The sequence below is a fragment of the Synechococcus sp. CS-1333 genome, from assembly GCF_025128015.1.
GTDB lineage: Bacteria > Cyanobacteriota > Cyanobacteriia > PCC-6307 > Cyanobiaceae > MW101C3.
The window spans coordinates 1-53079 of record NZ_JAHLYO010000011.1 but is presented as its reverse complement, the minus strand read 5'-3'; the positions used below and the strand labels follow the sequence as shown (position 1 = coordinate 53079).

Here is a 53079-nt window from a genome sequence, read left to right as displayed (position 1 = left end):
TGCCTGATCCTGCTGCTGGGCTGGGGGGCCGACGCGCTCGGGGTGGTGCTGGGGGCGGCCCGTCTGCAGGCCACCCGCTGGGCCTACATCGGCGCCGGCCTCGGGCTGGTGGTGGGCTTGCTGGGGCTGCTGCCCGCCCTGCCGGTGGGCGGACCGCTGCTCGGTGCCCTGGTGGGACCGCTGCTGGGGGCCACCCTCGGGGAGCTGGTGTCGGCGTCGTCGGCGCTGGGGCCGCTGGGGCTGGAGCGGCTGCGCCGTGCGTTGCTCGTGGGGCTGGCGGTGGTGGCCGGCATGTTGGTGAGCCGGCTGGCTCAGTTCCTGCTGGCGTTGCTGGGGGTGGCGGGCTTTGTGCTGCTCAGCACGGTGCTGGCGCCTTGAGCGCCTCCGTTTCCAGCGCGGTCACCGCGGCGGGCGCCTGGCGTAGCTCCGCCACGGCGGCGGCCACAGCGGCGATCGCCTGATCGATGTCGCCCGTGGTGGTGCCGCGGCCCAGCCCGAAGCGCACCGAGGCCGCCGCCGCGGCGCGGTCGAGCCCCAAGGCGGCGAGCACATGGGAGGGGCTGCCGGCACTGCAGGCCGAGCCGCCGCTCACTGTGAGCTGGCGCCGCAACAGGCTGTGCAGCCGGTTGCCATCGACACCGGCGATGCGCACGTTGAGGTTGTGAGCCAGGCGCTGCTCAAGGCTGCCGTTCACCGCCACGCCCTCGATCGCCAGCAGGCCGTGCAGCAGCCGCTGCCGCAGGGCGCCGAGCCGCTCCTCGCGCTCCTCCCGGTCGGCCAGGGCGAGCGTGGCGGCCTTGGCCATGCCCACGATCAGCGGCACCGGCAGGGTGCCGGCCCGCAGGCCCCCTTCCTGGCCGCCGCCGTGCTGCTGAGGGTTGAGCGTGAGTCCTTCGCCCACCACCAGCGCGCCGATGCCCTTCGGCCCGTAGAACTTGTGGGCGCTCATGCTGAGCAGATCGATGCCGAGGGCGTCGGGTTGCAGCGCCAGGTGGCCGAAGGCCTGGGCGGCATCGCAATGAAACGCCACACCGCTGGCGCGGCAGAGCGAACCGATCGCCGCCAGCGGCTGCAGCACGCCGATTTCGTTGTTGGCGGCCATCACGCTCACCAGGATCGTGTCGTGGCGCAGCGCCGCCACCAGATCGCCCAGATCCAGCAGGCCATCGGCGCCCACCGGCAGCACGGTGAGAGCAAAGCCGCGCCGCTCCAGCTCGCGCATGGTGTCGAGCACCGCCTTGTGCTCCGTGGCCACCGTGATCAGGTGACGGCCCAGGTGCTGCCGCGCTTCCGCCAGCCCCTTGAGCGCCAGGTTGTTGGCTTCGGTGGCGCCGCTGGTGAACACGACGCGCTCGATCGACACCCCCAGCTGCGCCGCCAGCTGCTCCCGCGCCCGCTCCACCGCCGTGGCCGCCTCCAGCCCCGGCCGGTGCAGGCGGCTGGACGGATTGGCGAACAGCTCGCTCCAGTAGGGCGCCATCGCTTCCACCACCGCCGGCTCGCAGGGGGTGGTGGCCTGGTAGTCCAGGTAGGGATGGGTCACGGGATCGCCTGGGGCTGGGAAGAAGGGTCGGGACGCTGCGGCGACCCAGCATCCCTTGTAGCAGTGGCGCCGCACGATCACAGCGGCGTTGTGGCTTCGATGTGGGCGCGCTGGCCGGGAAGAAGCGTGGAGAATGGCGGCAGGCGCCAGATCCTTGGCTTGCTGTCCTGCCCCTGCGCTCTCCTGCTGATGCCTCGCTGCGCACTGGCCCTCAGCTCCATGGTCCTGGTGGTGGCCGCGGCCCATGGCCAGGGCCTGCCGGTGCTGATCCCTTCCCAGAACCGCCCGCCGGGCATGGCGCTGCTGGTGGAGCGTGTGGTGCCCGGGGGCGTGCAGGCGCTGGGGGTCTATGCAGTCACTGCTGATCCGGCTCGCCCCGGCCTGCTGCGCATCAAGGTGTGGGAGGAGCTGCCGAACGACGTCAAGGTGCGCAGTGAAACGATCGGCTGCTCCGCCACGGCGCCGATGCGGGTCACCAACGACGGCCGCCAGTTGATCCTGCGCCAGCTCAACCCGGGCGGGGTGATCACCAGCGTCAACCGCAAGGACCATCTGGTGTGGTGGGCCTCCTGCCACCCGCAGCATGCGGGCCAGGACCCGGCCGGGCTGCGGGCCGTGGCGCTGCAGCTGGGCTACAGCGGCAACCTGCAGGAACGGGAGCAATACCTGCCGGCGGGATCGCTCTGAAGCCGCCTCGCAGCCGGGTTGGCGGCCCTGGATAGATTTCCGGCACCACCGGTGGGTCCATGAGCCAAGCCATCCCAGCAGCCGCACCCGACGGCGACGCCGCCCCGGACCAGCCCCTGGCGCAGGGTCTGGAGTCCACCGCCGGCGGCGAGGCCAGCTCCACGGTTGCCAGTTCCGCAGTGGCCGGCACCGCTGCCCCCGTGGCCGCCCAGCCGCCGCGCCTGCTGCTCGTCGACGACGAGCCGGGGCTGCGCACCGCGGTGCAGGCCTACTTGCAGGACGAAGGCTTCGAGGTGGTCACCGCCAACGATGGCGAAGAAGGCTGGAAGGTGGCGCAGGAGATCGTGCCGGATGTGGTGCTCACCGACGTGATGATGCCCCGCCTCGATGGCTACGGCCTGCTCAGGCGCCTGCGGGGCGATGAGCGGCTGGGGGGTACGCCGGTGATTTTCCTCACCGCCAAGGGCATGACCGCCGACCGCATCGAGGGCTTCCAGGCGGGCGTCGACGATTACATCCCCAAACCGTTCGATCCCGACGAGCTGGTGGCCCGGGTGCGCAACATGGTGCGGCGCCAGGAGCGGCTGCTGGCCGAGGCCGCCCGCTACGCCGATGCCGACATCGGCCAGATGGCGCGCCAGATCACCGAGATCCGCTCGCTGCTGCAGGGGGGTGGCGGCAAGAAGGCGCCGACCGGCGTCAAGCTCGACTTCACGCCCCGCGAGGCGAGCGTGCTGCAGCTGGTGGCCGAAGGCCTGATGAACAAGGAGATCGCCCGCCGTCTGGAAACCTCGATCCGCAACGTCGAGAAGTACGTGAGCCGCCTGTTCACCAAGACCGGCACCACCAGCCGCACCGAACTGGTCCGCTACGCCCTCGAAAACAGCCTGGTGGAATGAGGTAGCTATCGGCCGCCACCACCCGGCTCCGGCTGCCGTCCGGCAGGCTGCGGCTCAACCACCAGCTGACGCCTCGACCAGCTGCTCCTCCACCTCCATCCCCCTGAAGCCCGTGCCTGCAGGGTCGCTCAACCAGGGCTGGATCTACACCGACAGAGTGGCTTCCGGCGAGGCGGGCCTATGCATCTCCGCCTTCTACGCCGCCCGCTACCGCCATTCCGATCAACAGGTATGGCAGGCGCGGCTGGAGGCCGGCGAGATCCACAGGAACGGCCAGCAACTCCGGGCCGATGGCAGCCTCGCGCCGGGGGATCGGCTGGCGTGGCATCGGCCCCCCTGGCACGAGCCGCCGGTGCCGGATCAGTGGCAGGTCGTCCATGACGACGGCGACATCCTGGTGATCGACAAGCCCAGCGGCCTGCCGGTGCTGCCGGCCGGCGGCTTCCTGGAGCACACCGTGCTGCGTTTGATCGAGCGGCGACATCGGGACGCGGCCGCCACTGCCACCACTGGCGTGCCCCGGCCCGTCCATCGGCTCGGGCGCTTCACCTCCGGGTTGCTGGTCCTGGCCCGCCAGCCGGCCAGCCGCGCCTGGCTCAGCGCCCTGCTGCGCGAGAGCACCGCTGCACCCGAGAGCGGCTGTCGCAAGCTCTACCGCGCACTCACGCAGGCAGGCCCCCTGCCGATCGCGGTGGGCGAGCGGCTGGAGATCCACACGCCGATCGGCCGCTGGCCCCATCCACTGCTGGGCCAGGTGTGGGCGGCCGCCTCCGCTGCGGACTCTGCCGCGGCGCCCCTGCCGGCCTGGAGCGAACTGCACCTGCTGCAGGTGCGCCCGCAGGCCCACCTGGTGGAGGTGGCGATCCGCAGTGGCCGCCCCCATCAGATCCGTATCCATGCCGCCAGCGTCGGCACGCCGCTGCTGGGCGATCCCCTCTACCTGCCCGGCGGCCAGGCCCGCCCCCAGGCCCTGCCGGGCCTGGGGGGCTACCAGCTGCACGCCCATCGGCTCGTGCTGCCCCGGCCCGAAGGCACCTGGCTGGAGCTGGAGGCGCCGCTGCCGCCAGCTCTGGAGCTCGCCCCGGCAGCTGGCGGCTGATGCTCAGTGGCCGGCGCTCAGTGGCCGGCCTCGAACCAGCGGGCCAGCACCGATACATCCTCTTCGGCGTGGCCGGCGGCGATGAGCGTGTCTTCCATGGCGGCCACCTGGGCGGTGAGCGGCAACTCCAGCCCGGCGGCGGCCGCTTCCGCCAGGGCGATCGCCAGGTCTTTGCGGTGCAGGGCGAGCCGGAAGCCCAGCGGGTAGTGATCACTGAGCATGTTGCCCGCCCGGTGGCGCAGGGCCCAGGAGCCGGCCGCACCCCCCTCAAGCGCGGCGCACACCGCTGCCATTGGCAGTCCAAGCCGTCGGCCCAGGGCAATCGCTTCGGCCACGGCGGCATAGCTGCCGGCCACCAGCACCTGGTTCACCGCCTTGGCCTGCTGGCCGGCGCCCACGGGGCCGAAGTGGCTGATCGAACTCCCCACCGCCTCCAGCAGCGGCCGTGCCCGCTCCAGCGCCGCCGCGCTGCCGCCCACCAGCACCGCCAACCTGCCGGCGCGGGCCCCCTCGGTGCCGCCGGTCACCGGTGCATCGAGGTAGGTGATCCCATCGGCCTCCAGGCGGGCGGCGAGGGCGCGGCTGGTGGCGGGAGCAATCGTGGAAAAGTCGATCACCAAGGCGCCGGGGGTCAGGGCCGCCAGCGCTTGCTCCAGCAGCACCGCCTGCACGGCCCGGTCGTCACTGAGGCAGAGGCAGAGCACCGCAGCAGTGGCGGCAGCCTGTGGCACCGAGGCGGCCCGGTGGGCGCCGGCTGCTGCCAGCGGCAGCTCCCGCTCACGGCTGCGGTTGTGCACGGTGAGCGGGTGACCCGCCTGCAGCAGCCGTGCCGCCATCGGCGCTCCCAGGGCGCCGAGGCCGATGAAGGCCACCGGCTCCCGCTTCGGCGTTGACGCCGCTGGCGGCGCAGCCTCGGTGGCGGCCCTCATGCCCGCTCGAAGGCGATCAGGCGGGAGAAGTAGAAGGGCGCCTGATTGAGGCTGCGGCGCAGCGGCTGGAAGCCGGCGGCGGCGGCGGCGGCCACGATGCCGTCTTCACGCAGGGTGTAGGCGCGGGTGGTCTTGCTGGGGCCGGGGAACAGCTGGCCGATCCCCTTGAGCAACGCCAGCAGAGGCGTGTAGGGGGCGAAGCTCACGATCAGCCGCCGCTCTGCCAGACCAGCCAGATGCCGCACCATCTCCTCGGCGGCGGCCTGGGGGTAGTGGATGAACACATCGAGGCACACCACCGTGTCGTAGCGGCCGCTGAGGCTCTCCAGATCGGAGGTGTGGAAGGTCAGCCGGGCCGGATCGATGCCGGCGGCGGCGGCGCGGCGACCAGCTTCCTGCACCATGGCGTCCGAGAGGTCGCTGGCCGAGATGCTGCCGGCCCCCAGGCCGGCCAGCGGCAGGCTGAGGCTGCCCACCCCGCAGCCGGCGTCGCAGAAGCTGCGGCCGGCCAGGTCGCCTTCCTCCTGCAGCCAGGCCAGCACCTGATCCACCGTCTTCTGGTGGCCGATGCGGATGTTGCGCTGCACCTTGTTGACGTCGTCACTGTCGCTGTAGATGCGATTCCAGCGCTCGAAGCCGGTGCTGTTGAAGTAGTCGCGCACCTCCAGCTTCTCCGCCGCCTTCTCGCTGGTGGTGGGCGCCGCGTCAGTGTCCAGGAGCGGTTCGGCGGCCATGCGCTCGGGGGGTGTGGGTGGCCGGATCCTAAGGAGTGCGGGTGGCTTCGCCGGCACGGCGCCAGCGCAGGGGGTCTACGTCGCCCCCGCTCCAGCGCAGGGTCTCCGCCAGCGGCTGACCCAGCAGCAGCTCCTGCACGGGGCGGTGATCACCCAGCACGCGCCGGGGCAGCACGGTGGCCGCGGCGATCGCCGCGCCCGGCGCCCGGCTCCAGCCCGCCAGCCGCACCACGCCCTCCAGCAGCGGCAGCGTCACCCCCGCCAGGGTGCCGTCCTCCAGCCGGCAACTGCCGTTCTCCACCAGCAGGCTGCGGCTGTCCCAGCGGTGCCGCCCCTCCGGCAGCCCGTAGGGCGTCAGGGCATCACTCACCAGCACCACCTGCTGGGGTGCGAGCCGCTGCAGCAGCACCGCCTGCGACGGCGCCACATGCACCCCGTCGGCGATCAGGCCCATGGCCACGTCGCCGCGCAGCACCGCCGCCGCCACCGGCCCCGGCGCCCGGTGGTGCAGGCCGGGCATGGCGTTGAAGGCGTGGGTCAGCATGCCCACGCCCGCCTCGAAGGCGTGCTGCGCCTGCCGCTCACTGGCTTCGCTGTGGCCCAGGCTCACCACGATCCCCTGCGCACACAGGGCGGCGATCACCGCTTCGGCCCCGTCCAGCTCCGGCGCCAGCGTCATCAGGGCGATCTCGGATTCGAACCCCTCGATTCGCGCCTGCAGAGCCGCGAGGCTGGGCAGCGCCAGGTGCGCCTCCGGGTGGGCGCCCCGCCGCGCCTTCGCCAGGAACGGACCCTCCAGGTGCGCCCCCAGCAGCCGGGCCCGGCCAGGGGCGGGAAGGGCGCGGGCCGTCCGCAGCACCGCCAGGGCCTGGCGCAGCGGCGCCACGCCGCAGGTCACCAGGGTGGGGCTGATCGCCTCCACGCCATCGCGCCACAGCAGTTCCAGCAGCTCCAGCAGGCGGGGCAGATCCGCGTCGGTGAGCTCCGGAAAGGCCAGTCCCAGCCCGCCGTTGATCTGCAGGTCCACCCCGGCCGGGCTGAGCCAGTCGCCGTTCCAGTCGTCGCCGGCGGCGGCGCTGCCGGCATCGAGTGGTTCAAGGCAGGCGATCGTTCCGGCCGTGTCCACGCCGACGCGCCAGCGCCCTGGGCTGCAGGGCGGCACGGCCTCCGGGAGGCGAACGTTGCTGAGCCAGCGCATCAACGTCAGCGGCGGGCCGCGGTCGGCGGGAGAATGCCATCCTCGCTGCCCTGCCCCCTGTGGTTGCTGTGTCTGCTTCCGCTGCTGCCGCCGGCCCTGGGCAGGCCGCCTGTCCCCGTGTGGCCGTGGTGATGGGCAGCGACTCCGACCTGCCCACGCTGCAGCCGGCGGTGGCCGTGCTGGAGCAGTTCGGGGTGGCGGTGGAGGTGCGCGTGCTCTCCGCCCATCGCACGCCGCTGGAGATGGTGGCCTTCGCTGAAGCCGCCGCCGGCCGGGGGCTCAAGGTGATCATTGCCGGCGCCGGCGGTGCCGCACACCTGCCCGGCATGGTGGCGGCGCTCACGCCTCTGCCGGTGATCGGCGTTCCGGTGCAGAGCCGCGCCCTGTCTGGGGTGGATTCACTCCATTCGATCGTGCAGATGCCGGCCGGCATCCCGGTGGCCACCGTGGCGATCGGTGGCGGCACCAATGCGGGCCTGCTGGCGGCACAGATCCTGGCCACCGCCGATGCCGAGCTGGCTGACCGTGTGCTCGCCCATCGCCGTGCTCTCCACGACCAGGTGACCACAAAGGACCGGCGTCTGCAGGAGCTGGGCAGCGCGGCCTACCTGCAGGGCATGGGGAGCTGATCGATGGCTGAACGCTTCACCATGCCGCTGCCGCTCTGGGTTCGCTTCGGGCTCACACTGCCGCTGCTGGTGCTGAACATGTTCGTGCTGCGGCAGGTGCTGGTGCCGCTGGCGCCCTTCCCCTCCCTGTTCCTGGGCGCTGCCCTGATCGCCTTCCTGCTGGACATCCCCAGCCGCTGGCTCACGCAGCGCGGCATGCCGCGCGTGTTGGCGCTGCTCCTGGTGCTCGGGCTGGGGCTTGCCCTGCTGGTGCTGGCGAGCCTCTGGCTGCTGCCGCGGATGGTGCAGCAGCTCGGCGATCTGCTCAATGCCCTGCCCGGCTGGCTGGTGCAGGGGCAGATGCTGCTGGATCAGACCCAGCTCTGGGCCGCCGCCCATGGCCTGCCCGCTGATTTCAGCGATTTCAGCAGCGAACTGCTCACCGGCTCCACCAAGTTCGCCAGCCAGCTCAGCCAGCGCCTGCTTGGGCTGCTCGGCGCCACGCTCAACCTCACGATCAACACCTTGATCGTGGTTGTGCTGGCTGTTTTTCTGCTGGTGGGCGGCGAGGCGATCCCACGCGGTCTGGCCCGCTGGCTGCCCTCCAGCTGGCGGGCGATGGTCCTGAACACCCTGGTCACCACCTTTCGCGGCTACTTCGGCGGCCAGGTGGTGCTGGCCCTGATCCTCAGCGTGGCGCAGATCGTGGTGTTCACCCTGCTGCAGATCCCCTACGGCGTGCTGTTTGCCGTGGCGATCGGCTTCACCACCTTGGTTCCCTATGCCAGCGCGCTGACGATCCTGCTGGTGAGCGGCCTGCTGGTGCTCGAAGACCCCCGCACAGGCGTGGAGGTGCTGGTGGCGGCCATCAGCGTGGGGCAGGTGGTGGATCAGGTGATTCAGCCCCGGCTGATGGGCCAGATCGTGGGTCTGCAGCCGGCCTGGCTGCTGCTCAGCCTGCCGGTGGGTGCCCGGGTGGGCAGCCTGCTGGGGCTCGGTGAATTGCTGGGCCTGCTGCTGGCGGTGCCGGTGGCGAGCTGCCTGAAAACCTTTCTCGATGAACTGGCCCGGCGGCTGGGGCTGCCGGAGCCCCAGCCGCTCACCCCCCCGCCTGCTTCGGTCGGAAGCCCGCTGCCGTGAGCGCTTCCAGCGCCGGCCCTACCTGATCGCCCTGCAGCTCGATCACCCCGTCCTTGAGGGTGCCGCCGGTGCCGGCACGGGCCTTGAGCTGCTTCAGCAGGGTGCGGGCGTCATCTTCCGGCAACTCCAGGCCGGTGATGGCAGTGACGGTCTTGCCGCCTTTGCCCGCCTTGGTGCGCTGCACCCGCACCCGTTGCTGGTTGCGGGGCGCGGCCGGGGACACCGGGCCCGCCGGCCGTGCCGTGCTCTCGGCGCGGCTGAATTCCTGCCAGCTTCCCTTGCCCATGGCGATCGTGGTGGCGACGCTTCCATCACAGCGCACCTGCCGGGCATGGACCTGCCACCTCTCCGTCTGGAGATGCTTCGCCTCGATCTGGACACGCGCCAACCCCTGCCCTGCCCGCCGGCGGGGCTGACTCCCTCGCCGCCGCCTGACGCCGCCATCGGCGGCACCGGGCCGCCGGCGCCGGGCCAGGTGCGGGCCTTGCGCTTCGTGGTGCCCGGGCAGGCCCCCTGCGTCCCGCCGGCCGGTCCCCCCAGCCAGCGTGCCCCGTCGACCTGGCCGCGGCTGACGCCGCCACCACCGCTTCCCCCCTGAGCTGGTCAGCAGCGCTGACGCCCGGGAGTGTGGCAGCGACTTCCGCTTCCTAGGCTGGCCCGATACCGCCCGGCACCGGTGACCAGCACCTTCCCCCCGCTCTCCCCTAATCCCGCCGACCTTCAGGTGTCCGTGCGGCCCACTCCCCAGGGGCGCTTCGGCCGTTTCGGCGGGCAATACGTGCCGGAAACGCTGATGCCCGCCCTGGCGGAGCTGGAGCTGGCGGCTGCGGAGGCCTGGGCCGATCCCGCCTTCACCAGCCGGCTCGACCACCTGCTGCGCACCTATGTGGGCCGCCCCACGCCGCTCTACGAAGCCGAGCGGCTCACCGCCCACTACGCCCGCCCGGAAGGAGGCCCGCGCCTCTGGCTGAAGCGCGAAGACCTCAACCACACCGGCGCCCACAAGATCAACAACGCCCTCGGCCAGGCCCTGCTGGCCCTGCGCATGGGCAAGAAGCGGGTCATCGCTGAAACCGGCGCCGGCCAGCACGGCGTCGCCACCGCCACCGTCTGTGCCCGCTTCGGCCTCGAGTGTGTGGTGTACATGGGCGCCGAAGACATGCGCCGCCAGGCGCTCAACGTGTTCCGCATGCGCCTGCTGGGCGCCACGGTGCAGCCGGTCACCGCCGGCACCGCCACCCTCAAGGACGCCACCAGCGAAGCCATCCGCGACTGGGTGACCAACGTGGAAACCACCCACTACATCCTCGGCTCGGTGGCCGGCCCGCACCCCTACCCGATGCTTGTGCGTGATTTCCATGCCGTGATCGGCCAGGAGGCCAAGCGCCAGTGCCAGGAGGCCTTCGGCCGTCTGCCCGATGTGCTGGTGGCCTGCGTGGGTGGTGGTTCCAACGCCATGGGCCTGTTCCACCCGTTCGTGGAAGACACCTCCGTGCGGCTGATCGGCGTCGAGGCCGCCGGCGAGGGCGTGGCCACGGGCCGCCATGCCGCCACGATCACCGAAGGGCGGATCGGCGTGCTGCATGGCGCCATGAGCCTGCTGCTGCAGGACGGCGAAGGGCAGGTGCAGGAGGCCCATTCGATCAGCGCCGGCCTGGATTACCCGGGCGTCGGCCCCGAGCACAGCTACCTGCGGGATGTGGGCCGGGCGGAGTATGCCGCCGTCACCGACGACGAGGCGCTCACTGCCCTGCGCCTGGTGTCTGAGCTCGAGGGCATCATCCCGGCGCTGGAAACCGCTCACGCCTTCGCCTGGCTGGAGCAGCTCTGCCCCACCCTGGCGCCGGGCACCGAAGTGGTGGTGAACCTCTCCGGCCGCGGCGACAAGGACGTGAACACCGTGGCTGACCGGCTGGGGGATCAGCTGGCCGGCTGAGGCTCCCAGGGCAGCCGGGGCAGGTTGCTGAGCGCATCGCGCTGGCTGTCTGCCCAGATCCGGGCCATCTCGCCGAGCAGCTTGGAGCCCCGCTCCAGGCGCAGGTGCTGGGAGATGGCCAGCGAATTGCGCGGATAGAGCGCCACCTCGAACGGGGGCCCCACCGTGAGGTTGGAGCGCCGGGTGATCACCTGGGAAATCAGGCAGAGGCGAGTGGCATCCTCCAGCGACATCCCGTAGTCACCCACCACATCGAGGGGAGGCTTGCCGTATTTGCTCTCGCCGATCTGCAGGAACGGCGTTTCCGGCGTGGCCATGATCGCGTTGCCCTGGGCGTAGATCCGGTAGAGGCCGTGGTCGTTGCCGGCGATCTGGCCGCCAAGGATGAAGGTGGCCTCACCGCTCGCGCCCACCTGCTTGAGGGCGCTCTCGTTCTCGTTCTGCACCGCCACGCTCAGGCGGCCGATGTAGGCCGCCGCCTCGAACAGATGGCGGCAGCTGAGCAGGTCCGGTCCGGCGGTCCGGTCATCAGCTGCAGCGCTGGCCGCCGCCCCCACCGCCGCCGGAGTGGCGGCGGCGCTGAGGTCGCGGCGGATCCAGTTGAGGATCGCCTGGGTGGTGGCCAGGTTGCCCGCCGCCAGAAGAACGAACAGCCGGTCAGGCGCCGGCTGGAACACGTGCAGCTTCCGGTAGCTGGAGATGTAGTCCACCCCCGCATTGGTGCGGGAGTCGGCGCACATCACCAGACCCTCCTTGAGCAGGAAACCGACGCAGTAAGTCATGGCGCCATGCTCTCAAGCCGCCGGCCGCTCAACTGAGCAACCGCTGCAGGCTGGCGGCCACCGAGCGCACCGCCGCCCGGGCGGTGGCGTAGGCCATCCGCATCGGCCCCACCAGGGCCACGTGCCCCTGGCTGCCGTCGCCGGTGCGGTAAGTGGCCTGCACGAGTGCGCAGTCCTGCAGGGCGGGATGGGGATTTTCGGCACCGATCCAGACGCCTTCGCTGGGTCTGCCGTCGGGTTGCAGCAGCAGATGGGGGTCTTCCTCCACCAGCTGCACCAGCGGCCGCAGCGTGGCGGTGCGGCTGAATTCCGGCTGCCCCAGCAATCCCCCCAGCCCGAGCGCGAGGGCGCCGTCGGCATCGCCCGGTCGGGCCATGCGGTGGCTGCGGAGCGCCTCGCGCAGCAGCCAGCCGCTGCGCTGCAGCTGAGGCGGCAGGGCGTTCCAGGGGATTGGCTGGCCCGGATGCAGGCTGAGCTGATCCATCACCCAGCGCTCGAGCGGCAGCAGTTCGGGGGCCGCCGCCGGTGGCAGATGCAGGTTCAGGCAGCTGGTCATCACGGCGTTCTCCACCAGGAACACCAGCAGGCGGTCGCCGCTGGGCACCAGGCGCACGGCCTGAAGGGCGGAGCGATCACCCTGGGGGCGTGTGATCAGGCTCAGCAGGCCGGTGAGATCGGCCAGCCGCCGCGCCAGATGCAGCAGCAGATCGTCGAGGGCAGCCCAGCGCAGGCTCAGCCCCAGCAGTTCCTGCTCCAGTTGCAGCGCTCCGGCACCGGGGGGTGGCAGCAGGCTGTCCACGTAGAGGCGGTAGCCGCGCTGGCTCGGAATACGCCCGGCGGAAGTGTGCGGCTGCACAAGTAGGCCCTGTTGCTCCAGCGCCCCCATGGCCGAACGCACCGTGGCAGGTGAGGTCTGGAAGCCGAAGCGTTGCACCAGGGTGCGGCTCCCCACGGGCTCGACCGTGTCCACGTAATGCTGCACCGTTGCCTGCAACACCTGCTGATGGCGGCGGCTGAGGTGAGGCAACGAGGGGCTAGTCAACGGATGGTGCGCGAACCGTAACCGATACCAACGACGTCGCTGGCCAACAGGAACACCATTTCGTCTGGGCAACAAGGCCGCTAGGTGTTGGTTCGGGTCCGAACCTGCCGGGTCGGCCAGTCCCTGCTTGTTGCGCAGCTCAGCACCATCACCGCCACAAACTGTGGAGCTGCTCCGGCGTCAGAGGCTGGAGCCGATCTGGGCCAGCCCGTCGTCCGCCGCAGCTCCGCTGACTGCGGTAAGACGAGGACATGTACAGCGCCATCGGTCTGGCAGCGCTGCTCAGTAACGCGGCACCGACCGATCGACCTGGACGCTCCAGGCATCGATGCCCCCCTCCAGGTTCCAGACCCGCTCGAAACCCTGCTGCTCCATCAACCAGCAGCCGAACTGCCAGCTGCGCATGCCGGCATGGCAGAGCACCACTACCTCACGCTCGCGGTCGAGCAGCGCGTCGATCCGGCTGACCCATTCCGAGGAGCGGCTCAAGGGCAGATGGATCACTCTCTGCTGCAGCGCGGCCATGGCCAGCTCTGCCGGTTCCCGCACATCCACCAGCTGCAGATCGGCACCCTCGTTGAGCCGCTGCTGCAGCTCCCGTGCCTGCAGCGGGGCCGGGGTGGGGGTGGTTTGGCTTTCCTGGGGCATGGGTGCGGGCATGGGCGTGGTGGCTGGCCGGGTGTGCGTTGACGATGCACGGAGGCGGCTTCATGCATAAGGATGAGGCCATTCCTGCGCGCTACGCATGAAGATCCGCCCATTCCTGGCGGCGATCCTGGCCGTGGCCGTCACGCTGCTGCTGATCGGAGCGGCGGGCTGGGTGGTGCTCTGGCGCAGCAGCCCTCTCGCCCTGCAGCACCAACCCCTGACCTTGCCGCTGGCGGCTCGCTTCATCCCCCGGCAGGCCTCGCTGAGCCTGCACCTGCTGGTCCCGCCCGACCAGCTCGGGGCCTACGCCCGGGCCGTGGCGCCGCCCCGCCAACGTCGCCATGCCGCCGCCGCCCTTGAGCAGCTGCGGGACGGGGCCTTCGCCGCCGCCGGCCTCGACTACGCCGAGGAACTGGCCGGCTGGGTGGGGGAGGAGTCCAGTGTCGCGCTGCTCACCCCGGCGGGTGCGTCACAGCCGGCGGGCTGGTTGCTGGCCTTGCGCAGCCGTGAGTCGGAGGGGGCTCGGCGCTTTCTGCAGCGCTTCTGGCAGACCCGCAGCCTGGCCGGCAACGAGCTGCAGGTGAGCACCTATCGAGGCATGGGGCTGATCAGCGGCCGGGGCGCCCTGCTGGGCCAGAACGCCCTGCCCCTGGCCACCGCCTTGATCGACGACCGGCTGGTGCTGATCGCCTCGGGTCGGGGGGTGCTGGAGCAGGCGCTGGATGTCTCCCAGATCGATGAACTCAACCAGGCCGGCGACCCCCGCCTCGCCACCGCCGTGGCCACCCTCGGCCAGGGCGTGGCCCTGGTGGTGGCCCGCCCCGACAGCTTCACCCCTTGGCTGGCTGCTTCCCCTTTCGTCGCAGCACAGCAGGAGGTGCTCGGCCTGGTGGCAGCTCTGGCACCCCGAGGCCGCACCCTCGACCTCAACGGCCGCCTCGAGCTGCGCCACGCCCCCGCAGCACTGGCGCTCACGCCCACGCCGGATCTGCTGGCGGGCCTGCAGGGTCCCTCGGACAGCCTGGCGATGATCCAGAACCCCGCCCTGCTCTCAGCTCCGGCTGCACCAGGAACAGCTGCCTCAGCGGCAGCCATCGCCGTCGCCCAGCCGATCGCTGAGGCCACCGCCTCCAGCCCGGATTCCGCCGGCTCCGATGGGGACGCCACGGACAGTGCCGCTGCCTATGGTGTCGGAGACACCACCATCCCCAGCCCTGAAGCCACCAGCAGCGTCCCCGCCGACATTCCGGATGTCTGGTCGGAGCTGGTGGCACCTGTCCTCGCCCAAGCCCTCGCGACCCTGCCGGGGGTGCTGCCACCGCTGGTTGTTGCCCAGGATCCAGGCCCCCTGCTGTTGAGCCATAGCTCCCGCGGCTGGCTGCTGGCCACGGCTCCTGACAGCCCCGCCATCGCCTCGATCAGCGACGTGCTGGCGCGCGAAGGCCTGATCGCTGCTCCGCTGAGCCGCAATGGCAAAACGCTGCAGCTCTGGACCCAGCTGACCGCCGGCAATTCCCGCAGCCACCCCGACCAACTGGACGCCGCCATCGCCGGCGCCCGCCTCGACCAGCGCGGTGTGGCCTGGTGGAGTGAGGGCATCACCGCCCTCACCGGTCTGCTGGAGGGGGCCGCGCCGCCCAGCGAGAGGCTGGCCCAGCTTCAGGGCCTGGAGGATCATGCCGCGCCCCTGCAGTGGGCCATGGCCGCCCCGTCGGCCCGTGCGCTGCTGGCCCGCTGGGACCCCTGGCTGCTGCTCACCGGCCTGGCCGGCGAGCCGCTCGCTCCCACTGTGCAGGGGCTGGCCGTGAGCCTGGAGAGCGATCCTGCAGCCGCGGCCCCGGCACTGCGGCTGCATGGGCGCCTGGAGCTGGGCTGAGGCCATGGCCGCTGCGGAGCTGCTGCTACTGCGCCATGGGGTCGCGATCGATCGCCAGCTGGCGGCCGATCGCGGCCTGGACGACGAGGCACGGGCGCTCACCGCCGCCGGCCGCCGGCGCACCGCCGCCGTGGTGCGCCGTCTCGTGACGCTCGGACTGGCTGTGGATCCACTGCTCACCAGCCCGTTGCTGCGTGCGCATCAGACGGCGGAGCTGGCCCGCGAGGGCGGACTGGCCCTCCACCGCTTCGAGGTCTGCGCGGAGCTGGCCCCGGGTGGTGACCCAGCGCCGTTGCTGGAGCGCTGGTTCAGCGCCGGGGGCGAAGGCGCCGAGCGGCCCAGCCCCTGGCAGCGCCTGGCGCTGGTGGGGCATGAACCCGACCTCAGCGAGCTGGCCTGCCGGCTCTGCGGCGCCCCTCCCGGCGCCCTGCGCCTGCGCAAGGCCGGTGTGGTGGTCCTGGAGCTTCCCTGGCAGGCTCCGGTACCTTCCGGTGGTTCCGGGGAGGCGCGCGGCTGGGAGGCTGCCCTGGGCCGCACGCGGCTCACCCTGCTGCTCTCCCCCCGCGCTCTGCTGGGGGAGGGCTGAGGCGCGGACGCCGCTGAAACGGGGCCCTGGTGGCCGGTCGGCGGTGTTACGGCGCGGCTGTGAGGAATGGATCTAGGTTTCGATCAACAGCGTGGAAGCTCGGCATGGCAACGGATGGGGCGCCGGCGGTCACGGATTTCTCAGCGGCCGGTGACTCCGCCACAACTCCAGCGGCCACCCCGGTGGCCAGCGAACCTGTCGCGGCCCAGCCGGCCATGCCGGCGTTCCGCCCTGGCCTTGAAGGGGTGCCGGCCACCCAGTCCGCCATCTGTGACATCGACGGCCGCAACGGCGTGCTCACCTACCGGGGCTACCCGGTGGAGCAGCTCGCCAACCACAGCAGCTTCCTGGAAACCGCCTACCTGCTGATCTGGGGTGAGTTGCCCACGGGCGAGCAGCTGCGGCGCTTCGAGTACGAGGTGCAGATGCACCGGAGGGTGAGCTTCCGCATTCGCGACATGATGAAGTGCTTCCCGGCCGACGGGCACCCCATGGACGCGCTGCAGTCGAGCGCAGCCTCACTGGGCCTGTTCTATTCGCGCCGCGCCCTCGACGACCCCCAGTACATCGAGGGTGCAGTGGTGCGGTTGATCGCCAAGATCCCCACGATGGTGGCGGCCTTCCAGCTGATCCGCAAAGGCCAGGACCCGATCCAGCCCCGCGACGACCTGTCCTACTCGGCCAATTTCCTCTACATGATCACCGAGCGGGTGCCTGACCCGATGGCGGCCCGCATCTTCGATGCCTGCCTGATCCTTCACGCCGAACACTCGCTCAACGCCAGCACCTTCAGTGCCCGCGTCACCGCCAGCACCCTCACCGATCCCTACGCGGTGGTGGCCTCGGCAGTGGGCACCCTGGCCGGCCCGCTGCATGGCGGCGCCAACGAAGACGTGCTCACCATGCTCGACCAGATCGGCAGCGAGGACCGGGTGGAGGCCTACCTGGAGCGGGCGGTGGCCGAGAAGCAGAAGATCATGGGCTTCGGCCACCGCGAGTACCGCGTCAAGGATCCCCGTGCCGTGATCCTGCAGGAGCTGGCCGAGCAGCTGTTCGACCGCTTCGGCCACGACCACATGTACGACGTGGCCAGGCGGCTCGAGAAGGCCGCTGAAAGCCGCCTCGGCGCCAAGGGGATCTATCCGAATGTGGATTTCTATTCCGGGCTCGTGTACCGCAAGCTCGGCATCCCCCGCGACCTCTTCACGCCGATCTTCGCGATCGCGCGGGTGGCCGGCTGGCTGGCCCACTGGAAAGAGCAGCTCGGTGCCAACCGGATTTACCGACCCACGCAGATCTACACGGGAGCGTCCGGCAAGACCTGGTTGCCGATCGACACCCGATCCAGCGGTGCGGGCGCTTAACTTGCCCTCGTCGGTTCTGTTTCGAGTTCAGACGCCGTGGAGATCATGACCACAGCCGCGACCCTGTCGCCTCCCCCGGTCCTCGAGGCGGCGGTGCCCCCCGGCATCGACTTGCAGAGCGGGTTCACCACCATCCTGGAGGGCTTCGGCCTCAGCCCTGCCGCCGCCCATCTCATCTGGCTGCCCCTGCCGATGCTGCTGGTGCTGGTGGCCGCGGTGGTGGGCGTGCTGGTGAACGTGTGGCTGGAGCGCAAGATCTCCGCTGCCGTCCAGCAGCGCATCGGCCCGGAATACGCCGGCGCCCTCGGGGTGCTGCAGCCCTTGGCCGATGGTCTCAAGCTGCTCTTCAAGGAAGACGTGATCCCGAAGCGGGCCGATAGCCTGCTGTTCACGCTCGGCCCCGTGCTGGTGCTGATCCCCGTGATCCTTTCTTGGCTGGTGGTTCCCTTCGGCCAGCACCTGGTGATCAGCGATGTGGGGGTGGGCATCTTCCTCTGGATCGCCCTCAGCAGCATCCAGCCGATCGGCCTGCTGATGAGCGGCTACTCCAGCAACAACAAGTATTCGCTGCTGGGCGGCCTGCGGGCGGCGGCCCAGTCGATCAGCTACGAGATCCCGCTCGCCCTGGCCGTGCTGGCCGTCGTGATGATGAGCAATTCGCTCAGCACCGTCGACATCGTCAACCAGCAGAGCGGCGCCGGCATCCTCAGCTGGAACATCTGGCGTCAGCCGGTGGGCTTCCTGATCTTCTGGATCTGTGCCCTGGCCGAATGCGAGCGCCTCCCCTTCGACTTGCCCGAGGCCGAGGAGGAGCTGGTGGCCGGCTACCAAACGGAGTACGCCGGCATGAAGTTCGCCCTCTTCTACCTGGGCAGCTACATCAACCTGGTGCTCTCCGCCCTGCTGGTGGCGGTGCTCTACCTGGGCGGCTGGGGCTTCCCCCTGCCGGTCGAATGGCTGGCCGGCGCCCTTGGCCAGTCGGTGGACGCTCCGCTCGTGCAGGTCATCACCGGATCGGTCGGGATCGTGATGACCGTGCTGAAGGCCTATCTGCTGGTGTTCATCGCGATCCTGCTGCGCTGGACCCTGCCACGGGTGCGCATCGACCAGCTGCTGGATCTGGGCTGGAAGTTCCTGCTGCCCATCGCCCTGGTGAATCTGCTCGTCACCGCCGGGCTCAAACTGGCCTTTCCCGCCTTTTTCGGCGGTTGAGCCTGGGGCCAGCCATCATGACCCCATCGGCCCTCAGGCCTTGATCCAGGCCCCCTGAGCCCACCGCTTTCCTCCTCCGTCCCTCCCCTCGAATTCCGCCACGCCCATGTTCGGTTTTCTCCAAAAGGTCGGCGACTACGCCAAGGACGCCGTCGGCGCCGCCAGCGCCATCACCCAGGGGCTTTCGGTCACCTTCGATCACCTGCGCCGCCGGCCGATCACGGTGCAGTACCCCTACGAAAAGCTGATCCCTTCGGAGCGCTACCGCGGCCGCATCCACTTCGAGTTCGACAAGTGCATCGCCTGCGAGGTGTGCGTGCGGGTCTGTCCGATCAATCTGCCGGTGGTGGATTGGGCGATGAACAAGCAAACGAAGAAGAAGGAGTTGCGCAACTACTCGATCGATTTCGGGGTGTGCATCTTCTGTGGCAACTGCGTGGAGTATTGCCCCACCAATTGCCTCTCGATGACCGAGGAGTACGAACTGGCGGCGTTTGATCGCCATAGCCTCAACTTCGACAACGTTGCCCTCGGTCGCCTGCCCACCAGCGTCACCAGCGACCCTGCCGTGGTGGCTCTGCGCGAGCTGGCCTATCTGCCCGCCGGCGAGCTCGATCCCCACACGGTGGATCCCGCCAGCCCCCGGGCCGGCAAACTGCCTGAACAGGTGCTGGCCGCGTCCAGCTCCACCACCACCGCCAGCGAGGAAGGGGCCTGATGACGATCGCCTCCACCACCCAGCTGATCTGCTTCGTGGCGCTCTCCATCACCTTGGTGCTGGGAGCCCTCGGGGTCGTGCTGCTGCCGAACATCGTCTATTCAGCCTTCCTGCTCTGCGGTGTCTTCCTCTCGGTGGCGGGCCTCTACCTGCTGCTGAACGCCAGCTTCGTGGCCGCCGCCCAGGTGCTCGTGTATGTGGGCGCAGTGAACGTGCTGATCCTGTTCGCGATCATGCTCGTGAACAAAAAGGAAGACCTCTCCGAGATCCCCCGTCTTGCCCTGCGGCGCCTGCTCTCCGGTGGCGTCTGCCTCGGCCTGTTCCTGCTGCTGCTACGGGTCGATCTCACCACCCCCTGGGCGGTTCCAGGCCCGGCCTCTCTCGGGGAAGGGGCCACGGTCCGCATCGGCGAGCATCTCTTCAGCGATTACCTCCTGCCCTTCGAGCTCGCTTCGGTGCTCCTGCTGATGTCGATGATCGGCGCCATCGTGCTGGCCCGCCGCGATGTGTTCGGCACCGACCTCACAACCGGCGAAGACGTCGATCAGGGCCTGATCGAGAAGGTTCGCCCGCCCCTGCTCCTCGATCCCCCCACCCCATCTCCCTCCGCTCTTCAGGAGACCCTCTGATGCCGATCGAAACACCCATCGATGTGCCGCTCCAGGCCTACCTGGTGCTGGCGGCCGTTCTCTTCTGCACGGGGGTGTGGGGCCTGATCAACAGCCGCAACGCCGTACGCGTGCTGATGAGCATCGAGCTGATGCTCAATGCCGTCAACATCAACCTGATGGCCTTCTCCAGCTACATCGATGGCCAGGAGATCCGCGGCCAGGTGTTCGCCATCTTCGTGATCACCGTGGCGGCCGCAGAGGCGGCGGTGGGGCTGGCCATCCTGCTCTCCCTGTACCGCAACCGCGAAACCGTCGACATGGAGCGCTTCAACCTGCTGCGCTGGTAGCGGCACCGTTCCGTCATGCAGCTCCAGCGGGTCTGGCTGATTGTTCGTGCCCACAGCCAGGCCGCCCAGCGCAAGGCCCGCATCTGCGCGGAGGATCTGCGCAACCAGGGCGTGCATGTGGCCGTGGCCGCCAGTGGTCTGGCCTCCAACCCCTTTCCGGGGCTCCTGGCCAGCGAACCGCTCCTGCCCGATCTCACCGTCGTGCTTGGCGGCGACGGCACGGTGCTGGGGGCGGCCCGCCATCTGGCGCCCCTGCAGGTGCCGATCCTGAGCTTCAACATCGGCGGCCACCTTGGCTTCCTCACCCACGAGCGCAAGCGGCTCGTGCTCAGCTCAGGCTCCAGTGAGGACAACCTCTGGCAGCGGCTGCGCGATGACCGCTTCGCCCTGGAGCGGCGCATGATGCTGGAGGGCCGGGTGGTGCGCAGTGACGGCAGCGTGGATGGCGAGCCGATCCACCGCGCCCTCAACGACTTCTACTTCCGGCCCAGCCTTGATGAGGTGTCGCCCACCTGTGTGCTGGAGCTGGAGATCGACGGCGAAGTGGTGGACCAGTTCCGCGGTGACGGCCTGATCATCGCCACCCCCACCGGCTCCACCGGCTACTCGATGGCGGCGGGCGGCCCGATCCTCCATCCCGGCATCGACGCGATCGTGGTCAACCCGATCTGCCCGATGAGCCTCTCCAGTCGGCCGATCGTGGTGCCACCCCGGGCGATGCTGGCGGTGTGGCCACTGGGGGAAACCAGTCGCCGGGTGAAGCTCTGGAAAGACGGCGCCCATGCCACTGTGCTCGAACCGGGTGACCGCTGCGTGGTGCAGCGCTCCAGCCACGACGCACTGATGGTGGTGCTCGATCAGAGCCCCTCCTATTACCGCACCCTCAGCCACAAGCTGCACTGGGCCGGCGACCTCACCGCTGCGGAGCCGTCGCCGAACTAGGCCGTCGCCCAACGGCTCTGTTGCGGCCCATGCTGGAGGGGTTAGCCCCGGAGAACCGCGTTGGCCCTGGAGATCGAGCGGCGCTTCCTGGTGCATGGCGACGGCTGGCGGCCGCAGGTGCGCTGGAGCCGCCCGCTGCGGCAGGGCTACCTCACGCGCGACGCCGCTGGTGTCACCGTGCGGGTGCGCCTCGGGGAAGACACCGCCACTGACCAGGCCCGGCTGACGATCAAGGCGGCCGCCGCCGGCATCGCCCGCCACGAGTTCGAGTATCCGATTCCCGCCACCGATGGGGAGGCGTTGCTGAACCTGGCGGCCCACCGCCTCGGCAAGACCCGCTATGGCCTCGATCTGCCGGGCGGCGACTGGGTACTCGATGTGTTCGAGCCCCCGAATGCGCCGTTGGTGCTGGCGGAAGTGGAGCTGGAGCGGGCCGATCAGCCCCTGGTGGTGCCTCCCTGGTGCGCCCTGGAGGTCACCGGCCGCCTGGAGCTCAGCAATGCCTCCCTGTCGATCACGCCGCTGTCGCAGTGGCCTGAGGACGAGCGCCGGGCCGTACTGGGGGCGATGGGCCTCAGAGCCCCGGCGACGGGGCCGGCAGATTGCAGCAGTTGAAGCCGTCCCGGCAGATCTTGCCGTTGTCCATCGCCCAGTTAAGCAGCGCCACCCGGTTCTTCGCGCCGGTTTTGGTGAAGATGTTGCTGACGTGATTGTCGACGGTGCGTTTGCTGATCATCAGCTGCTCGCCGATTTCCTGATTGGTGAGGCCGGTGGCCACCAGGCTGATGATCTCCAGCTCCCGTTCGGATAAGCCGGTTCGCGGCGCGCTGAGGTCGTCTCGAACGGACATCAACGCACTCCGCCTGACTGGATGCATCCTAGACAGCCCCTCCAACACCTCCCCACGGACGCCCACCGCCACGGTCAGGCCGCACTCGAGCCAGCCGGGGCTGCTGCCGGCTGGGGGGCCTGGATGGTGCCGCTCTTCACGCATGATGGGCGCTGGTTGTTTCCCGGTTGTCGTGCTGCTGCAGCGGGCCATCGCGCGTGGAGCGTTCGCGGTCACGGCGGAAGTGATGCCGCCCAGGGGCGGTGATCCGAGCCGCACCCTGGCGATGGCCAGGCTGCTGAAGGGGCGGGTGCACGCGGTCAATGTCACCGACGGGAGCCGTGCGGTGATGCGCATGAGCAGCCTGGCCCTCTGCCGCCTGCTGCTCGACGCAGGGCTCGAACCGGTGCTGCAGCTGGCCTGCCGGGATCGCAACCGCATTGCCCTGCAGGCAGAGCTGCTGGGTGCTCATGCGCTGGGAATCCGCAACCTGCTCTGCCTCACGGGCGACCCGGTGCGGGCCGGCGATCAGCCGAACGCCCGGCCGGTGAACGAGTTGGAGGCGGTGCGGCTGTTGCAGCAGGTGAGCGATTTCAATGCCGGCCGTGATCCGCTGGGAGGCTCGCTTCCTGATGGCCCTACCGCCTTGTTCGCCGGCGCCGCCGCCGATCCCCAGTCCCCCAGCTGGAGCGGCCTGCGCCGCCGCCTCAGCCGCAAGCAGGCTGCTGGCGCCAAGTTCCTCCAGACCCAGATGGTCATGGAGGCGAGCGTGTTGCGCCGCTTCTGCGAGGAGATCGCCGCGCCGCTGGGCCTCCCGGTGCTGGCGGGGGTGTTTCTGCTCAAATCCGCCCGCAACGCCGAATTCATCAACCGTGTGGTGCCCGGCGCCTCCATTCCCCAGCACGTGATCGAGCGTCTTGCGGCAGCGGCAGATCCGGCCAGTGAGGGGATCAGGATCGCAGCGGAGCAGGTTACGAGTTTCCGTGAGATCGCCCAGGGCGTGCACCTGATGGCTGTGAAGGCCGAAGAGCGGATCCCCAACATCCTCAGCCTCGCCGGCATCGAGGCGATCGATCCGCTCACGGCATGCCCATCCGCCTGACACTGGGGCAGGCGCAGCCAGAGTTGTTCAGCCGCCGCGCTGGCTGGCGGTGAGATCGTTGCCCAGCAGATCGGCGAGGGCCTTTTGCTCGGGGGAGGGTAGAGCCACATCCTGGCGGCGCACATCGGTGATCAGCCAGTCGAGGGCGGCCTCTTGGAGGTCGAAATGGTCACCATTGCTGTCCACGCAATAACGGCCAAACACCAACTTCTCGGTGAGCCTGACTCCGGCCCCAATGCGGGAGTAATCGAAGATGATCGAGTTGTCGATCGTGGCGCCTTCGCAGATGTGGCAGCTGGGGCCGATCATGGCTGGGCCGATGATCGTGACCCCCGGTTCGATCCTGCTCATGCCGCCCACGTAAACGGGCCCCTGCACGTTGATCTTGTCCCAGTCGGCCGCTACGTTCAGGCCTGTGAACACGCCGGGCCGCACCTCGCGGCCAGGGATCGAAACCTTGCGAACCTTCCCCAGCAGCACGCTCCGGATCGCCTGCCAGTAATCCGGCACCTTGCCGATGTCCACCCACTCGAAATCCATGGGCAGCGCGTAGAAAGGTGCCCCTGCCGCCACCAGACGGGGAAAGAGATCAGCGCCGATGTCGAAGGGCACGCCGGCGGGAACGTGGTCGAGCACCTGGGGCTCGAAAATATAAATGCCGGTATTGATCATGTCGCTGGCGGCCTCTTCCACCGAGGGCTTCTCCTGAAAGGAGAGCACTCGAGAGTTGTCGTCAGTGACCACGACACCGTAGCTGCTCACCTGATCTTTCGGCACCCGCTTGGTGATCAGGCTGGCGACCGCTCCTTTCTTCTTGTGCCGCCTCACCGCTTCGGTAAGGTCGAGGTCGATCAGGGCATCGCCGCAGAGCACCACGAAGGTGTCGTCGAAAAAGGTCTGAAAGGTCTGAATCTTCTTGATGCCGCCTGCAGAACCCATGGCTTCGCCAATCAGTTCGCCGTCGTCCTGAATGTGGCCTTCGAAGCTGTAGGCGATCTCCACGCCGAAGCGCTGCCCATCACGGAAATAGTTCTCGATCTCTGCCGCCAGGTGCGACACATTGACCATGATCTCGTTGAATCCATGCTCCCGGAGCAACTCCAGCAGGAATTCCATCACCGGCTTCTGCAGGATCGGAATCATCGGCTTGGGAATCGTGTGGGTGATGGGCCTCACCCGTGTTCCCTTGCCGGCTGCGAGGATCATCGCCTTCATGGGCGCCTTACTGCTCGGTTGGTTCTGCATGCACCCTAATTAAGGGTGTCAGGCTGCCAGTGCCGGCCTAGCCGGCAAGGGAGCTGGCACGGCCGGCCAGGAGCCTGTGGCGGTTGCGGCAGCGCTCTGACTGGGAAGCGGAAGCGTGCATTCGGCCTCGCGTGCGCGGCGCAGATGCAGCGGCCCGAACAGGCCCCCTTCCTGCCGCAGATCGATGCGTCCCTGTGAACAGAGGAACAACAGCGCCCAGAACACCCCCACCCGGTCGTGATCAAGATCGGGGGGCGCTGCGTCTTTCCAGGCCTCCACCAGCGCATCGAAGTTCACCCACTCCAGGGCCTCTGGCCACTGCTGCAGGAAGAAGCTCAGGGCGGCAGTGGTTTCAGGCAGTTTCTCCCGGTGGGCCAGGGCGCTCACCTGTTCGATCGCGTCGCGTTCGCTGTAGGGGCGGCTGCGCGGCTTGTGGCGCCGCGGGCCGCTATCGCTCTCCAGCCGCTCGGCGATGTCTTCCAGCTGGCGGATCAACTCGCCGAGGCTCACGGGCCGCTGCAGCGGCGGCGGTGCCACGGGCCTGCGCCAGAGTTGCCGCTCCGGCCGATGGGGCAGCTGGATTCCCAGCGACCAGCTGTCCTCGCCCGGATCCTCGCTCTCGCAAGGATCGGCGACCAGGGCAATGGGCGGAAAGGTCTGGCGTTCCAGCACTTCGGCCTTGAGGCCCACCAGCACTGACGCCGCCAGAAACGCCTCGCTGGTGGCGGCGAGATCCTGCTCATAGCTGCCGCCCTGGCCGGAGCTGAGGGCCACCAGGCGTGGCACCTCGATGCGCTGACGCAGCTGATCGAGGAAACCGTCCACCACGGCGATCACATCGACATCCCAGGGGTCGAGGTCACCGCGCTCGGCGGCCTCCTGCAGCAGGCGGATCGCCAGCCTGGCGCCTGCGTTCGGCACACTTCTCCCCGATCTGCCGGAAACGTACCCGGTCTGAGGCGACTCAGCCAGCGGCATCCGCTGCCGCGGATCCCCCTGAACTTTCTCCGGCGGCAGGCAACAGGGCCAGCTGGGCGTCCACGGTGGCGCGGTAACGCTGCAGGTCGTCTTCCAGCTCGCGGATGCGCACCTGCTGGGCGTCAATTTCGCTGCGGTCCTGCATCAATTCCACTTTCTTCACCACGCCAATCCACACGGCGAACACCCAGGCGGCGGTGGCGCCGATGCCACCCACCACCAGCAGCAAGGCCGCCAGCGGCAGGGTGACCGCCGCTCCCGGCAGGAAGCGCACGGTGGTGGGATCGGTGTTCTCCAGCGTGAACATCACCGTGGCGAGGCCAAAACTGAAGATCAGCAGGAAATTCAGCTGTCGCATGGCGGGTGGTGGGTCGAGGCTCTGAATCGGGAGCGCATGGCTGGCAGGCCGGTGGCAGCCTCAGCGGAGCGATCCCGTCGACCAGTTTGCGGCACCTGAGCGGAATTGGGCGCAAGCCGTCGCACAGTGCTGGTGATGGTGCTGGGCAGCCGGCAGGATCTCGATTCGCTCAGCCCAGGGCGGGCGCATGGAGCAGGGGCGGCGCCAAGGCCAGCTGCTTGCCCACCGCCCCCCGGATCAGCCCCTTGGGCGTGGGGCCCACCACCTTGGTGAGGGCAACGTCCTCACGGGCCACGAGCGCTTCGATCGAGGCGCGGTAGCTGTCGGTGACGAGACGAGGGTAAAGACCGATGCCGATGATCGGCACCAGCAGGCAGGAGATCACGTAGATCTCGCGCGGTTCGGCATCCACCAGGCGGGTGTGGGCCGCCAGCTCCACGTTCTCCTTGCCGAAGAAGATCTCGCGCAGCATCGAGAGCAGGTACACCGGAGTGAGGATCACCCCCACGGCCGCCAGGGCTGCCATCACGATGCGGAAGCTGAGCGCGTAGGCCTCACTGTTCACGAAGCCCACGAAGACCATCAGTTCCGACACGAAGCCACTCATGCCAGGCAGGGCCAGGGACGCGAGCGAACAGATCGTCCAGAGGGCGAACATCTTGCGCATCTTCTGGCCCACGCCGCCCATCTCATCGAGCTGAAGCGTGTGGGTGCGGTCGTAGGTGGCGCCCACCAGGAAGAAGAGGCTGGCACCGATCAGGCCGTGGCTCACCATCTGCAGCATGGCGCCGCTGGTGCCGAGGGCACTGAAGCTGCCGATGCCGATCAGCACGAAGCCCATGTGGCTGATCGAGCTGTAGGCGATCTTGCGCTTGAGGTTGCGCTGCGCGAAGGAGGTGAGTGCCGCATAAATGATGTTCACCACCCCCAGCACCACCAGCAGCGGCGCGAACTGGGCGTGGGCCTCGGGCAGCAGCTGAACGTTGAAGCGCAGCAGGGCGTAGCCGCCCATCTTCAGCAGAATGCCGGCCAGCAGCATGTGCACCGGTGCTGTGGCCTCGCCGTGGGCGTCCGGTAGCCAGGTGTGCAGCGGCACGATCGGCAGCTTGACCCCGAAGGCGATCAGCAGGCCCGCGTAGGCCAGCATCTGGAAGCGGGTGCCGAACTCCTTCGCCGCCAGAGTGGTGAATTCGAAGCTGGGCGTGCCGCCGCCATAAAAGCCCATGGCCAGGGCGGCCAGCAGGATGAACACTGAGCCGCCAGCTGTGTAGAGGATGAACTTGGTGGCGGCGTACTGGCGCTTCTTAGCGCCCCAGATCGCCAGCAGCAGATACACCGGCAGCAGCTCCAGCTCCCAGGCCAGGAAGAACAGGAGCATGTCCTGCACAGCAAACACGGCGATCTGGCCGCCATCCATGGCCAGGATCAGGAAGTAGAAGAGCCGCGGCTTGAAGGTGACCGGCCAGGCGGCCAGCACCGCCAGCGCGGTGATGAAGCTGGTGAGCAAGATCAGCGGCATCGACAGCCCGTCGGCGCCCACCGACCAGGCCAGCCCCAGATCGGGCAGCCATTCCACCCGTTCCACCAGCTGGAGCCCCGCCACCGAGGGGTCGTAGCCGTTCAGGTAGGCCCCTGCGGTGACCAGAAAGGTGAGCAGGGCCACGCCGAGGGCGTACCAGCGGATTGTCTTGCCGTCGCCTGGGTCGGGGATGAAGGGGATCAGCAGCGCGGCTCCGATCGGCATCAGGATCGAAACGCTCAGCCAGGGGAAGGCCCCGGTGGAGGCTGTGCCAAGGGCCGCAAGGGCCTCCGGAGCAACGGCAGGGTCAAGCGGCACTGGCCAGGGAATTCAGTTCTGGACGGAGTGTAGAAATGCTCAACTGCCCAGTACCGCCCAGATATGGGATGACACACAGAGCCCGCGCCGAGGGGCGCACGGAGCGCACTCAGAAGCTGCTGAACAGCAGCACCAGGGCGATCACGCCGCCGAACACGATCAGCGCATAGAACTGGGCGCGGCCGGTTTCGAAGTACTTGAGTCCTTCGCCGCTGCCCAGGGTCAGCAGGCCGGTGAGGTTCACCACCCCGTCCACCACCTTGGCGTCCACCTCCAGCACCTGACGGGCCAGCTTGCGGCTGCCTTTCACGAACAGGCGGTCGTTGATCGCATCCAGGTACCACTTGTTGGCCAGGAAGGCATTGATGGTGGGGAAGCGGGCGGCCACGGCGGTGGCCAGATCCAGCTTGTGCAGGGCGTAGGCCAGCACCGCGATGGTGATGCCGATCACGGAGATCGTCACCGAAGCGCCGGCCAGCGGCAGGAACTCGCCCCAGCTGAAGTGTTCGGCCATCTCGGCGGCCTCGCCGGGGTTGAGCAGGGCGGCGAAGCGGCTGTTCCAGGGCGTGCCGAGCAGGCCGATCAGCACCGAGGGAACGGCAAGCACCGCCAATGGTGCGGCCATCTGCCAGCCCGATTCGTGCGGGTGGGAGGCGTGGGAGCCATGGCCCTCCTCATGGCTTTCCGGGGCCTTGCCGGCAGCCTGGAGCAGGGCACTGCGGACGCTGAGGTCACCGCCGCGGAAGCTGCCCTCGAAGGTGAGGAAGTAGAGCCGGAACATATAGAAGGCGGTCATGCCGGCAGTCAGGAAGCCCACCGCCCATAGCAGCGGGAAGGCGTTGAAGGCCTGGCCGAGGATTTCATCCTTGCTCCAGAAGCCCGCCAGCGGCGGAATACCGCTGATCGCCACGCAGCCGATCAGGAAGGTGGTGGAGGTGACCGGCATGAAGCGGCGCAGCCCTCCCATCAGGCGCATGTCCTGGGCAAGCACCGGCTCATGGCCCACCACCTCTTCCATGGCATGGATCACCGAGCCGGAGCAGAGGAAGAGCATGGCCTTGAAGAAGGCGTGGGTGACGAGGTGGAACATGCCCGCCTCGGGAGCGCCGCAACCCATCGCCAGCATCATGTAACCCAGCTGTGACACGGTGCTGTAGGCCAGGCCTTTCTTGAGATCCATCTGGGTGAGGGCGATCGAGGCCCCCAGGAAGCAGGTGATCGTGCCGATCACGGCGATCACGGCCTGCACCAGCGGGAAGGGTTCGTAGACCGGCTGCAGCCTGGCCACCAGGAACACGCCGGCGGCCACCATGGTGGCGGCGTGGATCAGGGCGGAGATCGGGGTGGGACCCTCCATCGCATCGGGCAGCCACACGTGCAGGGGGAACTGGGCCGACTTGGCCATCGGGCCCATGAACACCAGCAGGCACAGCAACACCGCCACGCCGTTGGAGAGCGAGCCTTCAGCCACGGCGGCGGAGAGGCCGGCGCCGATCTCCTCGAAGCCGAAACTGCCGGTGGCCCAGAACAGGCCGAGGATGCCAAGCAGCAGGCCGAAGTCGCCGACGCGGTTCACGATGAAGGCCTTCTGGGCGGCATGGGCGGCACCCTCGCGGTCGTACCAGAAGCCCACCAGCAGGTAGGAGCACATGCCCACCAGCTCCCAGAACACGTAGATCTCAAGCAGGTTGGGGCTGATCACCAGCCCCAGCATCGAGCTGCTGAAGAGGGCGAGATAGGTGAAGAAGCGCACATAGCCCTTGTCGTGGGCCATGTAGCCATCGGAATACACCATCACCAGCAAGGCGATGGTGGTCACCAGCGACAGCATCACGGCGCCGAGAGCATCAACCCGGAACCCCATCTGCAGGTTGAAGGTGCCGGCGCTGGCCCAGTTGAAGAGCACTTCGGTGGCTGGCGCTCCGGCCAGTTGCTCCGCCAGCACGGCGTAACTCAGCACGGCTGCCGCCCCGATCAGGGTGATGAGCAGCAGGGCAACGGGCTTGCGCAGCCGGTTGACGGTGCGGTTGAAGCTGATCAGCCCGAGACCGGTGAGCGCCGCCCCCGCCAAGGGCAGAACGGGAATCAACCAGGCGATTTCAGCGGCCGATGTCATCCAGCTCCAGTCAGCGGCCCCGCGAGTGTAGGCAGCTTCCTGGGCACGGCCGGCCTGTGTGTGGGTGTGCGATCAGCCCAGCGTCCGTCCCAGGGGTCCGTTCAGAAAGGCGCTGGCGGCAGGGCCGATGTAGCGGTGGCTCCACCAGAACAGGCCGATGGCGATGGCGATCCCCAGCTGGGAAGGCCGCAGGAACTCTGTGAGTTCCAGCGTCTGGCGTCCGTCGATCACCGCCAGGAACGGCACTACGGAGGTGCGCGCCTTGAGCTGCTCGAAGGCCTCGCCGAAGCGCGCCCGCAGGCGTCGGTCGCCGTGCCAGACGGCAAACAGGTGGTGGGCGATCAATCCGGCGCAGGTGACCACCATGAAGCTGCTGCCGATCCAGAGCAGGTGGGTGGAGCACCAGAGGATCTGACCGACGGCCTGGGGGTGGCGGCTGATGCGGATGATCCCGGTTTCGTAGAGGCGCACCTGGGGCTGCAGCAGCGCGGGAATCTCCAGCAGGTTGTAGGTGGCGGGATACAGAAAGAAGAAGCTGATCGCTGTTCCCACCCAGATCACAGGGATGAGTCCGGGGGTGCCCTGCAGGGTCCAGAGCTGCACCCCGTCATAGCGATGGGCGAGGAAGTACCCCACCACCACCACAGCGGCCGGAATGCTCACAGCCGCGAACAGCAGGCGCCAGGCCCGGGCCCCGATGCGCTGCTCCCCCCACACGCGCAGGGCGGCCCCGCCGCTGTGCAGCACCGCAAAGGCCACCAGCAGGGCAACCATCACCAGGCTGGTGTGGTGGAGCGGGGAAAGCACGGGGCAGAAGCGGCAGCGGCGATTCTGCTTCGTCCGCCGCGGCATGGCGTGGAGGGCGGACCGGGCTTTGCTCCTAAAGTTCTCCGTTCATGCCGGCGTCCAGCCCCGGGGTCGTTCCATGGCTGATCTGCCGTTCACCCTCGATCAGCTGCGCATCCTGCGGGCCATTGCCAGCGAAGGCAGCTTCAAGAAGGCTGCCGACAGCCTTTACGTCACCCAGCCGGCGGTGAGCCTGCAGATCCAGAACCTGGAGAAGCAGCTCGATGTGTCGCTCTTCGACCGGGGCGGCCGCAAGGCCCAGCTCACCGAGGCGGGGCATCTCCTGCTCAGCTACTGCGACCGAATCCTGGGCCAGTGCCAGGAGGCCTGCCGCGCCCTCGACGACCTGCACAACCTCAAGGGTGGTTCCCTGATCGTGGGCGCCAGCCAGACCACCGGCACCTACCTGATGCCGCGCATGATCGGCCTGTTCCGGCAGAAGTATCCCGACGTATCGGTTCAGCTGCAGGTGCACAGCACCCGGCGCACCAGTTGGAGCGTGGCCAACGGCCAGGTGGATCTGGCGATCATCGGCGGTGAGCTGCCCGGCGAACTCAACGACCTGCTCCAGGTGATTCCTTACGCCAGCGATGAACTGGCCCTGGTGCTGCCGGTGAACCACCCCCTCGCCCGCCTGCCGGAACTCCACAAGGACGACCTCTACCGGCTCAGCTTCGTCTGCCTTGATGCCCAGTCCACCACCCGCAAGATGGTGGACCAGCTGCTGGCCCGCTCTGGCCTGGAAGTGCAGCGGCTCAAGATCGAGATGGAGCTCAATTCCTTTGAGGCGATCAAGAACGCCGTGCAGTCGGGATTGGGTGCCGCCTTCCTGCCGGTGGTGTCGATCGAGCGGGAACTGGCGACCGGATCGCTGCACCGTCCCAACGTGACCGACCTGCTGGTGCGCCGCCAGCTGAAGCTGATCACCCATCCGGCCCGTTACTGCTCCAGGGCTTCGGAAGCCTTCCGCCGCGAGGTGCTGCCGGTGTTCGCCAGCCCCGACAGCCCCTTGCGCCAGACCCCCCGCACCAGCCCGCCGGCCGAAGCCGCCACCACGGTGCTTCAGCCCGCCCCGTGAGCCCCCTGCACGAGCCCGGAGGCTCCTAAAGGCGGAGACTCACACTCAGAACTGGTCGCCTTCCGGGGTGATGCCCACGGAGTCGTCGGCGGCGCCGGCAATGCCCCGGGTCTGGAACTTGTTGCCGCTGATGTCGGTCTGGTAGACGCAGCGGACGATCGGCTTGTCGCGGATCGAGCCGATGTAGGCGAAGGTGTTCATGCGTTGCTTGCACTGGCGCATCTGCTCGGAGGTGACGGCGCCCTCCTTCTGCAGCACGCTCCAGTTCTCGCGGCGGATCACACAGCCCGGTTGCAGCGTCGGCTGGGTCACGAAGCTGCTGCTTGGGTTCATGGTGGTGTAGAGCTCCACGTCCATCACGAAGGCGCTCGCACCCCACTGCTTGCAGAACTCGGGGTCGGGCACGGCCAGGTCGAGTTGCTGGCTGCTGGCGATGTTCCCCTGGTTGCCCACGGTGTTGCTGGAGAGCGCCGTGCCGATGCCGATGCCCACCACGAGCACCCCGGCCAGCACCGCGATCGTGGCCACGTTGAACACGAAGGGGCCGCCTCCGGGTTTGCCACCCCCCCCACCCGGTGTGGCACCACCGCCACCGCCGCCACCCCCGTTGCGGGTGGGGCGGGCGGCGCGGGAGCGGTCGCCGGGATCCCGCTCATCGGCGGCGTCGTAACGGGCGGCGTCGTAGCGGGAGCCGCGGCGGTCGTAGGCGTAGTCGGAGCTGGCGTAGTCCGACCCGGCGTAATCGGCGCTGGAGCGGCCGCGGCTGCCTCTGCCATCGCCTCTGGAGAAGGCGCTGCCATCACGGGAGCGGGTCATGTGGAAGCGGCACTGCGGGGCAGGCCCATGGAGTAGTTGAGAACCCGCGCGTCCGGGTTGTAGCGGAGTTCGCCCGCCTGCAGCAGCTGGCGGATCGTGCCCTCCAGCTCCGAACCGATGCGGCGCAGGTTGTATTCGGTGAGCTCGGCGCCGGCGAAACCGGCCACCAGATCACGGAAACGCTGCTGCACCTTCTGCAGCACGCCGGCGTCCCAGAGGAACTCGTTGTCCGGGTCGAGGTCGAGGGTCAGCTGGTGCGGGTCGGGGACCAGTTCACCCCCCTCGAGCCGTGCCGTGAACAGCCGCACATGACGGGTGGTGGACTTGAGCAGCAGGTCGTCGGCCATGGAACGAAGGCGAACGGACGGAGATGGGCCGCCGCAACTCTAGGAACCGCCGGTGCGGGCAGGGCCACCGCAGCCAGGCGCCCGACGTTGGCAGGGGGCATCCTTTTAGGTTGGCGTCTGGTTTTCGTCTTTGCATGCGCGTCGCCATTGCCGGAGCAGGACTCGCCGGCCTGTCCTGTGCCAAATACCTCTGCGATGCCGGCCATACGCCGGTGCTGCTCGAGGGGCGCAACGTGCTCGGCGGCAAGGTGGCGGCCTGGCAGGACGAAGACGGGGACTGGTACGAAACCGGCCTGCACATCTTCTTTGGGGCTTACCCCAACATGCTGCAGCTGTTCGCGGAGCTGGGCATCGAGGATCGCCTGCAGTGGAAGGATCACGCGATGATCTTCAACCAGAAGGAGGCGCCAGGCAGCTACAGCCGTTTCGATTTCCCCGACCTTCCCGCCCCTCTCAACGGTGTTGCCGCCATCCTCGGCAACAACGACATGCTCACCTGGCCCGAGAAGATCGCCTTCGGGCTCGGCCTTGTGCCCGCCATGCTCCGCGGCCAGGACTACGTGGAGGAGTGCGACAAATACTCCTGGTCGGAATGGCTGCGCCTTCACAACATCCCTCAGCGAGTGAACGATGAAGTGTTCATCGCCATGAGCAAGGCGCTCAACTTCATCAATCCCGATGAAATCTCCTCAACGGTGATCCTCACGGCCCTCAACCGCTTCCTGCAGGAGAAGAACGGCTCGAAGATGGCCTTCCTCGACGGCAACCCCCCAGAGCGTCTCTGTGAGCCGATCGTGGCCTCGATCCGCGAGCGCGGTGGCGAGGTGCACCTCGACAGCCCCCTGCGCGAGATCCGCCTGGCCGCCGATGGCAGCGTGCGCAGCTTCCGGATCGGCGGCATCCAGGGCCAGCCTGGCCGTGAGGTGGAGGCGGATGCCTACGTCAGCGCCCTGCCGGTGGATCCGCTCAAGCTCCTGCTGCCGGATCCCTGGCGCCAGCTGCCCTACTTCCAGAAGCTCGACGGGCTCAAGGGGGTGCCGGTGATCAACATTCATCTCTGGTTCGATCGAAAACTCACCGCGATCGACCATCTTCTGTTCAGTCGTTCGGACCTGCTCAGCGTCTACGCCGACATGAGCAACACCTGCCGCGAGTACGCCGACCCCGACCGCTCCATGCTCGAGCTGGTTTTCGCCCCTGCGGCGGAGTGGATCGGCCGCAGCGATGACGACATCGTGGCCGCCACGCTCGAGGAGCTGCGCCGCCTCTTCCCCGACCACTTCAACGGCGACGACCAGGCCAAGCTGCGCAAGGCCCGGGTGGTAAAAACCCCCCTCTCCGTCTACAAGACCGTGCCCGGCTGCCAGCAGTTGCGGCCCTCGCAGCAATCGCCGATCGCAAACTTCTTCCTGGCCGGCGACTACACGATGCAGCGCTATCTGGCTTCGATGGAAGGGGCAGTGCTGAGCGGCAAGCTGTGCGCCGAGGCGGTCAGCCGGCAGGCGTCCGCGCTGGTGCAGCCGGTGGCGGTGTGAGCGTGCTGGCCGCTTCACCCACCGCCGCTTCCCTCCGCTCCGGCCTGAACCTGGAGCACGCCTACGAGGCCTGCCGCCAGGAAACCGCCCAATGGGCCAAGACCTTCTATCTCGGCACCCTGCTGATGCCCCCCGCCAAGCGGCGGGCCATCTGGGCGATCTACGTGTGGTGCCGCCGCACCGACGAACTGATGGACAGCCCCCAGGCGCAGCGGCTGCCCACTGACCAACTCGCCGAGCGGCTCGATCGCTGGGAAGCCCGCACCCGCCGCCTGTTTGCCGGCGAGGTGCACGATGCCCTCGATCTGGCCATGGTGGACACCATCCAGCGCTATCCTCAGCCGCTCCAGCCCTACCTCGACATGATCGAGGGGCAGCGCATGGACTTGGTCTGCCATCGCTACGCCAGCTTCGATGAACTGCAGCTCTATTGCTATCGGGTGGCCGGCACCGTGGGCCTGATGACCCAGGAAGTGATGGGGCTTGATCCGGCCTACACCACGGCCCCCTGGAGCGAACGGCCCGATACCTCCGAGGCGGCGGTGGCCCTTGGCATCGCCAACCAGCTCACCAACATCCTGCGCGATGTGGGCGAAGACCGCAGCCGTGGCCGCATCTATCTGCCGCAGGAAGATCTGCAGCGCTTCAACTACTCGGAATCCGACCTGATGGCGGGGCTGCTCAATGAAAACTGGCGGGCCCTGATGGCCTTTCAGTTGCAACGCGCCCGCTACTGGTTCGGCCGTTCGGAGGCGGGGGTGCGCTGGCTGGCGGCCGATGCCCGCTGGCCGGTGTGGGCCTCGCTGCGGCTGTATCGCGGCATTCTCACAGTGATCGAGCAACTCAACTACGACGTTTTCAACCACCGGGCCTACGTTCCCAAGCCCTTCAAATTGCTCGACCTGCCGCTCTCCTACGTGATCTCCCAGGCCCGCTGAACCTCTGCAGTGGCCCCGGCCTCCGCCTTCAGCCAGTCCAGCAGGATCGGATTCACCCGTTCGGGAGCTTCGTCGTGGGGGCAGTGTCCCAACCCCGGCAGCACCTTCAGTTCCTGCACACAGGGGAAGAGGCGCGCCCAACATTCGGCTTCGGCTGGCGCTTCCCACGGATCCTCTGCTCCCCACAGCATGCGCACCGGCACGGTCAGCTCGGCAAGCAACTCCGGTGCCAGGTGGTCGTCGAACAGGTTGACGAAGCCGCGGAAGCTCTCGGGCGCTCCGGCATCGGTACTGGGCCGGTGCAGCAGCTCCACCAGGGCGTCGTCGATGTTGGCGCCGCTGGGGTAAGCCCGCTCCAGCACCTGACGGATGAAGGCGGGCCGGGCCAAGGCGCGGAACAGGGGAGCCACCAGCCAGCGCTGCCGCACCAGTTGCTTCACCAGGGGACGGCTCCATCGCTCCAGCAGCGGCAGTTCCGCCACGCGCTTTTCATCCAACGTGCGCTGGGCGCAGTCGATCAGGATCACCTGGGCCAGCGGAACGCCGCGGGCCACCAGCAGCTGGGCCGCCCTTAGGGCCACCACGCCGCCGATCGAGTTGCCCACCAGATGCACGCGGGCGGAGGGAGCGTGCTGCAGGGCCACCTGCTGCACGAAATCCGCCACCTGCTCGGCCCACAGATCGAAGCAGTAGCGCACCGCTCCGGGCTGCTCGGCTTCATCGGCCAGGCGGGAGCGCGGCTTGTCGCTGGCGCCGAATCCGAGCAGATCGATGGCGCACACCGAGAAGCGGCTGGCGATCACCGGCAGGTTGTGGCGCCAGTGGCCCAGGCTCGCGCCGAACCCGTGGATCAGCACCACACGTTGAAGCCCCGCCGGTTCGGGGCCGGCGAGGCAGCGGTAGCGGATGGTGTGACCCTGCCAGGTCCAGGAGGAGGAGGCAGGGCTGGGCGTGGTGGAAGCCGGCGGGTGGGTCAAGGCAGCATCGCCGCCGACCGGCGGAACGGGGCGCTGGCTCAGACCGTGGTGGCTGTCTGGTTGGCCAGCAGGGATTTCAGTTTGGCGAGCTCACCGGCCCAACGCGGATCGGGGGCGCCTTCGGTGATGGTGTCACTGTGCACCACCTTGTTGACGGCCTTGCGGGCCGCCACGGGAGCGGCACCGCCGGCGGCGGGCCGGCGATCGCCGGTGCCGGGGCGGCTGTCACGGCGCTCGGAGCGCTCGATGCGCAGGCTGTTACCGCCGAAGTCGTGGCCGTTGAGCTGCTCGATCACGGTGTCGGCCAGTTTCTCATCCTCGACATTGGCGAAACCGAAACCACGGCAGGCACCCGTTTCCCTGTCCTGAACGGTCTTGAAGCGCACGCCCTCGGCGATGGAAGTGAACAGAGCATCGAGCTCGGCGGCATCGAAAGTCTGCGGCAGATTGCCGACGTAGAGACGAACACTCATGGGAGGAGGGGGGGGAGAGAAGGGAGGTGGCGGCCTGCGCCATCGGGTGAACGCACCGGCGAAACGCAGGGCAGCGCAGGAGGCGCCAAAGAGCGATCGGGGAGGTGTTTCTGACGTTCAGGAACTGGACGTCAACCGTTGCCGTTCGGGCTTCGATGAAGCGATGGAAGATGCCTGTACAAAGAGCAGTCAATCACGGCGCCGGTCCAGCCAGCCAGCGACGCGCCGCCGCCAGGGCCTCCTCGCTGCTCTCCAGGCGGCCGAAGGCGCGCTCGATCGTCAGGTGGGCCAGCAGTTCGCCCAGCCGCCGTGACGGGGCCAGCCCCAGCCGCTGCTGCAGTTCCGTGCCGTCGAGCGGGGGCCTGGGATGAAAGAGAGGATCGCCCGGATCACGCCAGCGGGGCAGCCACTCCCGCGCAAACGGCAGCGGCAGCATGAGCAGCAGGGCGGGCAGGTCGTCCTCCAGGTCGCGGTGAAAGTGCACCTGCTCCCGTTCCGAGCCGAACGGGGCGGCGGGATCTCGCACCCCGCCGGGCCCCTCCAGCTGCGCCCGCCAGCTCCGCAGCAGTCCGCAGCGCCGCTGCAGCGCCCGGCTGGCGTGCAGCCGCCCCCAGCTGGCGGCATCAAGCAGCGTGGCCAGGCGTGCCAGGGGCAGCGCCAAGCGGGCTTCGTCTTCGCTCAGACCCCTGGCTGCGGCCGCCGCCGGGGTGAGCTGTCTCAGCGCGGCACCGGCGGCTTCATTGCCGGCTGCACCGCCTTCCACAGCGTCCGGCTGGCGCCAGGCGTCCAGCAGGCCGATCGTCAGCACCCGGGCCAGCCCTTCGCCGCCGCTGGCGCACGCCGCCAGCTTCTCCAGCTCCACCCGCACGCGCTCCACGGCCACTTGGTCGATCCGGCGGCTGTGGTGCTGGATCCAGGCTGCGCTGGTGGCGTCGAGGTGAAAGCCCAGTTCCGCGGCCAGTCGCTCACCTCGCAGCAGTCGCAGCGGGTCGTCCAGCAGGTTCGCTTCGCTCACGGCCCGGATCAGTCCCGCCGCCAGATCGGTCAGGCCGCCGCTCGGGTCGAGCAGCTGGCTGCTCGCCGTCAGGGGCAGGGCCAGGGCGTTGAGACAGAAGTCGCGGCGCAGCAGATCGGTGGCCAGGTCCGCGCCGGCCTGGCGGGCCAGATCCACGCTCCAGCCCCGGATCACCAGCCGGGCGATCGAGCGCTCCTGATCCAGCACCACGCAGCGACCACCGTGCTCCCGGCTCAGCCGCTCGCCCAGGGCAATGGCCTCCACCGGCACCACCAGATCGAGGTCGGGCCGCTCCCCCAGCCGCCCGAGCAGGCCATCGCGCACGGCGCCTCCCACCAGGGCGGTGCCCGCAGGGAAGGCCGCCGGAGGCACCGGCCAGCGTTCCATCGCCAGGCGGCGGCGCAGCAGAGCCGTGGCGGCGGCCAGATCCAGAGGCACGCTGGCCTGGCCCGCCAGAATGGCTGCATTCGGAGACCACTCAGGCATGTGCATCTGCGTGGATTGCCACTGGGTGGACCGCTGCCAGGCCTATCACGCGGTGGAGCGCCAGCACGGCGTCAAGCATCTCGCCGTTGCCCCCGACTTCCGCCCGGTGGATCCACGCATCCATGTGCAGGTGATGGATCTGCCGGAGAACCGCGTGGGCGTGGAATGGGACGTGCGGTCCTGCGCCAGCTTCCAGGCTGAACCGGGCCGCTGGCAACGGCTGCGTCCTCTGGCGGCGATCCCGCGGTGATGGACGCTCCTGCCTGGGGCCTGGCCCTGCACAGCAGCAGCGAGGTGCTGGGAGTGGCGCTGCAGTCGCTGCTGGAGCCGGAGACGCCGCCCTTGATCCACACCTTCCCGCTGGGGCGCCGGCTCTCCAACGATCTGCTCGCCTGCGTGGAGGAGGTATTGCCAGCCTGCCGCTGGCCGCAGCTGGCACGGCTGGCGGTGGCCACCGGGCCCGGTGGCTTCACTGGCACTCGGCTCACCGTGGTGATGGCCCGCACGCTGGCCCAGCAGCTGGCTCTGCCCCTTGATGGTGTCAGCAGTTTCCTGCTGGTGGCGCGGCGGCTCTGGCAGGACGGAGAGCCGCTGACGGCCGCCGATCCGTTCTGGCTGCTGCACGAGCTGCCGCGCCGAGGAGTGGTGGCGGGTGCCTACGTGCTTGATGCAGGGGCTCCAGGGGGGGTGGTGGAGCGCCAGCCGCCGCGCCTGTTCGCCGACGCCGATGCCGTGCCTCCTGGCCCACGGCTGCCGGCGGTGGTGGAAGCCAGAGCCGATGTGGCCCAGTTGCTCGCCTTCAGCAAGGCGGCGGCGTTGGCCGGCGGGCCGGCCCCCTGGAGCACGGTGCTGCCGATCTATCCCACCAGCCCCGTGGGGGGAGAGGGTTGATGCGCCGCCTGGTGCTGCTGACGTTGCTGACGGCGGGCAGCTTCTGGCTGGGACGTTCCCTGCTGCTGCCGCCGGCTTCGCCGCCCCAGCTCATCCTTGTGCTGGGCGGTGACGTGAAGCGCGAGAAGGTGGCCGGGCGCTTGGCGACTCAATACCGTCTGCCGGTGGTGGTCAGCGGCGGCAGCAACCCGGAATACGCCCGCTGGCTGTTCGATCAGGAAGGCCTGCGGCAGCAGCAATACCGGCTGGATTACCGCGCCCATGACACGCTTTCCAACTTCACCACCGTGGTGGATGATCTGCGCCGTGGCGGCATCCGTCACGTGCTGCTGGTCACCAGCAGTGATCACATGGACCGGGCCCTGCTGGTCGGCCGGGTGGTGGCCGGCAGCCGCGGCATCCAGCTGACGCCCGTGGCGGTGTCCTGCGGGGAGCTCTGCCATCCTGAGAGCCTTTCCAAGCGCTGGGGCGACGGCCTGCGGGCCGTGGTGTGGGTGCTCAGCGGGCGGGATCTGAAGAACTGGGCGCAAGCGCAGCACGCTCAGACCCGGGCCTGATCAGGCCCTCATTCAGCAAGGCATTGATCTGGTCCTGGCAGGCCTGGGTGGTCGCCAGGAGGTCTTCGCGACGGCGGGAGGCGGGCGGCGGGATCGGCTGGCCGATACGGATGTGGATCGGCACCAGGCGTGGCCAGGTACGGCCTGCGCCCATGGCCCGGTGGCTGTTGACGATCGCCACCGGTAACAGCGGCACGCCGGCCCGTGCCGCCAGCAGAGCAGCGCCCGCCTGCGGCTGGTTGACGCGGCCGTCCAGCTGCCGGGTGCCATCGATGAACACCCCGGTGGCCCAGCCCTGGGCCAGCCGTGCTGTGGCGACCCGAATGGCTTCGCGGTCGCTGGCTCCTCGCTGCACCGGGTAGGCCCCGCAGGCGCGAATGATCGGGCCCAGCAGGGGGACCCTGAACAGCTCTGCTTTTGCCATGAAGGCCACGGGTCGGCCCAAGGCGTGGCCCAGCAACGGCGGGTCGAAGTGGGAGCCGTGGTTGGCCACCACCACCAGTGCACCCTCCGTGGGCACGTTTCGATTGCCGCTGGTGCGCCCACGGAACAGGATCCGGTAGAGCGGGAACACCAGCAAATAGCTGATCAGCCGGTAGGTAAGGCTGGGGCGGGGATTCAACAGCGCCAGCGGATCGGAGGAATCCAGCCCTTTGGATTCGCTCAAAGCGCCAGGTCGGCCGCCGCGCCGATCTGGGCGGTGGCGAGGCCGGGGACTGCCCGGCGCAGCAGGCCGCTCAGCACGTTGCCCGGCCCGACCTCCACCACGGTTTCGATCGCTAGCCGCGGGAACTGGTCCATGGTTTCGCGCCAGCGCACCCCCGTGACCATCTGCTCGCTCAGGCGCTCCTTGAGCAGGGCGCCGTCAGTGGTCGGGGTGGGATCGGTGTTGCTGAGCACCGGAATGGCCGCATTGGCGAATGGGACCTGCTCCAGCAGGTGGCGAAAGGCGGTCGCGGCTTCTGCCATGAAGGGGGAATGGAAGGCCCCCGACACAGCCAAGGGGATCGCCCGCTTGCAGTTGATTCTCTGGCACAGGGCCTGAACCGCCTCGGTGCTGCCGGAGAGCACCACTTGGGAGGCGCTGTTGTCGTTGGCAATCACCACCCCTTCGCTGGCGGCGATCCGTTCGTCCAGCTCCTCCCGGTTGAAGCCGATCACGGCGGTCATCGACCCGCCACCTGCGGCGGCCATCAGCTCGCTTCGCTGCCGCATCAGGGCCAGGCCTGCCTCAAGGTCGAAGACACCAGCGGCGTAGAGCGCCACCAGCTCCCCAAGGCTGTGTCCGGCCACAAGATGGGCGCAGCGGCCCATCCCCTTGAGCGCATCGACCAGCAGGCTTTCCAGCACGAACAGGGCCGGCTGGCTGTTGCGGGTGTCGTTCAGGTCGGCCGGTGCGGTGGGATCACTGAGCGGTTCACCGGCGCAGATCGCCAGCAGATCCCTGCCCAGGAGATCCGAAGCAGAAGCAAACCGCTCGCGCGCTCCGGGCAGATCGAGCAGATCACCCACCATTCCCAGCTTCTGCGATCCCTGGCCGGGAAACACCCAGGCAATGCCCATCCTGTTCGTCTTGAACGGAATCTGAGATTACGGCGACGCCCTGGCCAGCCCCCTCAGCCGCCGGGTCCACGCCAGCGGAGCAGCGCCGCTCCCCAGCTCAGCCCGGCGCCGAAGCCACTGCTGGCGATCAGGTGGCCAGGCTGGATGCGGCCATCCCGTACCGCTTCATCGAGCATCAGCGGGATCGTGGCGGCAGAGGTGTTGCCGTAGGCCGCCAGGTTGCTGAGCACCCGCTGGTTGGGAATGGCGAAACGCTGGGCCACCGCATCGAGGATGCGCTGGTTGGCCTGATGCAGCAGCAGCCAGTCGAGCTCGGCCGCGGTGGTGCCAGTGGCGGCGAGCAGCTCCTGCAGCACGGCCGGCACTTCCTTGACGGCGAACTTGTACACCTCCTGGCCGTTCATGTGGATCGGCGCGAAGCCTCCGCGCTGGGCCGTGTGGCCGTCGAGCAGCGCCTGCCGCTCCTCCCGCTGCGCCAGGGTCAGGCAGGCGGCGCGGCGGCCGTCAGAACGCATGCGGAAGCCCAGCAGGCCATCCCGCTCGCCTTCACAGGCCTCCACAGCGATGGCGGCGGCGGCGTCGCCGAACAGCACGCAGGTGCGCCGGTCGTCCCAGTCAACCCAGCGGCTGAGCTGGTCGGCCCCGATCACCAGCACCTTGCGCGCGCTACCGGCACGGATGTATTGGGCTGCGGTGATCAGGGCGAAGAGAAAGCCGCTGCAGGCGGCTGTGAGATCGAAGGCCACGGCGTTGGTGGCCCCCAGCCCCGCCTGCACCCGCGGCGCGGTGCCGAACAGATCGTCCGGGCTGGAGGTGGCCAGCAGGATCAGATCCACCGTCTCCGCCGACCAGCCGGCGTGATCAAGGGCGTTGCGGGCGGCGGCTGTGGCCATCGACGTCACCGTTTCCGTGGGCCCGGCCACACGGCGCGCAGCGATGCCGGTGCGGCTGCGGATCCACTCATCGTTGGTGTCGACGCGAAGGCTCAGCGCGTCGTTGCTGACGATCAGCGCGGGGAGCGAACTGCCGCATCCCACGAGCGCCATGCCTGCGCCCATCCGGCCAAGCGCCACCGACTCACCCACGGTTCGGCTCAGTCAACCACAGGCAGGAACGGAGCTCTCCTCGCTGCTGAGCTTGTGCAGATCTTCCATCACCCCATGGCTGGCGGCTAGGTGCGCCAGCCGCAGCGCGCTGACCACCGAAAGGGCCTTGCTGCTGCCGTGGCCGATCACGCAGACCCCATTGACGCCGAGCAGCAGGGCGCCGCCGTGCTCGGCATGGTCGAGGCGCTTCTTGATCCGCACCAGGTTGCTGCGCAGGAAGGCGGAGCCCACCTTGCCGCGCCTGCCCCGAGGCAGTTCGGCGCGTAGCACATCGAGCAGCACGCTGCCCACCGACTCCAGGAACTTGAGCAGCACGTTGCCGGTGTAGCCGTCGCAGACCACCACATCGAAGCTGCCGGAGAGGACGTCGCGGCCTTCGCAGTTGCCGGCGAAGCGCAGCCGCTGCTCGGCGGCGAGCAGGGCGTAGGCCTTGATGGTGAGCTCGTTGCCCTTGCAGGCCTCCTCGCCGATGTTCAGCAGGCCGATGCGGGGCTGGGGGATGCCGAGCACGTCGCGGCTGTAGATGCTGCCCAGCAGGGCGAACTGCTGCAGGTACACCGGCTTGCAGTCCATGTTGGCGCCCACGTCGAGCACAAGCACCTGCCGGCCCGGGTCCTTGGTGGGGAAGAGGGCGCCGATGGCGGGGCGGTCGATGCCCTTGAGCCGGCCGAGCCGGAAGATCGCCGAGGCCATCACCGCACCGGAGTTGCCGGCGGAGTAAACCGCCGCCGCCTCACCGCTCTTGACCAGGTCCATGGCCATGTTGATGCTGGCGTCGCGCTTGCGGCGCACCACCGTGGCTTCCTCGTCCATGCCCACCGAAGAGCCGCTGGCGACCAGCTGCAGCAGCCCGGCCTGCAGGCTCTCGCGCAGGTCGTCTTCCAGGTTCAGGGCGGCCGCGGCCTGCTGCACCGCCGCGGCTTCGGCTACGAAGCGGATCTTCACCGGCAGGCAGCGCACGGCGGCCAGGCAGCCCTCGAGGATCGGGCCGGGGGCATGGTCTCCCCCCATGCCGTCGACGGCCATCCAGATGCGGTCACGGTCGCGGATCGGAGCGGACCCATCGCCACCGGTCTGCAGGCGCCGGCGGGGGTAGCTCATCAGCGGCTGCAGCACTGTGCCGGCAACCGATCCCGCCATGGTGCCGGCGGAGGAGGCCACCGAACCTGCCGCCGAGGCCATCGAGCCGGCCACCGAGGCGGCGGCGGAAGCAGCGGAGGCGGCAGTGCTGGCTGAGGAGGTGGCCGTGTCAACCAGGCTGGTGACCGTCGCATTGCGGCGATACCAGACCACCAGCCGGCGGATCGCGCGGCTGGGTTTGGCGCGGCGTTGTCTCAGTTCTGAATCAGAGTCCTTCGGAGGCAACGGCTTCCACGATGCGCTGGAACAGGTAACCCGTACCCCGTGCGGTGAGGATCAGCTCGGGGTTGGCTGGATCATCTTCCAGTTTGGAACGCAGCCGTGAGATGTGGACATCCACCACCCGGGTGTCCACGTGACGCTCGGGGGTATAGCCCCAGACCTCCTTGAGAATCTCGCCGCGGCTGAAGGGCTCACCCGAACGGCTGACCAGCAGCTCCAGCAGGCTGAACTCCATGCCGGTGAGGCGGATGCGCTCTTCGCCCCGGTACACCTGGCGCTTGTTGGTGTCGATGCGCAGCTCGTTGACCTGGATCACGCCGGAGTTGGGGATGCCCACCACCTGCTCCTTCTCCACCCGGCGCAGCACGCAGCGGATGCGGGCCTCCAGCTCCTTCGGGCTGAAGGGCTTCACCACGTAGTCGTCGGCACCGAGCTCCAGACCGGTGATGCGGTCGGCCACGTCGCCCAGAGCGGTGAGCATCACGATCGGCACATCGGATTCCTTACGGAGCTCCTGGCAGACGCCATAGCCGTCGAGCTTGGGCATCATCACGTCGAGCACCACCAGATCCGGGCTGGAATGGCGGAAGGCCTCAAGCGCCTCCACGCCGTCACAGGCGGTGACGACGTCGTAGCCGATCATCGTGAGGCGGGTTTCGAGAATCCTGCGGATGCTCGCCTCGTCGTCAACGACCAGGATGGTTTCCTTGGCGGAGGAGGAAGCCGTCATGGTTGCGCCGGCCTGGGTACACAAGTCCTGACCACTGAACTGGTCGGAGGGGCGGCAAATTCACCCAACGCCACCATTCTTCACACACCGCCGTGGCCCGATCCGCACCGCTGTTCATCTGCCAGGCCTGTGGAGCTCAGACCCGCCAGTTCTTCGGCCGCTGCCATGGCTGCGGTGCCTGGAACACGCTGGTGGAACAGAGCGGCCCCGCCGCTGATGGCCGCCGCCGCCGCGCCGCCCCTGAGGGCGCGCCTGCCCGTACCGGTGCGGGCGAGAAGGTGGCCCTGGCGCCAGGGCGTCCCCGGCGCTCGGAATCGATCCTGATGGCGGTGGAGCGGCCGCTCCAGCGGTTGCCCAGCGGCTTCGCCGAGTTCGATCGGGTGCTGGGCGGCGGGCTGGTGCCCGGGGCGCTGGTGCTGGTGGGGGGCGATCCCGGCATCGGCAAATCCACCCTGCTGCTGCAGAGCGCCCAGGCGCTGGCCGCCATCACCTCGGTGCTCTACGTGAGCGCCGAGGAGTCGGCGCAGCAGGTTCGCCTGCGCTGGAGCCGGCTCGCCCCGCCAGGTGCCGGCGCTGCGGAGCAGCCGGTTGGGGCCGATGGGGCCGTGCCGGCGGGTGCCGGGCTGCAGCTGCTGGCGGAAACCGATCTGGAGCTGGTGCTGCAGGAGCTTGAGGCGCTGCGGCCGGCGGTGGCGATCATCGACAGCATCCAGGCCCTGCATGACGACCAGCTCAGCAGCGCGCCGGGATCGGTCGCCCAGGTGCGCGAATGCGCCGGTGCCCTGCAACGGCTGGCCAAGCGCCAGGACACCGCCCTGCTGCTGGTGGGGCATGTCACCAAGGAGGGGATGCTGGCCGGGCCCAAGGTGCTCGAACACCTCGTCGATGCGGTGCTCACCTTCGAGGGCGACCGCTTCGCCAGCCACCGGCTGCTGCGGGCGGTCAAGAACCGCTTCGGTGCCACGCACGAACTGGGCCTGTTCGAGATGCGCGACCGGGGGCTGGCGGAAGTCACCAATCCCAGCGAGCTGTTCCTCGGCCATGACGGCCCCGCCGCCGGCACCGCCACGATCGTGGCCTGTGAAGGCACCCGCTCGCTGGTGGTCGAGCTGCAGGCCCTGGTGAGCACCACCAGCTATGCCAGCCCACGCCGCACGGCCACCGGCATCGGCATCAACCGGCTGCATCAGATCCTGGCCGTGCTTGAAAAGCACATGGGGCTGCCCCTCTCCCGCTTCGATTGCTACCTGGCGGTGGCCGGTGGCCTTGACGTGGAGGAGCCTGCGGCCGATCTCGGCGTGGCCGCGGCGGTGGTGGCCAGCTACCGCGATCTGACCCTGCCGGCCGGCACAGTGCTGGTAGGGGAGCTGGGGCTGGGGGGGCAGCTGCGGCCGGTGGGCCAGCTGGAGCTGCGCCTCCAGGAGGCGGCGCGGCTGGGGTTCCGCCGGGCGGTGGTGCCGCGCGGCAGCGGCCTCGGGGCGATCGCCGCCGGGCTTGATCTCCAGCTGCTGGAAGCCGCCACTGTGGCGGAGGCCCTGGTGGCCGGGCTGGGGTTTGACCCTGCAGCCGACTGAGCCGGGCCGGCGGCTCCACCCTGCCCCGGCCAGGCCACACCCCGCGCCGGGCAACGCCCTGCCCAGGCGCCCCGACGAGGCTCAGAAGTAGACGTCGACGTTGCCGCGCCCGCTGGTCTTGAGCCAGTTCTGGGCTTCGATGTAGTTGTTCGGCGCCATGCGGATCGCCTTGGTCCAGTAGTCGGCGGCGCGGGAGAAGCAGCGGTCCGACTCATCGGTGTCGCCCCGTTCTTCCGCCAGGGAGCCGAGGTGGTGGTGAATCACCGCGATGTTGTTGAGGGCCTGCGGCATGTGCTGGTTGAGATCCAGCGCCTGCTCGTAGAACTCCAGCGCCTTCTGGTGATCGCCGTTGCTGGTGAACACCAGAGCCATGTTGTAGAGGATGAAGGCCTTGTCGTTGGGGTCGTCCTCCAGCTTCAGGGCTTCCTCGTAGTTCTCCAGCGCTTCGGCATATTCGCCGTCACCCTGGGCGCTCATGCCGTCGCGGTAGTACGCGAAAGCCTCCTTCGCCCGCCGGTTGGTGGGAATCACCTTGAGGATCAGGTCCGCCATGACCGTGAAGCTCTTGTCGATGAAGTTGTCGTTGCGTTGGCTGCGGGGCACGGGAACGGTCTGGTTTGTGGACCCATCCTGACGCCTGCGCGGCGAGCCAGCTTCTGCCGGAGGCCATCCCTAGCCTGAAACCCAGCTGCCGATCCCAGTGGTTCAGGTTTCCCCCGGCCCCGCCGTCTCACCGCTTCCGGCTGCACCGTCTCCCCGCCCCCTGGTGCCGGTGCTGCTCGAGGTGGACGGCATGAAGTGCGGGGGGTGCGTGCGTGCCGTGGAGAAGCGCCTGCTGGCCGTGCCCGGTGTGCACCAGGCAAGCGTGAACCTGCTCACCCACACCGCCTGGGTGGGCCTGGCCGCTCCTGTCGAGGCCGCGCAGCCAGGCCTCGACACCCAGGTGGCGGCCCTGCTGGCCAGCCTGGAGGGGCTCGGCTTTGCGGCACGCCTGCGTGATCAGTCGCTGCCGGCACCCACGGCGGCCGAGCTGGCCCAGCGCCATCGTTGGTGGCTGGAGTGGCGCCAGCTGATCGCGGCGCTGACGCTGCTGGTGGTGTCGGTGCTGGGCCATCTGGCGGAGGCGGGCAGCCTGCCGGCATCGCTGCTGGCGTCCCCGCTCGGAGCCCTGCTGGCGGCGCTCTGGTTCCACGCTCTCGTGGCCACCCTGGCCCTGGCGCTGCCGGGTCGTTCGATCCTGGTGCGCGGCGCCCTGAGCGCCTGGCACCGCATGCCCAGCATGGACACCCTGGTGGGCCTGGGCATGGGCAGCGCTTACCTCGCCAGCCTGGCGGCCCTGCTCTGGCCGGCGGCGGGCTGGCCCTGTTTTTTCAATGAGCCGGTGATGCTGCTCGGCTTCGTGCTGCTGGGCCGCTTCCTGGAGGAACGGGCCCGCTTCCGCACCGGCCGGGCGCTGGAGCAGCTGGCCCAGCTCCAACCCGAAACGGCGCTGCTGCTGGTGGGCGATGGCCCCCCGCGAGAGGTGCGGGTGGGAGGGCTGCGGCCCGCAGATCGGTTGCAACTGCTGCCGGGCGACCGGGTGCCGGTGGATGGGGTGGTGCTGGAGGGCTGCTCGGCGGTGGATGTGTCGAGTCTCACCGGCGAACCCCTGCCGCTGGAGGCCCGCCCGGGCTGTGAGCTGGCGGCCGGCATGCTCAACCTGCAGGCGCCGCTGGTGCTGGAGGTGACCCGCGCCGGTGCGGAGACGGCCCTGGCCCGGATCATTGCGCTGGTCGAGCAGGCCCAGGCCCGCAAGGCGCCGATACAGCGCCTGGTGGACCGGGTGGCCGGCCGTTTCACCGTTCTGGTGCTTGTTCTCGCCCTGGCCACCTTCCTGTTCTGGTGGCTGTGGGGCACCCGCCTGTGGCCGGACGTGCTGATGGTGGCTCCGCTGCTGGGCCATGGGGCCGGGGCTGCTCACAGCTTCGGTGGGCACGGCCTTGGTGGTATGGGAATGGGAGGCTCCGGCCACGGGCTGGCGGGGGCCGCCGCCGAGACCCCGTTCAGCCTGGCCCTGCAGCTGGCGATTTCCGTGCTGGTGGTGGCCTGCCCCTGTGCGTTGGGCCTGGCCACCCCCACGGCGATCACAGTCGGCTCAGGGCTGGCGGCCCGGGCCGGTGTGCTGTTCCGGGGCGGCGATGCGATCGAGACCGCCGCGCGTCTGCAGGCGGTGCTGTTCGACAAGACCGGCACGCTCACCCTGGGCCGTCCCCTGGTGGTGGCGATCGAACTGTCCCCCACGGATCCAGCTCACCAGCTGGCGGGCGAGCTGGTCGACGCCGATGCCCTGATCCGTGTGGCGGCCAGCCTGGAGCAGCAGACCCGCCACCCGCTCGCCCATGCCCTGCTGCAGGAGGCGGAGCGCCGTCAGCTTCCTCTCTGGCCGGTGAGCACCTGCGTCACCTTCGCCGGGGCCGGGGTGGAGGGGGAACTGGAAGGGGTCAGCGGCCCTTGCCGGGTGGGTCGCCTCGACTGGCTGGAGCAGCGAGGGGTTGGTCTGGGCGCTCCGCTCCGCCAGCGGCTCACAGCACTGGAGGCCGACGGCGGCTCGGTGCTGGCCGTGGCGGTCGGCAGCCGCCTGCTGGGCCTCGTGGCGGTGCACGACCAACCGCGCGCCGATGCGGCCGCCACCGTGCAGGAGCTCGGTGCCATGGGGCTGAACCTCGGCGTGCTCAGCGGTGACCGGCAGCCTGCCGTGCGGCTCCTCGGTGAACGGCTCGGCTTGCCGGACGACGCCCTTGCCTGGGAACTGCGCCCCGAGCAGAAGCTCGACCAGATCGTGCGCTGGCAGCAGTTGGGGCCGGTGGCGATGGTGGGCGATGGCATCAACGATGCGCCCGCTCTGGCGGCGGCCGATCTCGGCATCGCCGTGGGCACCGGCACCCAGATCGCTCAGGACACCGCCGATCTGGTGATCCTTGGCGACCGCTTGTCCTCGCTTGTGCTGGCGTTGCAGCTGGCGCGGCGCACCCTGGCCAAGGTGCGCCAGAACCTTTTCTGGGCCTTCGGCTACAACCTTGTGGTGCTGCCGATCGCCGCCGGCGCCCTGCTGCCAGGCTTCGGTGTGGTGCTCTCCCCACCCCTGGCGGCCCTGCTGATGGCGATGAGCTCGATCACCGTGGTGGTGAATGCGCTGCTGCTGCATGGTCCGGCCTGACCCCGATCGCCCCAGGGGGCGCTTTCTCGTGCTGGAGGGTATTGATGGCTGTGGCAAGACCACCCAGCTCGAACGCCTGAAGGCCTGGTTGCCCAGCAGCGGCCTGCTGGCGCCCGGGGCGGAGCTGGTGGTGTGCCGCGAGCCGGGAGGGACGCCGCTGGGCCAGGCGCTGCGGCAGCTGCTGCTGCATCCGCCGGAGGCGGCCAGCCCCTGCCCCACCGCGGAACTGCTGCTTTATGCGGCCGACCGCGCCCAGCACGTGGAGGCCCGCATCGCGCCCGCTCTGGCGGCGGGCCACTGGGTGATCAGCGACCGCTTTGCCGGCTCCACGGCCGCCTACCAGGGCTATGGCCGTGGGCTGGATCTCGCGTTGATCGACCAGCTGGAGGCCATCGCCACCGCCGGCCTGACGGCCGACCTCACCCTCTGGCTGGACCTGCCCCTGCCGCTCTCACTGGAGCGTCGCGGCCACCGGCCCGCCGATCGGATCGAGTCGGCGGGACTGCCCTTCCTGCAGCGGGTGGCTGGAGGATTCGCCCAGCTGGCGGCGCAGCAGGGCTGGGCGCGGGTGGAGGCTGCCGCTGCTCCCGAACAGGTGGCGGAAGCGATTGCGGCACTGCTGCGGTGCCGTTTCGCCGCTGCTGGTGGCTGCGATGGCTGATCTGTTCGCCGACCTGATCGGCCAGCCCCAGGCCGTGGCCCTGCTTGCCGCGTCGCTGCAGCGCCAGCGGCTGGCGCCGGCCTACCTGTTCAGCGGGCCGGATGGGGTGGGACGGCGCCTGGCGGCTCTGCGCTTCCTCGAGGGCATTCTGGCCGGGGTCGCTGGCTCAGCCCCGCTGCGACGCCGGCTGGAGGAGGGCAACCACCCGGATTTGCTCTGGGTGGAGCCCACCTACCAGCACCAGGGCCAGCTGATCCCCCGTTCGGAGGCGATCGCCCAGGGAGTGGCGAAGCGGTCGCTGCCCCAGCTGCGCCTGGAGCAGGTGCGGGCGATCAGCCGTTTCCTGGCCCGTCGGCCGTTGGAGGGCGACCACTGCCTTTTGGTGATCGAGGCGGTGGAGATGATGGCGGAGGGGGCGGCCAATGCCCTGCTCAAAACCCTGGAAGAGCCCGGCAACGGGCTGCTCGTGCTGCTGACCAGCGCGCCCGAGCGCCTGCTGAGCACGATTCGCTCCCGTTGCCAGCAGATCGTGTTCAGCCGGCTGGATCCGGCCTCCCTGCAGGCGGTGCTGCACCGCCGCGCCGATCTCTCACCCGTGGCGGAGGGGCCAGAGGCCGCCGGCCTGATCGCGCTGGCGGCCGGCTCGCCGGGGGCGTTGCTGCGTCACCGGGAGCAATGGCAGGCCCTGCCACCGGGGCTGGCGGAGCGGCTGCTGGAGCGGCCGGGCCAACCGCTGGAGGCGCTGGCCTTGGCCCGTGAGCTCACCGAAGCCCTGGATCTGGATCTTCAGCTGTGGCTGCTCGACTGGTGGCAACTGCAGAGCTGGCGCCGCGATCTCTGCCAGGCCGATCAGCAGCGGATCGAGCGCCTCCGGCGCCAGTTGCAGGGGGCTGTGCAACCTCGGCTGGCCTGGGAAGTGGCGCTGCTGGAGCTGGGCGGATCGCTGGTGTGAGCCTGGAGTTCCAGGGGGATCTGACCGCCACCTGCGCCACGCGCCCCTTGACGGACAACAGCGCGAAGCTCTGACAGGCGCCTGGGGAGTCGCTGAAGCAGCGGTCCGGCTGTGTCGGTGCCGCTTCAGCAGCAGATGGTCGGTGGAATCAGGCGGATTCGAGCGAGCGCAGCTGGTCGCGGGTGTCCTGCCGAAGCTCCCGCACCAGCCGCTCCTGCTGTTCCAGCTGGGGGCCAGTGGGCAGTTCCAGGCAGTAGCCGGCTCCGTAGACCGTTTTGATGAACCGGGGTTTGCGCGGTTCGGGTTCGAGCTTGGTGCGCAGGTGGCGCACGTGTACCCGGATGGTCTCGATGTCGTCGTCGGGCTCGTATCCCCACACTTCCTTGAGGATGAGCGAGGGGGCCACGGTCTGACCGTGACGCTGGAGCAGGCAGTGGAGCAGTTCGAACTCCAGGTGGGTGAGCCGGACGGCTTGATCGAACCAGATGGCCTCAAACCGCTCGGGCACCAGGGTGAGAGGCCCGAAATTGAGAATCTCGTTGTGTTTTTCGGCCAGAGGGGCGCGATCGATGCGCCGCAGCAGTGCTTTCACCCGCACCAGCAGCTCTTCGAGATCGAAGGGCTTGGTCAGGTAGTCGTCGGCGCCGGAGTTGAAGCCGCTCACCTTGTCTTTGGTGCCGCCGAGCGCCGTGATCATCATGATCGGGATGCCAGCCGTGCGCTCATCACGGCGCAGGCGCTGGCAGAGGGTGAGGCCATCCACCTTGGGCAGCATCAGATCGAGCAGGATCAGATCGGGATGGGCCTGCAGGGCCAGGGCCTGGCCCTTGATGCCGTCTTCGGCGCATTCCACCTGGAAGCCGCCGTGCATCAGATGGGCAGCCACCAGCTCACGCATGTCCCTGTCGTCTTCGATCAGCAGGATGCAGGGCTTCATGGGCGGCGCAGGGCGGGTGACAGCGGCAATCCGTTGGATTCGAAGAGGCCGTATGAGCTGCTTTCGCAGAAGTATGGGACACGATCCTGGCAACCGCGCCAACTGGAACGTGAACAACCAGCAGGCAGCGCTGCGGCAAGGCGAAGAGGAACTCCCCGGGCAGGATTCGAACCTGCGACCAATCGGTTAACAGCCGACCGCTCTACCGCTGAGCTACCGAGGATGGCAACCCGGTGAACCTACCCCTCGGTCGCGCCGCCAGGCAAGAGGGAGACCCTGCCGCGAAGGCGCCGGCATAGTTCCGGCCCGTCCTGCCAGCGGCCCATGCGCCCGCTTTCCATCAGCACGGCCCCGTCGCAGCGCTCGAGTTCCTCCAGCCGGTGGGTGATCCAGAGGGCGGTGAGGGGTCGCTCCTGCCGGTGGCAGAGGCGATGGATCAACTCCAGAACCTCCGTCTGGCTGATTGGATCGAGCAGGGCGGTGGGTTCGTCGAGCAGCAGCAGGTCGGCACCGCTGGCGAGGGCACCGGCGATTGCCACCCGCTGTTTCTGGCCGCCGCTGAGCGTGTGGATCGGCCGCCCTTCCAGGCCAGGTAAGCCGACCTGGGCCAGGGCTTCGGCCACCCGCCAGCGCCGCTCCTCACGGCTGAGGCCCTCCGCCAACGAGAGCTGGAGGTCGGTGCCGCAGCTGGGCAGCAAGAGTTGGTGGTCGGGGTTCTGGAACACCAGAGCCGGCGTGCGCTGGCGGTGAATCCGCCCTCGCTGCGGATCGAGCAGCCCGGCGATCAGCCGCAGCAGGGTGCTCTTGCCGCTGCCGTTGCCCCCCACGAGCATCCACAGCCCTGGACGGGGCACCTCGAGGTTGATGTGGTCAAGGGCGAGGCTGCCGTTGGGCCAGCGGAACCCCAGGTTCTCCACCACCAGCGGAGGATCAGGGGCGGAGAAACCGGCGCTGGCATGGGCCGGTGGCGAGCTGGTCAACTGTCGACGCTGAAGCCGGGACGTTTGGTGCCGGTGCCACCCGCGGCCGAACGTTCGTAGAGCTGAACGGCCACCAGCTCACTGCTCAGCAGGCTGACCCGTTTCTCCTCGGCTTTCTCGCAGCTGAGTTCGAGCACGCGCGGTTGACCGCTCTCCAGGACCGCCTTGATCTGGCCATACAGGGCCTGGGCGTCGGCCAGTTCCTTGCGCTGGACCGAGACGGGCATGGGGCTGAGCTTGAGCGAGAGCTCGACGACGTACACGGCGGTTTCGGTGAGGGCAGCCGCCACTCTGGCGAATGGCGCGGCGCGGCGGTTTCCGCTGAAGGGCCGGCCGGCTCCCGGTTGGCTCCCGGTTGGCTCCGGTTTGGCTCGGGGCTGGATTCAGGGCTGATTCCGGTGCGGTTCAGACGAGCGGGGTGGCCGCCAGACCTGGGGCTGACGGAGCCGGTGAGTGCAAGTACTCATTGCCCCCGGGCCAGGGCGGCGGAAGCCCCGGCCGCCGGCTGATTTCCGTACAGTGCCATTGTAAAGCTTCATGAAGCCTCTTCATCATGACGATTGCTGTAGGGCGCGCGCCTTCGGCTCGGGGATGGTTCGACGTCCTCGATGACTGGCTCAAGCGCGACCGCTTCGTGTTTGTCGGCTGGTCCGGTCTGCTGCTGTTCCCCACGGCCTATCTGGCTCTGGGCGG

General features: G+C 69.0%; 57 protein-coding genes, 1 tRNA gene and 1 pseudogene (1 of these 59 only partly in view). 29 read left to right on the top strand and 30 right to left on the bottom strand.

The window, feature by feature from the left end; all coding sequences use genetic code 11:
* Window positions 1–378, top strand: the 3' portion of a protein-coding gene (locus KQ303_RS03355; protein ID WP_259729137.1) for a DUF456 domain-containing protein. The gene continues 168 nt to the left of window position 1, outside the view; 378 of the gene's 546 nt are visible here — the last part of the coding sequence; the start codon falls outside the window, past its left edge; the stop codon is at window positions 376–378.
* Here KQ303_RS03355 and KQ303_RS03350 read toward each other — a convergent pair.
* Window positions 356–1543: a cysteine desulfurase family protein gene (locus KQ303_RS03350; protein ID WP_259729136.1), complete on the bottom strand. Its 1188-nt coding sequence runs from the start codon at window positions 1541–1543 to the stop codon at window positions 356–358. The genes KQ303_RS03355 and KQ303_RS03350 overlap by 23 nt on opposite strands.
* A gap of 189 nt (window positions 1544–1732) precedes the next feature.
* Between KQ303_RS03350 and KQ303_RS03345 the strand changes: the two genes are divergently transcribed.
* The 3 genes from KQ303_RS03345 (at window position 1733) to KQ303_RS03335 (ending at window position 4228) form a co-directional block, all read left to right on the top strand.
* The gene (locus tag KQ303_RS03345; RefSeq protein WP_259729135.1) at window positions 1733–2230 is read left to right on the top strand and encodes a hypothetical protein; all 498 of its coding nucleotides are present in this window, start codon (window positions 1733–1735) and stop codon (window positions 2228–2230) included.
* A 59-nt stretch (window positions 2231–2289) separates the two neighbouring features.
* Window positions 2290–3129 (top strand): response regulator transcription factor, encoded by an 840-nt coding sequence (locus KQ303_RS03340; protein ID WP_259729134.1) that lies wholly within the window; start codon window positions 2290–2292, stop codon window positions 3127–3129.
* A gap of 112 nt (window positions 3130–3241) precedes the next feature.
* Window positions 3242–4228 carry an RluA family pseudouridine synthase gene (locus tag KQ303_RS03335; protein WP_259729133.1) on the top strand — a complete coding sequence of 329 codons (987 nt, stop codon included), beginning with the start codon at window positions 3242–3244 and terminating at the stop codon, window positions 4226–4228.
* Between the two features lie 17 nt (window positions 4229–4245).
* Here the strand turns inward: KQ303_RS03335 and KQ303_RS03330 are convergent, their stop codons facing one another.
* The 3 genes from KQ303_RS03330 to KQ303_RS03320 are packed head-to-tail and all read right to left on the bottom strand — an operon-like array spanning window position 4246 to window position 7089.
* Window positions 4246–5157, bottom strand: coding sequence for an NAD(P)-dependent oxidoreductase (locus tag KQ303_RS03330; RefSeq protein ID WP_259729132.1), 912 nt, complete (start codon window positions 5155–5157; stop codon window positions 4246–4248).
* Complete coding sequence (gene bchM, locus KQ303_RS03325) at window positions 5154–5891, bottom strand: magnesium protoporphyrin IX methyltransferase (RefSeq protein WP_259729131.1); 738 nt, start codon at window positions 5889–5891, stop codon at window positions 5154–5156. Before bchM ends, KQ303_RS03330 begins: the two co-directional genes overlap by 4 nt.
* Window positions 5892–5919: 28 nt before the next feature.
* Window positions 5920–7089, bottom strand: coding sequence for an N-acetylglucosamine-6-phosphate deacetylase (locus KQ303_RS03320; RefSeq protein WP_259729130.1), 1170 nt, complete (start codon window positions 7087–7089; stop codon window positions 5920–5922).
* A gap of 131 nt (window positions 7090–7220) precedes the next feature.
* On the opposite strand from KQ303_RS03320, the gene purE reads away from it, so the two are divergent.
* Window positions 7221–7718, top strand: a complete 498-nt coding sequence (gene purE / locus KQ303_RS03315; RefSeq protein ID WP_094512368.1) for a 5-(carboxyamino)imidazole ribonucleotide mutase — start codon at window positions 7221–7223, stop codon at window positions 7716–7718.
* A 3-nt stretch (window positions 7719–7721) separates the two neighbouring features.
* Complete coding sequence (locus KQ303_RS03310) at window positions 7722–8837, top strand: AI-2E family transporter (protein ID WP_259729129.1); 1116 nt, start codon at window positions 7722–7724, stop codon at window positions 8835–8837.
* Here the strand turns inward: KQ303_RS03310 and KQ303_RS03305 are convergent.
* Window positions 8797–9123, bottom strand: coding sequence for a translation initiation factor (locus KQ303_RS03305; protein WP_094511722.1), 327 nt, complete (start codon window positions 9121–9123; stop codon window positions 8797–8799). The two genes, KQ303_RS03310 and KQ303_RS03305, sit on opposite strands and share 41 nt — an antisense overlap.
* Window positions 9124–9168: 45 nt before the next feature.
* Between KQ303_RS03305 and KQ303_RS03300 the strand changes: the two genes are divergently transcribed.
* Together KQ303_RS03300 and trpB are read left to right on the top strand one after the other, a co-directional pair.
* Entirely contained in the window at window positions 9169–9435 is a 267-nt protein-coding gene (locus KQ303_RS03300; RefSeq protein WP_094511718.1) for a hypothetical protein, read from the top strand.
* Window positions 9436–9513: 78 nt separating this feature from the next.
* A complete protein-coding gene (gene trpB / locus KQ303_RS03295; protein ID WP_259729128.1) occupies window positions 9514–10773 on the top strand; it encodes a tryptophan synthase subunit beta in 1260 nt (419 codons plus the stop codon).
* Here trpB and KQ303_RS03290 read toward each other — a convergent pair.
* The 3 genes from KQ303_RS03290 to KQ303_RS03280 all read right to left on the bottom strand — a co-directional run bounded on the left by KQ303_RS03290 (window position 10758) and on the right by KQ303_RS03280 (window position 13245).
* The gene (locus KQ303_RS03290; protein WP_259729127.1) at window positions 10758–11555 is read right to left on the bottom strand and encodes a 20S proteasome subunit A/B; all 798 of its coding nucleotides are present in this window, start codon (window positions 11553–11555) and stop codon (window positions 10758–10760) included. The genes trpB and KQ303_RS03290 overlap by 16 nt on opposite strands.
* A 28-nt stretch (window positions 11556–11583) precedes the next feature.
* Window positions 11584–12597, bottom strand: coding sequence for a heat-inducible transcriptional repressor HrcA (locus KQ303_RS03285; RefSeq protein WP_255100084.1), 1014 nt, complete (start codon window positions 12595–12597; stop codon window positions 11584–11586).
* A gap of 282 nt (window positions 12598–12879) precedes the next feature.
* A complete protein-coding gene (locus tag KQ303_RS03280) occupies window positions 12880–13245 on the bottom strand; it encodes a rhodanese-like domain-containing protein (RefSeq protein WP_094511692.1) in 366 nt (121 codons plus the stop codon).
* A 97-nt stretch (window positions 13246–13342) separates the two neighbouring features.
* On the opposite strand from KQ303_RS03280, the gene KQ303_RS03275 reads away from it, so the two are divergent.
* The 9 genes from KQ303_RS03275 to KQ303_RS03235 all read left to right on the top strand — a co-directional run bounded on the left by KQ303_RS03275 (window position 13343) and on the right by KQ303_RS03235 (window position 21516).
* Window positions 13343–15121 carry a DUF3352 domain-containing protein gene (locus tag KQ303_RS03275; protein WP_259729126.1) on the top strand — a complete coding sequence of 593 codons (1779 nt, stop codon included), beginning with the start codon at window positions 13343–13345 and terminating at the stop codon, window positions 15119–15121.
* Complete coding sequence (locus KQ303_RS03270) at window positions 15099–15707, top strand: histidine phosphatase family protein (protein ID WP_259729125.1); 609 nt, start codon at window positions 15099–15101, stop codon at window positions 15705–15707. The genes KQ303_RS03275 and KQ303_RS03270 overlap by 23 nt, the downstream gene beginning before the upstream one ends.
* 215 nt (window positions 15708–15922) lie before the next feature.
* Window positions 15923–17071: a citrate synthase gene (locus KQ303_RS03265; RefSeq protein WP_259729198.1), complete on the top strand. Its 1149-nt coding sequence runs from the start codon at window positions 15923–15925 to the stop codon at window positions 17069–17071.
* A 93-nt stretch (window positions 17072–17164) separates the two neighbouring features.
* Window positions 17165–18283, top strand: a complete 1119-nt coding sequence (nuoH, locus tag KQ303_RS03260) for an NADH-quinone oxidoreductase subunit NuoH (protein WP_259729197.1) — start codon at window positions 17165–17167, stop codon at window positions 18281–18283.
* 106 nt (window positions 18284–18389) lie between these two features.
* Entirely contained in the window at window positions 18390–19001 is a 612-nt protein-coding gene (gene ndhI / locus KQ303_RS03255; RefSeq protein WP_259729124.1) for an NAD(P)H-quinone oxidoreductase subunit I, read from the top strand.
* Window positions 19001–19630 (top strand): NADH-quinone oxidoreductase subunit J, encoded by a 630-nt coding sequence (locus tag KQ303_RS03250; RefSeq protein ID WP_259729123.1) that lies wholly within the window; start codon window positions 19001–19003, stop codon window positions 19628–19630. The genes ndhI and KQ303_RS03250 overlap by 1 nt, the downstream gene beginning before the upstream one ends.
* Complete coding sequence (gene nuoK, locus KQ303_RS03245; RefSeq protein WP_094511673.1) at window positions 19630–19959, top strand: NADH-quinone oxidoreductase subunit NuoK; 330 nt, start codon at window positions 19630–19632, stop codon at window positions 19957–19959. Before KQ303_RS03250 ends, nuoK begins: the two co-directional genes overlap by 1 nt.
* A 15-nt stretch (window positions 19960–19974) precedes the next feature.
* A complete protein-coding gene (locus tag KQ303_RS03240) occupies window positions 19975–20901 on the top strand; it encodes an NAD(+) kinase (protein ID WP_255141103.1) in 927 nt (308 codons plus the stop codon).
* A 60-nt stretch (window positions 20902–20961) separates the two neighbouring features.
* On the top strand, window positions 20962–21516 hold the full coding sequence (locus KQ303_RS03235) for a CYTH domain-containing protein (protein ID WP_259729122.1): 555 nt from the start codon (window positions 20962–20964) through the stop codon (window positions 21514–21516).
* Here KQ303_RS03235 and KQ303_RS03230 read toward each other — a convergent pair.
* A complete protein-coding gene (locus tag KQ303_RS03230) occupies window positions 21476–21751 on the bottom strand; it encodes a response regulator transcription factor (RefSeq protein ID WP_094512353.1) in 276 nt (91 codons plus the stop codon). The two genes, KQ303_RS03235 and KQ303_RS03230, sit on opposite strands and share 41 nt — an antisense overlap.
* A gap of 145 nt (window positions 21752–21896) precedes the next feature.
* Between KQ303_RS03230 and KQ303_RS03225 the strand changes: the two genes are divergently transcribed.
* The gene (locus tag KQ303_RS03225; RefSeq protein ID WP_094512349.1) at window positions 21897–22832 is read left to right on the top strand and encodes a methylenetetrahydrofolate reductase; all 936 of its coding nucleotides are present in this window, start codon (window positions 21897–21899) and stop codon (window positions 22830–22832) included.
* A 27-nt stretch (window positions 22833–22859) separates the two neighbouring features.
* Here KQ303_RS03225 and KQ303_RS03220 read toward each other — a convergent pair whose 3' ends face one another.
* The 6 genes from KQ303_RS03220 to KQ303_RS03195 all read right to left on the bottom strand — a co-directional run bounded on the left by KQ303_RS03220 (window position 22860) and on the right by KQ303_RS03195 (window position 30218).
* Entirely contained in the window at window positions 22860–24047 is a 1188-nt protein-coding gene (locus KQ303_RS03220; RefSeq protein WP_094511658.1) for an NDP-sugar synthase, read from the bottom strand.
* 48 nt (window positions 24048–24095) lie between these two features.
* The gene (locus KQ303_RS03215; protein WP_233132890.1) at window positions 24096–24998 is read right to left on the bottom strand and encodes a segregation/condensation protein A; all 903 of its coding nucleotides are present in this window, start codon (window positions 24996–24998) and stop codon (window positions 24096–24098) included.
* Between the two features lie 43 nt (window positions 24999–25041).
* The gene (locus KQ303_RS03210; protein WP_094511648.1) at window positions 25042–25413 is read right to left on the bottom strand and encodes a lipopolysaccharide assembly protein LapA domain-containing protein; all 372 of its coding nucleotides are present in this window, start codon (window positions 25411–25413) and stop codon (window positions 25042–25044) included.
* Between the two features lie 169 nt (window positions 25414–25582).
* The gene (locus tag KQ303_RS03205) at window positions 25583–27157 is read right to left on the bottom strand and encodes an NAD(P)H-quinone oxidoreductase subunit 4 (protein ID WP_233132916.1); all 1575 of its coding nucleotides are present in this window, start codon (window positions 27155–27157) and stop codon (window positions 25583–25585) included.
* 202 nt (window positions 27158–27359) lie between these two features.
* Window positions 27360–29366, bottom strand: a complete 2007-nt coding sequence (locus KQ303_RS03200) for an NAD(P)H-quinone oxidoreductase subunit 5 (RefSeq protein ID WP_094511643.1) — start codon at window positions 29364–29366, stop codon at window positions 27360–27362.
* A gap of 72 nt (window positions 29367–29438) precedes the next feature.
* Entirely contained in the window at window positions 29439–30218 is a 780-nt protein-coding gene (locus KQ303_RS03195; RefSeq protein WP_399232758.1) for an NnrU family protein, read from the bottom strand.
* Between the two features lie 73 nt (window positions 30219–30291).
* On the opposite strand from KQ303_RS03195, the gene KQ303_RS03190 reads away from it, so the two are divergent.
* Entirely contained in the window at window positions 30292–31290 is a 999-nt protein-coding gene (locus KQ303_RS03190; protein ID WP_094511634.1) for a LysR family transcriptional regulator, read from the top strand.
* Window positions 31291–31335: 45 nt separating this feature from the next.
* Here KQ303_RS03190 and KQ303_RS03185 read toward each other — a convergent pair whose 3' ends face one another.
* Complete coding sequence (locus KQ303_RS03185) at window positions 31336–32106, bottom strand: DUF3172 domain-containing protein (RefSeq protein ID WP_259729121.1); 771 nt, start codon at window positions 32104–32106, stop codon at window positions 31336–31338.
* A complete protein-coding gene (locus KQ303_RS03180; protein WP_094511629.1) occupies window positions 32103–32453 on the bottom strand; it encodes an NAD(P)H-quinone oxidoreductase subunit M in 351 nt (116 codons plus the stop codon). Before KQ303_RS03180 ends, KQ303_RS03185 begins: the two co-directional genes overlap by 4 nt.
* A 134-nt stretch (window positions 32454–32587) precedes the next feature.
* Between KQ303_RS03180 and pds the strand changes: the two genes are divergently transcribed.
* Both pds and KQ303_RS03170 read left to right on the top strand, forming a co-directional pair.
* A complete protein-coding gene (gene pds, locus KQ303_RS03175; RefSeq protein ID WP_259729120.1) occupies window positions 32588–33988 on the top strand; it encodes a 15-cis-phytoene desaturase in 1401 nt (466 codons plus the stop codon).
* Complete coding sequence (locus tag KQ303_RS03170; protein WP_094512340.1) at window positions 33985–34926, top strand: phytoene synthase; 942 nt, start codon at window positions 33985–33987, stop codon at window positions 34924–34926. Before pds ends, KQ303_RS03170 begins: the two co-directional genes overlap by 4 nt.
* Here KQ303_RS03170 and KQ303_RS03165 read toward each other — a convergent pair.
* From KQ303_RS03165 to KQ303_RS03155, 3 genes are all read right to left on the bottom strand, one after another.
* A complete protein-coding gene (locus KQ303_RS03165; RefSeq protein ID WP_311134105.1) occupies window positions 34902–35903 on the bottom strand; it encodes an alpha/beta fold hydrolase in 1002 nt (333 codons plus the stop codon). The genes KQ303_RS03170 and KQ303_RS03165 overlap by 25 nt on opposite strands.
* A 38-nt stretch (window positions 35904–35941) precedes the next feature.
* Window positions 35942–36376 carry an RNA-binding protein gene (locus KQ303_RS03160; protein WP_094511619.1) on the bottom strand — a complete coding sequence of 145 codons (435 nt, stop codon included), beginning with the start codon at window positions 36374–36376 and terminating at the stop codon, window positions 35942–35944.
* Window positions 36377–36569: 193 nt separating this feature from the next.
* The gene (locus tag KQ303_RS03155; RefSeq protein ID WP_259729119.1) at window positions 36570–37877 is read right to left on the bottom strand and encodes a CCA tRNA nucleotidyltransferase; all 1308 of its coding nucleotides are present in this window, start codon (window positions 37875–37877) and stop codon (window positions 36570–36572) included.
* Between KQ303_RS03155 and KQ303_RS03150 the strand changes: the two genes are divergently transcribed.
* The 3 genes from KQ303_RS03150 to KQ303_RS03140 are packed head-to-tail and all read left to right on the top strand — an operon-like array spanning window position 37876 to window position 39325.
* Window positions 37876–38127 carry a Ycf34 family protein gene (locus KQ303_RS03150; RefSeq protein ID WP_259729118.1) on the top strand — a complete coding sequence of 84 codons (252 nt, stop codon included), beginning with the start codon at window positions 37876–37878 and terminating at the stop codon, window positions 38125–38127. The two genes, KQ303_RS03155 and KQ303_RS03150, sit on opposite strands and share 2 nt — an antisense overlap.
* Window positions 38127–38768 carry a tRNA (adenosine(37)-N6)-threonylcarbamoyltransferase complex dimerization subunit type 1 TsaB gene (tsaB, locus tag KQ303_RS03145; RefSeq protein ID WP_255100071.1) on the top strand — a complete coding sequence of 214 codons (642 nt, stop codon included), beginning with the start codon at window positions 38127–38129 and terminating at the stop codon, window positions 38766–38768. The genes KQ303_RS03150 and tsaB overlap by 1 nt, the downstream gene beginning before the upstream one ends.
* Entirely contained in the window at window positions 38768–39325 is a 558-nt protein-coding gene (locus KQ303_RS03140; RefSeq protein WP_259729117.1) for a YdcF family protein, read from the top strand. The genes tsaB and KQ303_RS03140 overlap by 1 nt, the downstream gene beginning before the upstream one ends.
* Here the strand turns inward: KQ303_RS03140 and KQ303_RS03135 are convergent.
* The 5 genes from KQ303_RS03135 to rpaB are packed head-to-tail and all read right to left on the bottom strand — an operon-like array spanning window position 39267 to window position 44086.
* Window positions 39267–39992 (bottom strand): 1-acyl-sn-glycerol-3-phosphate acyltransferase, encoded by a 726-nt coding sequence (locus tag KQ303_RS03135; RefSeq protein ID WP_094511609.1) that lies wholly within the window; start codon window positions 39990–39992, stop codon window positions 39267–39269. The genes KQ303_RS03140 and KQ303_RS03135 overlap by 59 nt on opposite strands.
* Window positions 39989–40888 (bottom strand): ACP S-malonyltransferase, encoded by a 900-nt coding sequence (gene fabD / locus KQ303_RS03130; protein WP_259729116.1) that lies wholly within the window; start codon window positions 40886–40888, stop codon window positions 39989–39991. Before fabD ends, KQ303_RS03135 begins: the two co-directional genes overlap by 4 nt.
* A gap of 53 nt (window positions 40889–40941) precedes the next feature.
* Window positions 40942–41934: a beta-ketoacyl-ACP synthase III gene (locus KQ303_RS03125; RefSeq protein WP_094511605.1), complete on the bottom strand. Its 993-nt coding sequence runs from the start codon at window positions 41932–41934 to the stop codon at window positions 40942–40944.
* Between the two features lie 51 nt (window positions 41935–41985).
* A complete protein-coding gene (plsX, locus tag KQ303_RS03120; protein WP_259729115.1) occupies window positions 41986–43359 on the bottom strand; it encodes a phosphate acyltransferase PlsX in 1374 nt (457 codons plus the stop codon).
* A complete protein-coding gene (gene rpaB / locus KQ303_RS03115; protein ID WP_094511601.1) occupies window positions 43340–44086 on the bottom strand; it encodes a response regulator transcription factor RpaB in 747 nt (248 codons plus the stop codon). The genes plsX and rpaB overlap by 20 nt, the downstream gene beginning before the upstream one ends.
* A gap of 92 nt (window positions 44087–44178) precedes the next feature.
* Here rpaB and radA point away from each other — a divergent pair, with 92 nt between their 5' ends.
* Window positions 44179–45660: a DNA repair protein RadA gene (gene radA / locus KQ303_RS03110; RefSeq protein ID WP_259729114.1), complete on the top strand. Its 1482-nt coding sequence runs from the start codon at window positions 44179–44181 to the stop codon at window positions 45658–45660.
* An 81-nt stretch (window positions 45661–45741) separates the two neighbouring features.
* Here radA and KQ303_RS03105 read toward each other — a convergent pair whose 3' ends face one another.
* Window positions 45742–46263 (bottom strand): photosystem I assembly protein Ycf3, encoded by a 522-nt coding sequence (locus KQ303_RS03105; protein ID WP_094511597.1) that lies wholly within the window; start codon window positions 46261–46263, stop codon window positions 45742–45744.
* 160 nt (window positions 46264–46423) lie between these two features.
* On the opposite strand from KQ303_RS03105, the gene KQ303_RS03100 reads away from it, so the two are divergent.
* Genes KQ303_RS03100 through KQ303_RS03090 form a run of 3 tightly spaced genes read left to right on the top strand, consistent with a single transcriptional unit; the run spans window position 46424 to window position 50469 of the window.
* The gene (locus KQ303_RS03100; RefSeq protein WP_399232798.1) at window positions 46424–48856 is read left to right on the top strand and encodes a heavy metal translocating P-type ATPase; all 2433 of its coding nucleotides are present in this window, start codon (window positions 46424–46426) and stop codon (window positions 48854–48856) included.
* On the top strand, window positions 48843–49517 hold the full coding sequence (gene tmk / locus KQ303_RS03095; protein WP_259729113.1) for a dTMP kinase: 675 nt from the start codon (window positions 48843–48845) through the stop codon (window positions 49515–49517). Before KQ303_RS03100 ends, tmk begins: the two co-directional genes overlap by 14 nt.
* Window positions 49510–50469, top strand: coding sequence for a DNA polymerase III subunit delta' (locus KQ303_RS03090; protein ID WP_259729112.1), 960 nt, complete (start codon window positions 49510–49512; stop codon window positions 50467–50469). The genes tmk and KQ303_RS03090 overlap by 8 nt, the downstream gene beginning before the upstream one ends.
* A gap of 148 nt (window positions 50470–50617) precedes the next feature.
* On the opposite strand, the gene KQ303_RS03085 is transcribed toward KQ303_RS03090, so the two are convergent.
* From KQ303_RS03085 to KQ303_RS03070, 4 genes are all read right to left on the bottom strand, one after another.
* Entirely contained in the window at window positions 50618–51406 is a 789-nt protein-coding gene (locus tag KQ303_RS03085) for a response regulator transcription factor (RefSeq protein WP_094511593.1), read from the bottom strand.
* 151 nt (window positions 51407–51557) lie between these two features.
* Window positions 51558–51629 (bottom strand) — tRNA-Asn (locus KQ303_RS03080).
* 16 nt (window positions 51630–51645) lie between these two features.
* Entirely contained in the window at window positions 51646–52386 is a 741-nt protein-coding gene (locus KQ303_RS03075; RefSeq protein ID WP_094511591.1) for an ABC transporter ATP-binding protein, read from the bottom strand.
* Window positions 52383–52649, bottom strand: a complete 267-nt coding sequence (locus tag KQ303_RS03070; RefSeq protein WP_255100680.1) for a hypothetical protein — start codon at window positions 52647–52649, stop codon at window positions 52383–52385. The genes KQ303_RS03075 and KQ303_RS03070 overlap by 4 nt, the downstream gene beginning before the upstream one ends.
* Window positions 52650–52939: 290 nt before the next feature.
* Between KQ303_RS03070 and KQ303_RS03065 the strand changes: the two are divergent.
* Window positions 52940–53079: pseudogene (locus KQ303_RS03065) on the top strand (photosystem II D2 protein (photosystem q(a) protein)); the annotation flags it as partial.

What these genes read in the sequence shown, in the direction of transcription:
- KQ303_RS03345 (WP_259729135.1), top strand. Translation starts at nt 1,733, where the DNA reads ATGCCTCGCTGCGCACTGGCCCTCAGCTCCATGGTCCTGGTGGTGGCC.
- KQ303_RS03340 (WP_259729134.1), top strand. Translation starts at nt 2,290, where the DNA reads ATGAGCCAAGCCATCCCAGCAGCCGCACCCGACGGCGACGCCGCCCCG.
- KQ303_RS03330 (WP_259729132.1), bottom strand. Translation starts at nt 5,157, where the DNA reads ATGAGGGCCGCCACCGAGGCTGCGCCGCCAGCGGCGTCAACGCCGAAG.
- bchM (WP_259729131.1), bottom strand. Translation starts at nt 5,891, where the DNA reads ATGGCCGCCGAACCGCTCCTGGACACTGACGCGGCGCCCACCACCAGC.
- KQ303_RS03320 (WP_259729130.1), bottom strand. Translation starts at nt 7,089, where the DNA reads ATGCGCTGGCTCAGCAACGTTCGCCTCCCGGAGGCCGTGCCGCCCTGC.
- purE (WP_094512368.1), top strand. Translation starts at nt 7,221, where the DNA reads ATGGGCAGCGACTCCGACCTGCCCACGCTGCAGCCGGCGGTGGCCGTG.
- KQ303_RS03310 (WP_259729129.1), top strand. Translation starts at nt 7,722, where the DNA reads ATGGCTGAACGCTTCACCATGCCGCTGCCGCTCTGGGTTCGCTTCGGG.
- KQ303_RS03305 (WP_094511722.1), bottom strand. Translation starts at nt 9,123, where the DNA reads ATGGGCAAGGGAAGCTGGCAGGAATTCAGCCGCGCCGAGAGCACGGCA.
- KQ303_RS03300 (WP_094511718.1), top strand. Translation starts at nt 9,169, where the DNA reads ATGGACCTGCCACCTCTCCGTCTGGAGATGCTTCGCCTCGATCTGGAC.
- KQ303_RS03290 (WP_259729127.1), bottom strand. Translation starts at nt 11,555, where the DNA reads ATGACTTACTGCGTCGGTTTCCTGCTCAAGGAGGGTCTGGTGATGTGC.
- KQ303_RS03280 (WP_094511692.1), bottom strand. Translation starts at nt 13,245, where the DNA reads ATGCCCCAGGAAAGCCAAACCACCCCCACCCCGGCCCCGCTGCAGGCA.
- KQ303_RS03275 (WP_259729126.1), top strand. Translation starts at nt 13,343, where the DNA reads ATGAAGATCCGCCCATTCCTGGCGGCGATCCTGGCCGTGGCCGTCACG.
- KQ303_RS03270 (WP_259729125.1), top strand. Translation starts at nt 15,099, where the DNA reads ATGGGCGCCTGGAGCTGGGCTGAGGCCATGGCCGCTGCGGAGCTGCTG.
- KQ303_RS03265 (WP_259729198.1), top strand. Translation starts at nt 15,923, where the DNA reads ATGCCGGCGTTCCGCCCTGGCCTTGAAGGGGTGCCGGCCACCCAGTCC.
- ndhI (WP_259729124.1), top strand. Translation starts at nt 18,390, where the DNA reads ATGTTCGGTTTTCTCCAAAAGGTCGGCGACTACGCCAAGGACGCCGTC.
- KQ303_RS03250 (WP_259729123.1), top strand. Translation starts at nt 19,001, where the DNA reads ATGACGATCGCCTCCACCACCCAGCTGATCTGCTTCGTGGCGCTCTCC.
- nuoK (WP_094511673.1), top strand. Translation starts at nt 19,630, where the DNA reads ATGCCGATCGAAACACCCATCGATGTGCCGCTCCAGGCCTACCTGGTG.
- KQ303_RS03240 (WP_255141103.1), top strand. Translation starts at nt 19,975, where the DNA reads ATGCAGCTCCAGCGGGTCTGGCTGATTGTTCGTGCCCACAGCCAGGCC.
- KQ303_RS03230 (WP_094512353.1), bottom strand. Translation starts at nt 21,751, where the DNA reads ATGTCCGTTCGAGACGACCTCAGCGCGCCGCGAACCGGCTTATCCGAA.
- KQ303_RS03225 (WP_094512349.1), top strand. Translation starts at nt 21,897, where the DNA reads ATGGGCGCTGGTTGTTTCCCGGTTGTCGTGCTGCTGCAGCGGGCCATC.
- KQ303_RS03220 (WP_094511658.1), bottom strand. Translation starts at nt 24,047, where the DNA reads ATGAAGGCGATGATCCTCGCAGCCGGCAAGGGAACACGGGTGAGGCCC.
- KQ303_RS03210 (WP_094511648.1), bottom strand. Translation starts at nt 25,413, where the DNA reads ATGCGACAGCTGAATTTCCTGCTGATCTTCAGTTTTGGCCTCGCCACG.
- KQ303_RS03205 (WP_233132916.1), bottom strand. Translation starts at nt 27,157, where the DNA reads ATGCCGATCGGAGCCGCGCTGCTGATCCCCTTCATCCCCGACCCAGGC.
- KQ303_RS03200 (WP_094511643.1), bottom strand. Translation starts at nt 29,366, where the DNA reads ATGACATCGGCCGCTGAAATCGCCTGGTTGATTCCCGTTCTGCCCTTG.
- KQ303_RS03195 (WP_399232758.1), bottom strand. Translation starts at nt 30,218, where the DNA reads ATGCCGCGGCGGACGAAGCAGAATCGCCGCTGCCGCTTCTGCCCCGTG.
- KQ303_RS03190 (WP_094511634.1), top strand. Translation starts at nt 30,292, where the DNA reads ATGGCTGATCTGCCGTTCACCCTCGATCAGCTGCGCATCCTGCGGGCC.
- KQ303_RS03185 (WP_259729121.1), bottom strand. Translation starts at nt 32,106, where the DNA reads ATGACCCGCTCCCGTGATGGCAGCGCCTTCTCCAGAGGCGATGGCAGA.
- KQ303_RS03180 (WP_094511629.1), bottom strand. Translation starts at nt 32,453, where the DNA reads ATGGCCGACGACCTGCTGCTCAAGTCCACCACCCGTCATGTGCGGCTG.
- pds (WP_259729120.1), top strand. Translation starts at nt 32,588, where the DNA reads ATGCGCGTCGCCATTGCCGGAGCAGGACTCGCCGGCCTGTCCTGTGCC.
- KQ303_RS03160 (WP_094511619.1), bottom strand. Translation starts at nt 36,376, where the DNA reads ATGAGTGTTCGTCTCTACGTCGGCAATCTGCCGCAGACTTTCGATGCC.
- KQ303_RS03150 (WP_259729118.1), top strand. Translation starts at nt 37,876, where the DNA reads ATGTGCATCTGCGTGGATTGCCACTGGGTGGACCGCTGCCAGGCCTAT.
- KQ303_RS03155 (WP_259729119.1), bottom strand. Translation starts at nt 37,877, where the DNA reads ATGCCTGAGTGGTCTCCGAATGCAGCCATTCTGGCGGGCCAGGCCAGC.
- tsaB (WP_255100071.1), top strand. Translation starts at nt 38,127, where the DNA reads ATGGACGCTCCTGCCTGGGGCCTGGCCCTGCACAGCAGCAGCGAGGTG.
- KQ303_RS03140 (WP_259729117.1), top strand. Translation starts at nt 38,768, where the DNA reads ATGCGCCGCCTGGTGCTGCTGACGTTGCTGACGGCGGGCAGCTTCTGG.
- fabD (WP_259729116.1), bottom strand. Translation starts at nt 40,888, where the DNA reads ATGGGCATTGCCTGGGTGTTTCCCGGCCAGGGATCGCAGAAGCTGGGA.
- KQ303_RS03125 (WP_094511605.1), bottom strand. Translation starts at nt 41,934, where the DNA reads ATGGCGCTCGTGGGATGCGGCAGTTCGCTCCCCGCGCTGATCGTCAGC.
- rpaB (WP_094511601.1), bottom strand. Translation starts at nt 44,086, where the DNA reads ATGACGGCTTCCTCCTCCGCCAAGGAAACCATCCTGGTCGTTGACGAC.
- tmk (WP_259729113.1), top strand. Translation starts at nt 48,843, where the DNA reads ATGGTCCGGCCTGACCCCGATCGCCCCAGGGGGCGCTTTCTCGTGCTG.
- KQ303_RS03090 (WP_259729112.1), top strand. Translation starts at nt 49,510, where the DNA reads ATGGCTGATCTGTTCGCCGACCTGATCGGCCAGCCCCAGGCCGTGGCC.
- KQ303_RS03085 (WP_094511593.1), bottom strand. Translation starts at nt 51,406, where the DNA reads ATGAAGCCCTGCATCCTGCTGATCGAAGACGACAGGGACATGCGTGAG.